We start from the raw sequence: 56,519 nt of genomic DNA, 5'->3' as shown, positions 1-56,519 counted from the left end.
GTCTGCGTCGAGCAGCGCCCGCCGCTGCGGCTGGTCGAGGGCACGGAGGCCGCCTGCCACCACGCCGAGTCCGTCCCCGTCCTGTGACGGCCGCACCGTCGGGTCTCCGGGTCGAGCACCTCGACGAGCCGCTCGGCACCGGGACGACGTCGCCGCGGCTGTCCTGGCGGCTGCCCGGCGGCGCCCGCGCGCAGAACGCGTACCGGCTCACCACCGACGACGGCTGGGACTCCGGCTGGGTCGACGACGACCGGCACGTGCTCATCCCGTGGCCCGGCCCGGCGCTGCGCTCCGCCCAGCGGGTCACCTGGCGGGTGCGGGTGCGCACCGACCTCGGCGAGAGCCCGGTGTCCGGGCCCGCGTGGTTCGAGACGGGCCTGCTCGAGGCGCACGACTGGCAGGTCGAGTGGATCGAGCCGGGGACCATCCCGGCCGGCCCGGCGGGGGACCGGGCGGCCGCCCTGCTGCGGTGGGAGTTCCCCGTCGACCGGCCCGTCGCCTCCGCCCGGCTGCACGCCACCGCGCAGGGGCTCTACGAGGCGTTCCTCGACGGCGCCCGGATCGGCGACGCCGAGCTCACCCCCGGGTACACCCAGTACGACCAGCGGCTGCAGGTGCAGACGCACGACGTCGGCCCGGTGGGCGAGGGCCGGCACGCGCTGGCCGTCGTCCTCGCCGACGGCTGGTTCCGCGGCCAGACCGGCGTCACCCGGTCCGCCGACCAGTGGGGCGACCGGACGGCGTTCCTCGCCCAGCTGCACCTGACCCACGACGACGGCACGGTCACCGTGCTCGGCACCGGCCCGGACTGGCGCAGCGCGACCGGGCACGTCCTCGCCGCCGACCTCGTCGCCGGCGAGCGCTGGGACCTGCGCGCCCTGCCCCGCGGCTGGGACGACCCCGGCTTCGACGACGCCCGCTGGGACCCGGTCACCGTGGTGCAGCACGGGTTCGCCGGCCTCGTGGACTCGCCGGCCCCGCCGGTGCGCCGGGTGGAGGAGCTCGTGCCCGTCTCGGTCACCCGGCTGCCGGGCGGCGCCCAGGTGGTCGACCTCGGGCAGAACGTCAACGGCTGGGTGCGGCTGACCGACCTCGGCCCGGCCGGGACGACGCTCACGCTGACCCACGGCGAGTGGCTCGCCCCCGACGGCGACGTCACGGTGGCCAACCTCGAGCCCGACCTGCCGTTCCTGCCGCACCCGCTGCCCGCCGGCCAGGTCGACGTCGTCGTCTCCGCGGGCGTGCCCGGCGAGGTCTTCGAGCCGCGCCGCACCACGCACGGCTTCCGCTACGTGCGGGTCGAGGGCCACCCGCGCGACCTCACCCCCGACGACGTCCGCGGCGTCGTCGTGCACACCGACCTGCGGCGCACCGGCTGGTTCTCCTCCAGCGACGAGCGGCTCGACCGGTTCCACGAGGCGGCCGTGTGGAGCTTCCGGGACAACGCCTGCGACATCCCGACCGACTGCCCGCACCGCGAGCGGCACGGCTGGACCGGCGACTGGCAGCTCTACGTCCCGACCGCGGCGTTCCTCTACGACGTCGCCGGGTTCTCCACGAAGTGGCTGCGCGACGTCGTCGCCGACCAGTGGCCCGACGGGACGGTCGCCAACGTCAGCCCGTGCCCGCGCGGCGAGGGCCGGGACAGCCCGGTGTCGTTCCTCAACGGCTCGGCCGGCTGGGGCGACGCGGTCGTGGTCGTGCCGTGGGAGCTGTACCGCGCCTACGGCGACACCCGCGTGCTCGAGGAGACCTGGCCGGCGGTGGTCCGCTGGCTGGACCGCACCGAGCGCGCGGCCCGCGAGCGGCGTCACCCCGAGCGCGCCGCCCGCCGGCCCGAGCCCGCGCCGCACGAGCGGTGGCTGTGGGACACCGGCTTCCACTGGGGCGAGTGGCTGGTCCCCGGCGAGGAGGTCGGCGACTTCGGCGCGTTCGTCGCCGCGGACGAGGGCGTCGTCGCCACCGCCTGGTACGCGCACAGCGCGGAGCTGGCAGGCCGGATCGCCGCGGTGCTCGGCCGGGACGGCGACGCCGCCCGCTACGCCGGGCTCGCCGCGCGGGTGCGCGCCGCCTGGCAGGCCGAGTACCTCGACGACGACGGGCGGCTGGTCTCCGACACCCAGGCCGACCACGTGCGTGCACTCGCCTTCGGCCTGGTGCCCGACGGGCTGCGCCCGGCCGTCGCCGAGCGGCTGGTCGAGCTGGTCCGCAAGGCCGGCACCCACCTGGGCACCGGGTTCCTCGCCACCCCGCACCTGCTGCCGGTGCTCGCCGACGCCGGGCACCTCGACGTCGCCTACGAGCTGCTGCTGCAGGACACCGAGCCCGGGTGGCTGGTCATGGTCGACCGCGGCTCGACGACGGTGTGGGAGCGGTGGGACGGCGTCGACGCCGACGGCGTCCCGCACGAGTCGCTCAACCACTACTCCAAGGGCGCGGCGATCTCGTTCCTGCACCGGTACACCGCGGGCATCGAGCCGGTCGAGCCCGCGTACCGCCGCTTCCGCGTCCGACCCCGCCCCGGCGGCGGGCTCACGCGCGCCGCGGCCGCGCACGAGTCGCCGTACGGCCGGATCGGGTCGGCCTGGCGGCTCGACGGCCACCGGTTCTCGCTGACCGTCCAGGTGCCCGCGGGCACCGAGGCCGAGGTGGTCCTGCCCGACGGGACCGCCACGACGGCCGGCCCCGGCACGCACACGTTCACCAGCACCGCAGAGGAGACGCGATGAGCACCACCGAGACGACCGAGTGGGCCGGCCCGGCCCGGTTCCTGCCACCGCCGCCGCCCCTCCGGCGCGAGGACGGCGCCCGGCACTTCTCCGGCGTCACCTACGCCGTCGCCTTCGGCTACCGGCCGCTGCAGCTCGACGTCTGGGTGCCCGACACCCCCGCGCCCGCGCCGCTGGTCGTCTGGGTGCACGGCGGCGCGTTCATGATGGGCGACCGCCGCTACCTGCCCGAGACGCTGCGCGAGAACCAGATCTTCGACGCGCTGCTCGACGCCGGCCTCGCCGTCGCCACCGTCGACTACCGGCACGCGCTGGAGGCGCCGTTCCCCGCGCTGCTGCACGACGCCAAGGCCGCCGTCCGGTACCTGCGGCGGTTCGCCGGCGAGCTGGGCGTCGACACCACCCGGATCGGCACGTGGGGCGAGTCGGCGGGCGGGCACGTCGCGGCGCTGCTCGGCCTGACCGGGCACCGGCCCGACCTCGAGGGCACGCACGGCGTCGTCGGGGAGTCCAGCGCGGTCGACGTCGTCGTCGACTGGTACGGCGTCTCCGACCTCGCCACCATGCCGCGGCAGGCACCGCCGCCGCAGATCGCGGCGCTGCTGCCCGAGGAGCTGCGGGGACCGCCGGAGGAGCACCTGGTCGCCGGCCTCACGGACGCCACACGCGCCGACGCCAGCCCGGTCACCCACGCGACCGCGGACGCGCCGCCGTTCCTGCTCCTGCACGGCACCGCCGACTGGCTCGTCCCCTACGCGCAGAGCGAGCGGCTGCACGCGGCGCTGCAGGCCGCCGGGGCCCGGTCGGAGCTGGTGCCGGTCGAGGGCGCCGGGCACGTCTGGCTCGGGCACGACGACGTCGACGGGATCGTCGACCGCTCCGTCCGCCACCTCGCCCACCACCTGGGCACCGCGCTGCTCGGGGACCGGGTCCGATGAGCGACGTGACCGTCGCCGCCGTCACCGCCGAGCACCACCGCGAGCCGCTCGGCATCGGCGAGACCGCCCCGCGGCTGTCCTGGGTGACCCTCACCGAGCTGCCGGGCTGGCGGCAGGCCGCCTACGAGCTGGAGATCGGCGACTGGTCCTCCGGACGGGTCCCCTCCGCCGACTCGGTGCTCGTCCCGTGGGGCGCGCCCCCGCTGACCAGCCGCGGGCGACGGGTCGTCCGGGTCCGCGTCTGGGGTGAGGGCGACGCCGAGCCGTCGGCGTGGAGCGAGGAGGTCGCCGTCGAGGCCGGCCTGCTCGACCCGGCGGACTGGACGGCGGAGCTGGTCGAGCCGGTGCTGCCCGAGCCCGGCGGCACCGGCGAGCCGGTGGCACTGCTGCGCCGCGAGTTCACCCTCGGGAAGCCGGTGACGCGGGCGCGGCTGTACGCCACCGCGCGGGGGCTGTACGAGGCCGAGATCGACGGCACGACCGTCGGCGACGACGTCCTGGCGCCGGGCTGGACCAGCTACCGGCACCGGCTGCGCTACCGGACGTACGACGTCACCGCGCTGCTCGCCGAGGGCCGGCACGCGCTCGGCGTCACGCTCGCCGACGGCTGGTACCGCGGCCACCTCGGCTTCACCGGCGGCCGGCACCTCTACGGCGACCGCACCGGCGCGTTCCTCCAGCTGGAGGTCGAGCACCCGGACGGGTCGCGCACGGTCGTGACCACCGACGGCTCCTGGCGCTCGACGCTCGGCGCCGAGACCCGCGCCGACATCTACAAGGGCGAGACGGCCGACCTCCGCCGCGAGCTCCCCGGCTGGTCCGCCCCGGGCTTCGACGACGCCGGCTGGACGCCGGTCGAGGTCGGGTCGCTGGACGTCGCGACGCTGGTCGCCCCGACCGGCCCGCCGGTGCGCCGCACCCAGGTGCTGCCGGTCCGGGAGGTCACCACCTCGCCGTCGGGGAGGACGCTCGTCGACTTCGGCCAGAACCTCGTCGGCCGCATCCGGTTCGCCCTGCCCGACGCCCCGGCCGGCACGGAGGTCACCGTCCGGCACGCCGAGGTGCTCGAGCACGGCGAGCTCGGCACCCGCCCGCTGCGCGGCGCGGACGCCACCGACGTGGTCGTCCTCGACGGCCGCGGCCCGCGGACGTGGGAGCCGCGGTTCACCTTCCACGGCTTCCGCTACGCCGAGGTGACCGGCTGGCCGGGCGAGCTGCGGCCGGAGGACCTCGAGGCCGTCGTCGTGCACACCGACATGCGGCCCACCGGCACGTTCACCTGCTCCGACCCGGACGTCACCCGGCTGCACGAGAACGTCGTGTGGGGCATGCGCGGCAACTTCGTCGACCTGCCCACCGACTGCCCGCAGCGCGACGAGCGGCTGGGCTGGACCGGCGACCTCGAGGCGTTCGCGCCGACCGCGGCGTTCCTCCACGACACCGCCGGGATGCTGCGCTCCTGGCTGGCCGACCTCGCCGTCGAGCAGCTCGAGGAGCACGGCGGCGTCGTCCCGCTGTACGTGCCGTTCGTCCCGCTGCTGCCGTTCCCCGTCGGCGCCGAGGCCGGGTGGGGCGACGCCGCCGTCGTCGTCCCGTGGGTCCTGTACGAGCGGCACGGCGACGCCGGGGTGCTCGCCGACCAGTGGCCGTCGATGACCGCCTGGATCGACGCCTTCGCGGGCGCGGCCGGGGAGGAGCTCGACTTCGCCGGGGTCCCGCTCATGCTCGGCGACTGGCTCGACCCCACCGCGCCGCCGGAGAACCCGGCCGCCGCCCGCACGCCGTGGCCGCTGGTCGCCACCGCCTACCTGGCCCGCTCGGCGCGCATCGTGGCGCAGGCGGCCGAGGTGCTCGGGGAGGACGGCACCCGGTTCACCGCGCTGGCCGAGCGGGCGGCCGGGCGCTTCCGTGCCGAGTACGTCAGCCCGAACGGCCGCGTCGCCTACCCGGCGCAGACGGCGTACGCGCTCGCCATCGCCTGCGACCTGCTCACCCCGGACCAGCGGGAGCACGCCGGCCGGCTGCTCGCCCGCCAGGTGCTCGACGACGGCTTCCACATCGGCAGCGGCTTCCTCGGCACGCCGTTCGTCACCGACGCGCTCACCGAGGTGGGCGAGGTGGCGACCGCGTACGAGCTGCTGCTGCAGCGGGAGTGCCCGTCGTGGCTGTACCCGGTGACCATGGGCGCGACGACGGTGTGGGAGCGCTGGGACTCGATGCTCCCCGACGGCAGCATCAACCCCGGCGAGATGACCTCGTTCAACCACTACGCCTACGGCGCGGTCGCCGACTGGCTGCACCGCACGGTCGCGGGCCTCGCCCCGGCCGCGCCCGGCTACCGGCGGATCCGCTTCGCGCCCCGCCCCGGCCCGGGCATCACCTCGGCGGCGGCCACCCACGAGACGCCGTACGGCACCGCGGCGGTGTCCTGGACGCTGACCGGCGGGACGGCGTTCGCGCTCGAGGTCACCGTGCCGCCGAACACGACCGCCGAGGTGGTGCTGCCCGACGGCAGCGCGCCGGTGACGGTCGGCTCGGGCCGGCACACCCTCGGCTGCGCGATCGAGGAGCCGCGGCCGGTCGAGCGGCCGAAGCCGTTCTTCGACCCGTCCGCCTCCTCGTGAGCGGCCCCCGTCCCGTCGTCCCCGGCTTCCACCCCGACCCCAGCGTCGTCCGGGTCGGGGACACGTACTGGATGGTGCACTCGTCCTTCGAGTACGCCCCGGGCGTCCCGCTGTACCGCTCGGCCGACCTCGTGTCGTGGGAGCAGGCGGGCCACGTGCTGGCCCGCCCGTCCCAGCTCGACGTGTCGGCCGCTCCGGGTTCCGGCGGGATCACCGCGCCGACCATCCGCTTCCACGACGGCCGGTTCTGGATGGTCACCACCAACCTCGCCGACGGCGGGTGGCAGACCCTGGTCACCGCCGAGGACCCGCTGGGGGAGTGGTCCGAGCCGGTGCGGATGCCGGAGGTGCGCGGCATCGACCCCGACCTGGCCTGGGACGACGACGGCACGCTGCTGGTCAGCCACGCCGGCTTCGGCGCCGGCGGCCCGGCCGGCCTGGTGCAGCAGGCGGTCGACCCGGCCACCGGTGCCGCGCTCACCGCGCGGCGGCGGCTGTGGCAGGGCACCGGCGGGAGGTTCCCGGAGGGGCCGCACCTGTACCGGGTCGGCGACCTCTGGTACCTGCTGATCGCCGAGGGCGGCACCGAGCGCGGGCACGCGGTGACCACCGCCCGCGGTCCCTCGCCGTCCGGGCCGTGGGAGCCCTGCCCGCACAACCCGCTGCTCACCCACCGCGGCGTCGAGTCACCGGTGCAGAACACCGGCCACGCCGACCTGGTGCAGCGGTCCGACGGGAGCTGGGCGGTCGTCTTCCACGGCGTGCGGCCCCGCGGCACCAGCCCGGAGTTCCACGTCCTCGGCCGCGAGACGTTCGCCGCCGAGGTGGAGTGGGCCGACGGCTGGCCGCGGCTGGGGGAGTGGCTGTCCCCGCCGGGCGGCGCGGTCGCCGTCGAGGAGGACCTCGGCGGCCCCGTCTGGGTCGCGCCCCGGCGGTTCCCCGGGGAGCTGCTGAGCCGGGTCGAGGGCGGCCGGCGGCTGACCGCGGCCGACCCGGACCCGGCGTCGGAGGACCTCGCCTTCGTGGGCCGGCGGCAGGAGCACCTGCACGCCCGGTTCCGCGCGGCGGTGCGGGTGGACGGCGTCGGCGGGCTGACGGTGCGGATCGACGCCCGGCACCACCTCGACGTCGAGGTCGCCGGCGACCGGGTGCGGGCGGTGGCGCAGGTGGGGCCGCTGCGCTCGGTCCTGGGCGAGGCGGCCGCGGGTCCGGAGGCGGTGCTGGAGATCCGCACCGAGCCCGCCACCGGCCACTTCTCCTCGACCACGCTCGGCCCGGACGTCGTCGTCGCGGGCGTCGTCGGGCCCGGCGGCTTCGCCGAGCTCGGCCGGCTGGACGGGCGCTACCTGTCCACCGAGGTCGCCGGCGGGATGACCGGCCGGCTGGGCGGCGTCTGGTGCGCCCGCGGCTCGCTCGTGGTGCGCTCGTTCGCGTACGCCGGCGCCGACGACCCGCAGGAGCTCCCGTGACCGACCTCGACGGCCTGCCCCTCGAGCGGAGGGCGGCCCTGCTCTCCGGTCAGGACTTCTGGTCCACCCCGCCGGTCGAGGAGGCGGGGCTGCCCTCGCTCGTCCTCACCGACGGCCCGCACGGCGTCCGCCGCCAGGAGGGCGACTTCGGCGGGCCCGGCATCACCCGCAACCTGCCGGCCACCTGCTTCCCGCCCGCGGTGGCGGTGGGCAACAGCTGGGACCCGGCGGTCGCCGAGCGGATCGGCGCGGCGATCGGCCGGGAGGCCCGGGCGCTCGGGGTGCACGTGGTGCTCGGGCCGGGCGTGAACATCAAGCGGTCCCCGCTGGGCGGGCGGAACTTCGAGTACTACTCGGAGGACCCGCTGCTGTCCGGCGTCCTCGGTGCGGCGCACGTGCGCGGGCAGCAGGCCGCCGGCGCGGGCGCCTCGGTCAAGCACTTCGCGGCCAACAACCAGGAGACCGAGCGCATGCGGATCAGCGCCGAGGTCGACGAGCGGACCCTGCGCGAGATCTACCTGCCGGCCTTCGAGCGGGTGGTCACCGAGGCGGCGCCGGCCACGGTCATGTGCGCCTACAACAAGGTCAACGGCGTCTACGCGTCGCAGAACCGGTGGCTGCTCACCGAGGTGCTGCGCGAGCAGTGGGGCTTCGACGGCGTCGTCGTCTCCGACTGGGGAGCCGTCGACGACCGCGCCGCCGCGCTCGCCGCCGGGCTGGACCTGCAGATGCCCGGCGACCGCGGCGCCGGCAACCGGCGGGTGGTCGAGGCGGTGCGGGCCGGGGAGCTCGACGAGGCGTACGTCGACGCGAGCGCCGCCCGGGTGGCCGCCCTCGCCCGGTACGCCGGCGGGCCCGCCGGGGAGGTCGACGCCGAGGCGCACTGCGCGCTGGCGCGCGAGCTGGCGGCGGAGTGCGCGGTGCTGCTGCGCAACGAGCGGGGCACCCTGCCGCTGTCCCCGGGCACCCGCGTGGCCGTCGTCGGGGAGTTCGCCCGCACCCCGCGCTTCCAGGGCGGCGGCAGCTCGAACGTCACCGCCACGCGGGTCGAGTCCGCGCTCGACGCGATGCGGGAGCTGGCCGGCCGGGAGCTCCCGTTCGCGCCCGGCTCCGCCTCCGACGGTCCTGGCGACGACGCCGCGGCGCTCCGGGAGGAGGCCGTGGCGCTGGCCCGCGACGCCGAGGTCGCCGTGGTCTTCCTCGGCCTGGCCGACGCCGACGAGTCCGAGGGCTTCGACCGGACGACGATCGACCTCCCCGCCGCCCAGGTCGAGCTGGTCCGCGCGGTGGCCGCCGCGGCGCCGCGCACGGTCGTCGTCCTGTCCCACGGCGGGGTGGTGTCGCTGGAGGGCTGGCACGACGACGTCGACGCGGTCCTCGACGGCGCGCTGCTCGGGCAGGCCGGCGGCGGCGCGCTGGCCGACCTGCTCTACGGCGTCGCGAACCCGTCGGGCCGGCTGGCCGAGACCGTCCCGCTGCGGCTGGAGGACTCCCCGAGCTCCCTCTCCTTCCCCGGCGAGCAGGGGCGGGTCGTCTACGGCGAGGGCGTGCTGGTCGGCTACCGCGGGCTGGTCACGCAGGGCCGGGCGGTGCGGTACCCGTTCGGGCACGGGCTCTCGTACACGGCGTTCGCGACGTCGGACCTGCGGGTCGAGCTCACCGGCGCCGACACCGCCACCGTCTCGGTGACGGTGACCAACACCGGCGACCGGGCCGGCGGGCACGTCGTCCAGGTGTACGTGTCGACGACGGCCGGGCCGGTGCGCCGCCCGCTGCGGGAGCTGCGGGCGTTCACCAAGGTGGCGCTCGGGCCGGGGGAGAGCCGCGAGGTGGTGCTGGAGCTCGGCCGGCGGGCGTTCGCCTACTGGGACGTCGTCGAGTCCGGCTGGGTGGTGGCGCCGGGGGAGTACGCGGTGCAGGTCTGCGACGACGCGGAGACCGTGCTCGCCGCGGAGACCGTGACCCTGGCCGGGGACGACCTGGTGCGGGTGCTGACGATGGACTCCTCGGTCGCCGAGTGGTTCACCCACCCGGCCGCCGGCCCGGCGCTGGTGGAGGCGCTCACCGCGACCATGCCCGCCGACGCCGCCTCCCCCGCCGATCAGGCGGTGGTGCTGCAGATGATCGGCTCGATGCCGATGCGCCGGTTCGCCACCGACTTCGGCGCCGCCCTGCCGCGGGACCTGCTCGACCGGCTGATGGCCGAGACCGCCGCCGCCCGCTCCGCCCGCTGAACGCCGGTGGCCCGGGACCGCGCGGGTCCCGGGCCACCGGGGTACAGCGCTCGCCGGGGTGCCGCCCCGGCACGGTCAGACGGGCAGCGCGTCGTCGTCCCGCTTCTGCAGCGTCGGCCCGGGCGCCGGGACGGCGGCCTGCGCGCCGGACCGCAGCAGGGTCGCGAGCTCCTCCTCGGACTCCACCGCCTCGCCGCGGGCCACCATGCCGGCGTGCTCGGCGAGCGGGATCTCCCTGAGCACGAAGGACAGCAGCAGGGCGACGGCGAGGATCGGCACCAGGTACCAGAACACCGGCGCGAGCGAGTCCGCGTAGGCGTCGACGATCGCCGTCCGCAGCGGGTCGCCGGCCGCGTCGACCGCCGACGGCACGAGGGTGTCCGGTGAGGTGATGCCCGCGGCGGCCGCCTGCTCGGCGTTGCCGGTCAGCGCGCCGGTGAGGTTCTCGGCCAGCCGGCTGGTGAACAGCGTCCCGAACACGGCGACGCCGAGGGTGGCGCCCACCTCGCGGAAGTAGTTGTTCGTCGAGGTGGCGGTGCCGATCTGGGTGGCCGGGACGGCGTTCTGGGCGGCCAGGACGACGTTCTGCATGATCAGCCCGAGGCCGCAGCCGAGCGCGAGGAACATCGCGCCGATCGTCCACAGCGACGTGTCCCCGGCCAGCGTGGTCATCCAGACCATCGTGGCGAGGATGACCGCGACGCCGGCGGTGGTGAACCGCTTGTAGCGGCCGGTGCGCAGGATGACCGCCGCCGAGCTCTGGATCGTGAGGATGATCCCCGCGGTCATCGGCAGCATGAGCAGCCCGGAGTTCGCGGCCGACAGCCCGGAGCTCATCTGCAGGAACGTCGGCATGAACGCGATCGCGGAGAACATGCCGAGGCCCACGGCCATGCCCATCGCGGTGGCGACGACGAAGGTCGGGTTGCGGAAGAGCGACAGCGGCACGATCGGCTCGACCGCGCGCCGCTCGACGAGCACGAACGCGACCGCGCAGACGACGAAGGCCGCGGCCAGCGCCAGCGTCCACGGGTCGGTCCAGCCGTCGCTGCCGCCGAGGTCGGTGAAGAGCACCAGCGACGTCGTGGTCGCCGACAGCGCGACGATCCCGGCGACGTCGAGCGGGGTGGTGCTGCGCCGGCGCGGCAGCGACAGCGCGAACCAGCCGATGAGGAAGGCGCCCACGCCGACCGGCACGTTGATCCAGAAGGACCACTCCCAGCCCAGGGCCGCGGTGTCGGTGAAGAAGCCGCCGACGAGCGGCCCGGCGACGGCCGACAGGCCGAACAGGGCGCCGATCGGGCCCATGTACCTCGCGCGCTCCCGGGCCGGGACGATGTCGGCGATGATCGCCTGCGACAGGATCATCAGCCCGCCGCCGCCGAGGCCCTGGACCCCGCGCCAGACGACGAACCAGGTGAAGTCGGGCGCGAGCGCGGCGCCGATGCTGGCGACGGTGAACAGGCCGATCGCGACGAGGAACAGCGTGCGCCGGCCCCACAGGTCGCCGAACTTGCCGTACACGGGCATGACCAGGGTGGTGGCCAGCAGGTAGGCGGTGGTCACCCACGCCATGTGCGAGACGCCGCCGAGCTCGCCGACGATGGTCGGCATCGACGTCGAGACGATCGTCTGGTCGAGGGCGGCGACGAGCATCCCGGCGAGCAGCGCCGAGAAGATCAGGTTGATGCGGCGGCGGGTCAGGACGATGGGCGGGGCGGTGCCGTCGGGCGGCGGGTTCACGTCGTTCTCCACGGGTCGTGCGACGGTGCCGCGGGCGCGCGGCACCGAGGGGGCGAGCGGACGGCGCCGGCCGCTCGGGGGGATCAGGGGCGCGGGGCGGGCAGCCCGGCGGCGAGCGCGTCCCAGGCCTCGTCGACGAGGCGGGGCAGCGGCACGGTGAAGTCGGCGGCCAGCCAGCGGTGCAGCGCGGTGCGCAGGGCGACCCCGGCGACGGCGGCCAGCAGGGTGGGGTAGGCGTCGACGCCGACCCGGGTGCCGGTGCGGGCGGCGACGGCGTCGGCCAGTGCCCGCTCGGAGGCGCCGAAGGCGGCGTGCAGGCGGGCCAGCAGGACGGGGTGCTCGTCGATGACGCGCAGCCGCAGCGGCCACACGCCCTCGGGCTCCTCGGCCATCGCGGCGGCCTGCCCGGCCTGCACGGCGCGCAGCGCGGTGACCGGGTCCTCGCCGGCCGGGCGCGCCGTGAACCGCTCGACGACGAGCGCGGAGTCGGCGGGGTCCAGGCCCAGGACGGCGTCGTCCTTGGTGGGGAAGTAGTTGAAGAACGTCCGCGGGCTGACCCCGGCGCGCTCGGCGACGTCGTCGACGGAGACGGCGTCGAGCCCGCGCTCGGCGACCAGGTGCAGCGCGGCGGCGTGCAGCGCCGAGCGGGTGGCGAGCTTCTTGCGCTCGCGCAGGCCGGAGGTCACCCGGACATGATCCCGCGAAACGTGCAGTTCGTGCAAGCTTGCGCGGACTGTACGGCGTGTCGCTCAGTCGCGGTCGCGCTGCCGCTCGATCGCCTCCAGCACCGTCCTGCGGCCCCTGCCGAGGTCGCGCTCGGCCCGCTCGGCGCGGTCGAGCTGGGAGTCGCCGTGCATCTCCGCCACCTTCTCGCGGGCCTCGGTCGCCTTCGCGTCGACCAGCTCGGCGGCCCTCCGGGCCTCCTTCGCGGCGTCGGTGTTCGCCACGTGCTGCTCGTCGGAGCCGCGCTTGCGTGCGTCGGTGGCGTGCTCCTCCTCCTCGGACAGCAGCTCCCAGGCGGCGTCGGGCAGGTACCGCTTCGTCCCGCCGTTACCGCGGGCGCGGTCGTCGCCGTCGGCGGTGTGCCAGTCCTGCCGGGTCCACTCCTGCAGGTGCCGCTGCGACGCGCTGCGCTCGCCCTCGTGCCGGTAGCCGCCGCCGGCCTCCTCGTACTCGGAGGCGAGCAGCTGGCTCTTGCGGGCGCTCCACTGGCCGGGTCGCCCGCCCCGGTCCCCGGCCTTGATCTCCTCCTTGAGCCGCTCGCGCAGCTCCGGGTCGGTGTAGTCCTTCTCGTAGTCCTCCGCCGACTTCCCGCTCATGGGACGGGGACTACCCATCCGGTCGCCCCTCATCCGGCCGCGTCCCATCCGGCCGCGTCTCACCCGACAGAGCGCGAGCGGTCCACCTCCACGTGCGGGCGCGACTGCCAGCGCGCCCAGTCCGCGCTCACCTCGCCGGCGGTGCGCAGCAGCGCGGGCAGGTGCTCGGCCAGCAGCCGCTCGGTCGAGGTCTCGGCGGCGTGCACGGTCACGTTCATCGCCGCGCGCACCGCGCCGGTGCCGTCGCGCACCGGGACGGCGACCGACCGCACCCCGGGCGCGAGCTCCTCGTCGGCCAGTGCCCAGCCGCGGGCGCGCACCTCGGTCAGCTCCTCGCCCAGCTGCTCGGCCGTGCGCCCGATGTAGGGCGGCAGCCCCGAGCGGCTGGGCTCGGCGAGGGTGGCCTCGAGCCGGTCGGGCGGCAGGGCGGCGAGCAGCACCTTGCCCTGCGAGGTCTGGAGGGCGGGGAACCGCGTGCCGATCTCGACCCGCAGGGTGATCAGCTTGGGCACCGACACCCGGGCCACGTAGACGATGTCGGACCCGTCGAGCTGCGCCATCGACGACGACTCGCCGGTCCGTGCGACCAGCGCCTCCATGTGCGGCCGGGCGAGGTCCCACAGGCCGAGCGCGCCGACGTAGGCCATCCCGAGCGACAGCACCCGCGGGGTCAGCGAGAACGTCCCACCGGCCGACCGCACGAAGCCCAGCTCCTCGAGCGTGAGCAGCAGCCGCCGCGCGGTCGGCCGGGCCAGCCCCGCGGCGGCCGCCACCTCCGACAGCGTCATGGCCGGCCGGTCGGCGCCGAAGCAGGTGAGCACGTCGAGCCCGCGCGCCAGCGCCTCGACGAAGTCCGGCCCCTCACCGCGTCCGGCCACGACCGCACCCCCTCCTCCGGGATCGGGATCCCACGTACCCGGGCCGGGTCGTCACCGTTCCCAGGAGAGGTGGCGCTCGAAGGCCTCCTCCCGGGCTGCGTGCGTGGTCTCGGAGCGGTAGTCGGTGTACTGGTACGGGTTGTCCAGGACCTCGGCCGACGGGAGCTCCGGGTCCATGCCCACCTGCCAGACGTCCTCGCCCATGTCGGCGCGCAGGTGCTCGACGGTGGCCTCGACCTCGCGCCGGACCGCGGCCAGGTCGACGCCGACCAGCCGGTGCTGCGACTTCACGACCCGTCCGTCGACGAGCACGGTGTGCACGTCGCCCCGCTGCGCCTGGAACGCGACGTGGCCGTACGGGTTGAGCAGGGGGAAGGACACCGGCGAGGCGTCGTTCTTGATCAGCACGACGTCGGCCTTCGCGCCGGGGGTGAGCCGGCCGAGGTCGTCGCGGCCCAGTGCCGCCGCCCCGCCGCGGGTGGCCCAGGAGACGACGTGCTGCGCGCGCAGCGCCAGCTGGGTCACCGTGTCGCCCTTGAGGTGGGCCTCGAAGTGCTCGCGCGAGCGGTCGGCGCCCAGCGTGGCGCGCATCGCCGAGAACAGGTCACCGCTCCACCACACGCTGGTGTCCATCGACAGCGAGACGGGGATGCCGTGGGCGCGCACCTGCCAGGTGGGCGGGTAGCCCTGGCCGGCGCTCTGCTCGGACTCCGTCGACACCGAGACCGACCCGCCGGTGGCGGCGATGCGGTGGTAGCTGTCGGGGGAGAGGGACGCGGCGTGCACGTACACCGTCTCCGGCGTCGCGAAGCCGTGCTCGTGCATGAGCCGGATGCCGTCGTCGTTGGTGGCGCCCCAGACGCCGGCGTGCGTGGTCACCGGCAGGCCGAGCTCGCGGGCCACCTCGAACGCGGCCTTCTCCGGGAACGCCGGGTCGCCGGTGACGTCGAAGGCGAGCTGGAAGCCGAGCAGGTCGCCGGCGCCGGTGCGGCGGCGCTCGAGGAACGCCTGCACGGCCTTGTCGGCGGTCCACTCCCACGGCGCGGCCTGGATGTTGCCGTAGGCGAGCACGTACCGGCCGGGCACCGACTGCAGCGCGTCGACGGCGGCCTCGGCGTGGTCGACCGTCCGCAGCCCGTGCGACCAGTCGACGACGGTGGTGACCCCGGCCTCGAGTGCCTCGAGCGCGGCCAGCCGGTTGCCCGCGGCGACGTCCTCGGGGCGGAAGCGGCGGCCGTGCTCGAGGTAGTACCAGACGAAGTACTGGGTGAGGGACCAGTCGGCGCCGTAGCCGCGCATCGCCGTCTGCCACATGTGCCGGTGGGTGTCGACCATCCCCGGCATCACGATCCCGTCGGTGGCGTCGACCTCCTGGGCGCCCTCGGGCGCCTCCAGCGCCGGGCCCACGGCCGCGATCCGGTCGCCGACGACGAGGACGTCGGCGTCGCGCAGCACCGTGCCGGCGTCGTCCATCGTCAGCACCGTGCCGCCGCGGAACACGACGGGGCGACCGGCCTGCGGCGCCGGGGTCTGGGGCTCGGTCATCGTGCTCTCCTCGGACGTCGCTGGCTCGACGGACACCTGTCCGCTGGCCGGACACGCCGTGCGGACCGGGCCACCCTGCTTGTGACCTGCCGCACATGTCAAGACGACGCCCAGGCGGTTGACACGGCTCGGTAGGGGTGCCGAGACTCGGCGCGACCGGCGGACGACTGTCCGCTGATGCCAGCCCGATGCCGAGGAGCGCGACGCGACGATGACGGCAGCACCCGGCGCGCCGAACCCCGAGGGCCCCCTCGCCGGCCTGCTCGTGGCCGACTTCTCCCGGATCCTCGCCGGCCCCTACGCCACGATGCTCATGGCCGACCTCGGCGCCGAGGTGGTCAAGGTCGAGGGCCCGCGCGGCGACGACACCCGCACCTGGGCACCGCCGGTCCGGGACGTCGGCGGGGAGGGGGTGTCCACCTACTACCTGGGCGTCAACCGCAACAAGCGGTCCGTGGCGCTGGACCTCGCCGACGACGCCGACCTGGCCGCGGCCCGCGAGCTCGCCCGCCGCGCCGACGTCCTGGTGGAGAACTTCAAGCCCGGCGGCCTGGCCCGCTTCGGCCTCGACTACGACACGGTGGCCGCCACCAACCCCGCCGTCGTCTACGCCTCCATCAGCGGCTTCGGCAGCGGCCCCGGCGGGCGGTCGCTGCCCGGCTACGACCTCATCGTGCAGGCCATCTCCGGGCTGATGAGCCTCACCGGCGACCCGGGCGGCGACCCCTACCGGGCCGGCGTCGCCGTCTTCGACGTCATGGCCGGCCTGCACGCCACCATCGGCGTGCTGTCCGCGCTCAACCAGCGGCACGCCACCGGCCGCGGCCAGCACGTCGAGGTGAACCTGCTCTCCAGCGCACTGTCCGGGCTGGTCAACCAGACCTCGGCGTACGTCGCCGGCGACGTCGTCCCGTTCCGGATGGGCAACAGCCACCCGAGCCTGTTCCCCTACGAGCCGCTGCCCTGCGCCGACGGCGACCTGATCGTCACCGCCGGCAACGACGGCCAGTTCCGCAAGCTGTGCGAGGTGCTCGGCGTGCCCGAGCTGGTGGAGGACCCGCGGTTCCTGCACAACGAGGACCGCACGGCCAACCGCGAGGAGCTGCGCCCGCTGCTGGTCGAGCGGCTGAGGACCCGCACGAAGATGGAGTGGTTCCGCGACATCATCGCCGCCGGTGTGCCGTGCGGGCCGATCAACACCGTCGACCAGGGCGTCGCCTTCGCCGAGGAGGTCGGACTGGACCCCGTGGTCACGGCGGGGGAGGGCGGCGCCGCCGTCCCCTCCATCCGCAACCCCATCCGGTTCTCCGGGACGGCGGCGCGGTACCGCTTGCCACCGCCCGCGCTCGACGAGCACGGTGCGGAGATCCGCCGCTGGCTGGCCGAGGGCGAGGAGACGCCGTGACCGAGGACGGGTACCCGACCGCGCTGGGCGCCTCGAGCCGCGAGTCGATCACCCTGCTCGGCACCGACCTCGCGCGCGACGTCATGGGCACGGTCGGCTTCGGCGAGCTCGCGTTCTGGCTGGCCACCCAGCGCCGGCCCACGCCGGGGGAGACCCGGGTGTTCGAGGCGGTGCTCGCCGCGCTCGCCGACCACGGCTTCACCCCCACGGCGATCGTCACCCGGCTGACCTGGCTGTCCGCGCCGGACTCGGTGCAGGGCGCGCTCGCCGCCGGGCTGCTCGGCGGCGGCTCCCGCTTCCTCGGCGTCACCGAGGACTGCGGCCGGTTCCTGCACGACGTCCTGGTGTCGGCGGGCGAGCTCCCGGCCGACGACGCCGGCTGGGACGCCCTCGCCCTGGAGACGGTCACCGCGCAGCGCGCGGCCGGCCGGTTCGTCCCGGGTCTGGGCCACCACGTGCACAAGGACGGTGACCCGCGCACGCCGCGGCTGTTCGAGATCGCCGGCGAGGAGGGCCTGGTCGGCCCGCACCTGTCGCTGTTCGCCGCGATCGGCCGGGTGCACCCGCAGGTGCTCGGGAGGACGCTGCCGCTCAACGGCGCCGGCGTCTGCGGCGCCGCGCTGGCCGACCTCGGCCTGCCGCTGGAGCTGCTGCGCGGCTTCGCGCTGCTGGCCCGCACCGCCGGGCTGATCGGCCAGCTCGCCGAGGAGCTGCGCCACCCCGTGGCCAACCGGGTCTTCCTGTCGGTCGACCTGGACAACCGCTCCGTCCCGCCGGACCCCTACGAGCCCGAGACCCTGGGAGGCAGTCATGGCTGAGGTGGCCGCGGTCATCGCGTCGACCCACCACCCCTTCTACTACCGCGCGAGCACCTCGACCGGCGCGGACCGGCCGCCGTTCGCCGACGAGTGGGTGGCCAAGATCGAGCGCTTCCGCGAGACGCTCACCCGGGCCGAGCCCGACGTGCTGGTGATGGTCGGCAGCGACCACTTCCACCAGCTCTGGCTGGACAACATGCCGCAGTTCCTCGTCGGCAAGGCGCCCTTCTTCGACGCCAACTGGTACAACGAGGAACGCGAGTTCGGCCTGCCGCGGATGACGCTGCGCGGCGAGGAGGACCTGGCCGCGCACCTGCTGCGGGACGGCCTCGACCGCGACTTCGACCTGGCCTTCTCCAACGAGCTGCGGATCGACCACAGCATCACGTGCCCGATCATCACGCTGCGCCCGCAGGCCGACCTGCCGATCGTGCCGGTCTACACGAACATCTTCGCCCCGCCGCTGCCGCAGCCCCGGCGCTTCGTGCAGCTCGGGAAGGCGATCCGGGAGATGGTCGAGTCCTGGGAGTCGGACAAGCGGGTGGCGATCATCGGCACCGGCCACCTGTCGCTGGAGCTCGGCGGCCCGCGCCAGTTCGGCGAGCACGGGCCGGACCCGGAGTTCGACCGCAAGGCCGTCGAGTGGATCGCCTCCGGCGACGTCGAGGGCTGCCTGGCCGAGGTGTCGCTGGACTCGCTGCACGCCCCGGGCAACGCCACCCACGGCTTCATGGACTTCATGCTGATGATGGGCGCCGCCGGCGAGGGGCAGAAGGCCGACCACGTCGACACCCTCGACCTGTTCCACACGATGGAGGCCTACTTCACCTGGTACCCGAACGGCGTCCCGGCGGAGGTGCGGCGGTGAGCAGGTACCTGCTCGACAAGTTCCTCTTCACCGTCGACCGCGACCCCGCCCTCGTCGAGCGCTACCGCGAGGACCCGGCCGGCACGGTCGAGTGGTGGGAGGCCGAGATGGCCAACAAGATCCTCAACTGCACCGACGACGAGCGGTCGACCTGGCTGGAGTTCACCGAGGACGAGCGGCGGGCGCTGCGCGAGCACGACCACGTGACGCTGTTCCAGATGGGCGCCCACCCGTTCCTCACGCTCACGCTGTTCATCGCGATGTTCGAGCGCGACCACGGGCCGCTGGAGTACCAGAAGGCCTACGCCAAGGCGATGGAGCACATCACGCTGCCCTATCCCGACATCACCACCTGACGTGCGGGTCACCTGACGTGCGCGCCGCCGTCGTCCGCGCGCCCGGGACGCCGCCCGAGCACGCCGAGCACCCCGACCCCGCCGCCGGGCCGGGCCGCACGCTGGTGCGGGTCACCGCCGCGCCGATCGTGCCGCTGGACCTGCTGTGCGCGTCGGGCACGTCGTACTTCGGTGCGCCGGCGGTGCCCTACGTGCCGGGCGTGCAGGGCGTCGGCGTCGTCGAGGAGTCCGGCCGGCTGCCGGCCGGCACCCGCGTCTGGTTCGCGACGTCGGCCGGCATGGCGCCCGGCGACGGCGGCCTCGCGCAGCGGTGCGCCGTCGACGACGAGGACCTCGTGCCGCTGACCGCCGACCTGCCCGACGCGGCGGTCGCGGCGATCGGCCTGTCCGGCGTCGCCGCGTGGATGTGCCTGACCTGGCGCGGACGGCTGCAGCCGGAGGAGACCGTCGTCGTCCTCGGCGCCGGCGGGGCGGTGGGCCAGGCGGCGGCCGGCGCGGCGCGGGTGCTCGGCGCCGGACGGGTGGTGGCGGTCTGCCGCTCGACCGCGGCGCGGGAGCGGGCCCGCGCCGCCGGCGCCGACGCCGTGGTGCCGCTGACCGGCGACGTCGACGCGCTCACCGCCGCGCTGGCGCAGGCCTGCCCGGGCGGCGCGCACGTCGTCGTCGACCCGGTGTTCGGCATCGCGGCGACCGCGGCGTCGCGCGTGCTGGCGCCGGGCGGGCGGCTGGTCAACCTGGGCGGGGCGTCCGGCGACGAGGCGGTGTTCTCCTCGGCGGTGCTGCGCGGCCGCTCGGCCGAGGTGCTCGGCTACACCAACAACGCGCTCACCCCGCGGCAGCGCCGCGACGCGCTCGGCGCGGTCCTCACCGCGGCCGCCGCCGGCCGGGTCGCCGTCGCGCACGAGACGGTGCCGCTGGCCGACGTCGCCGGCGCCTGGGCGCGCCAGGCGGCGGGCGACGCGGGCGTCCGGCTGGTCGTCGTCCCCTAGCCGCGACCCCGGGGCGCGGCGCGCACGTGCACGCGCTCGCCCTGCGGGCCGAAGAGGGCGAGCACCTCGGCGGGCCGGTCGTCGGCGTTGCCCAGCCAGTGCGGCGTGCGCGTGTCGAACTCGGCCGCCTCACCGGCGGAGAGGACGACGTCGGTGTCGCCGAGCAGCAGCCGCAGCCGGCCCGAGAGCACGTAGACCCACTCCCACCCCTCGTGCGAGCGCTGCTCGCCCGGCTCCCCGCCCCGGCGCGGCGGCAGCACCAGCTTGTAGGCCTGCAGGCCACCGGGGCGGCGGGTGAGCGGGATGAACGTGGCGCCGTGCCGGGTGATGGGCTTCAGCCGCACCCGGGGGTCGCCGGTCTCGGGGGCGTCGACCAGCTCGTCGAGCGGCACCTGGTGGGCGCGGGCCAGCGGCAGCAGCAGCTCCAGGGTGGGCCGGCGCTGCCCCGACTCCAGCCGGGACAGCGTGGACACCGAGATGCCGGTGTCCTCGGACAGCTGGGTCAGCGTCGCGCCGCGCTGCCGGCGCAGGTCGCGCAGCCGCGGGCCCACCGCGTCGAGGACGGCGTCGAGGTCCGCGCCGGGATCGGTCACGTTGCCAGTATGGCAAAGGGGTTTGCCTCATCCGCGACGGCGGGTGCACCGTGGGAGCCATGGACGAGACGTACGACGTGGTGGTCATCGGCGGGGGAGCGGCGGGCCTGTCCGGCGCCCTCGCCCTGGGGCGGGCGCGGCGCTCGGTCGCCGTCGTCGACGAGGGGACGCCGCGCAACGCGCCGGCGCACGAGATGCACAACTACCTGGGCCGCGACGGCACGCCCCCGGCCGACCTGCTCGCCGCCGGGCGGGCCGAGGTGGCGGGCTACGGCGGGGTGCTGGTCGACGGCACGGTCACCGCGGTCGGCGGGGCGGCCGGCGCCTTCACCGTGGAGCTCGCCTCCGGGCGGGTCCTCGGCGCGCGGCGGCTGCTGGTCACCACCGGCCTGACCGACGAGCTGCCCGACATCCCGGGAGTGCGCGAGCTGTGGGGCACCGACGTCCTGCACTGCCCCTACTGCCACGGCTGGGAGGTGCGCGACCGGGCGGTCGGGGTGGTCGCCACCGGCCCGATGTCGCTGCACCAGGCCCAGATGTGGCGGCAGTGGAGTGCCGACGTCGTGTTCTTCCTGCACACCGCGCCCGAGCCGGACGACGCCACCGCCGAGGCGCTGGCCGCGCGCGGCGTCCGCGTGGTGCGCGGCGAGGTCGCGGCGCTGGAGACCGACGGCGGCCGGCTCACCGGCGTCCGGCTGGCCGGCGGCGAGGTGGTGCCGCGCGCCGCCGTCGTCGTGGCCCCGCGGTTCACCGCCCGCTCGGCCGTGCTGGCCGGGCTCGGGCTGGAGGTCCAGCCGTTCCGCATGGGCGAGGCGGTCGTCGGCTCGCACGTGCCGGTCGACGCCCGCGGCGCCACCGCGGTGCCCGGCGTGTGGGCGGCCGGCAACGTCGCGGACCCGAGCGCCCAGGTGATCGGCGCCGCGGCGGCCGGGCTGGGGGCCGGCGCGCAGATCAACGCGGACCTGGTCGCCGAGGACACCCGGGCCGCCGTCGACGTGATCCGGGCGATGAGCGACCCGGAGTACGGCGCGCAGTGGTGGGAGGAGCGCTACCGCGCGCACGGCTCCGGCGTGTGGAGCGGCCGGGTCAACGACGTCCTGGCCACCGAGGCCGCCGACCTGCCGCCGGGCCGCGCGCTGGACGCCGGCGCCGGCGAGGGCGGCGACGCCGTCTGGCTGGCCCGCCGCGGCTGGACGGTGACCGCGCTCGACCTCTCCCGCACCGCGCTGGACCGGGCGGCCGCGGCGGCCGCGGCGGCCGGGGTGTCGCTCGAGACCCGCGAGGTCGACGTCTCCTCGTGGCAGCCCGGCGAGGAGCGGTGGGACCTGGTGACCGCCTCGTTCCTGCACTTCCCGCCCGGCACCCGCGACGCCGTGCTGCGGACGCTGGCGTCGGCGGTCGCGCCCGGCGGCACGCTGCTGGTGACCATGCACGACGGCAGCGACGTCGCCCACGGCATCCAGCGGCCGGGCCTGCCCGACTGGTACGCCACCGGCGGGCAGATGGCCGCGGTGCTCGACCCCGGCGACTGGGAGGTCCAGGTGGCCGAGGCGCGGCCGCGCGCGGCGCGCGGGCACGAGCACGGATCGGCGCACGCCGCCGACGCGGTGCTGCGGGCGCGACGCCGTCAGCCGGTGACGTCGTCCTCGCTCGTGTAGAGCAGCCGCAGCCGGGCCGGCGGGGTGAACGGCCGCCAGCCGTCGCGCGTCTGGGCCAGGCGGTCGGCCACCAGCCACAGCACCGCCGGGTCGTGGCCCATGCCGAGGTGGCTGGCGTGCACGCCGACGTTCTCCGCGCGCGGCCCGGGCGTCTGCCGGCAGGCCCGCCAGTCGACGACGCCGTCCCAGCGCGAGTACACCGCGGTGCTCGGGACCGGCAGGCCGCCGGTGAGGCCGCCCCGGCCGCGCGGCACCGCGTGCAGGTGGCGGTAGCGGGCGTAGGCGCGGGCGCCGGGGCTGTCGTCGGGCGGGCCGCCGGCCAGCCCGAACGGCGAGCCGAGGCTGATCACCTGGCGGACCAGGCGCGGCACGCGCAGCGCCAGCCGCCGGGCGTAGATGCCGCCCAGGCTCTGCCCGACGATGCTCACCGGGCCGGCGTGCTGGTCGGCCAGCCGCTGCACCAGCCGGGGCAGCTCGTCGGTGATCTCCTTGGTGGGGCCGCGGTTGCGGCCGAGCTCCCAGCCGACCACCGGGTAGCCCAGGCCGCGCAGCCAGCGGCGCAGCGTCGCGGTGGAGACGTCGGAGGCCATCAGGCCGGGCAGCACGAGCACCCCGTGCGGCTCGCCGCGGGGTGCGCCGCGCAGCAGGGGGTAGGTCAGCGCGAGCGCGCCGGCGCTGGCCGCCGCCCGAACGGGCTCGGTGGCGGCGAGCAGGCGGCGGCGGGCTTCCGGGCTGTTGGGGGCGTCGGTCACGGTCGTCCCTCCGACGGCGGTGGCGGGTCTGCGACACCGCTACCCGGCCGGGCGCCCGGGACTCGCCTTCCGCGCGAAAGGCGGGTCCCGGGCGCGGGGTCAGCGCTCCTGCAGGTAGGCCGCCGCGGTGGCGCGCAGCCGCTCGTGCACGCCGTCGGCGGCGACCGCGCCGGGCAGGTACCGCTTCGCCAGCTTGGCCACCATCGTGTAGTTGGTGTCGACGACGTTGCCCGCCGGCGCCAGCCCCGCCTGGCTGACCAGCTGCAGGGCGTCGAGCTCGTCCCAGCCGGCGAGCTCGGCCGCCCAGGTCACCAGGTCGTGCTGGCTGATCCGGTAGGCGTCCTCCAGCGGCCGGACCGACCCGGTCGACATGAGGAACTCGTCGGTCTCCAGCCGCGGCCAGGCGGGCCCGCCGCCCTTGACCAGGTCGACGACGACGACCGTGCGCATCGCCGACTCGACCGCGGTGCCGCAGACCTCGCCCTCGCCCTGCCGGCAGTGCCCGTCGCCGAGGGAGAGCATCCCGCCGGGCACGTTGACGCCGAAGTAGACGGTCGTGCCGGCCCGCACCTCGGGGGTGTCCATGTTCCCGCCGTGCGCGCCGGGCGTGATGCTGGCGAACACCTCGCCCGCGGCCGGCGCGACGCCGATCGTGCCGTGCATCGGGTCGAGCGGGAGCTCCACCTCCGGCCCGCCGCGGCGGGGGCGGAACAGGCAGGTGCCCCGCTCGCGGTCGACCTCGTAGAGCCAGACCAGCTCCTCGAGCGGCTCGTGCAGCATCGCCGTCGAGTGGGTGGTGGTCAGCGCGCCGAAGTGCGGGAACGTGCTGGACACCGCCCAGTCGCGCGCCGGCGCGACGTCGACCAGGTGCACCGCCAGGGTGTCCCCGGGCTCGGCCCCCTCGACCGCGATCGGCCCGCTCACCGGGTTGAGGAAGGGGAAGTGGCACACCTGGCTCGGCAGGTCCTCGACGCTGCGCACCTTGCCGCCGTAGCAGTCCTCGGTGGTCAGCTCGACCACCGTGCCCGGCGCCACGGTGAGCAGCGGCTCACCGCCGCCGAAGGAGTAGCGCAGCTGGTCGGGGGTCGGCTCCAGGGAGACGACCTCGAGGGACGCCGTCACAGTCTCTCCTCCGCTCGGATCTCGGGCCTCCGGCCCGTGGCGATCAGGACGATCATCAGCACCACGCCGATGGCCAGCCACACGAAGCCGAGCTCCTGGGCGGCGACCTGGGCGTTGTAGACGACGTAGGCCAGGATGCCGAACCCGAGGACCGGCACCGCCAGGTGCAGCCACCAGTTGCGGCTCTTGAGGCGACCGACGAAGTGCACGACCACGGCGACGTGCAGCAGCAGGAAGGCCGACAGCGCGCCGAAGTTGACCAGGGTGGACAGCAGCGTGATGCCGTCCTCGCGCTGCTCCATGTACAGGCCGAGCACGAGGGAGACGGCCGCGACGAGGAGGGTGGCGTTGACCGGCACGCGGCGGGTCGGGTGCACCTTGCGCAGGAAGCCAGGCAGCTGGCGGTCACGCGCCATCGCGAACAGCAGCCGCGAGGTGGCCGCCTGGGCCACCAGCGAGTTGGCGAAACCCCAGGCGATCGCCGTCGCCACGGCGGTCAGGGTGCCCAGCCAGGCGCCGCCGGCCACCTCCGCGGCGTCGTAGAACGCGGTGCCCGCGGCGTCGCCCTCGGCGATGAGGGTGTCGGGGTCGGGCACCAGCAGCGCGGCGACCCAGGTCTGGACGATGAACAGCGTCCCGGCCAGCGCGAGCGCGGCGATCATCGCCTTGCCGATCGAGCGGGCCGAGTCGCGGTTCTCCTCCGCGAGGGTGGAGATGCCGTCGAAGCCGAGGAAGCTCAGCACCGCGATCGACACCGCGCCGAAGACCAGCTCCAGCGAGAACGTGTCGCTGTTGTAGATCGGCGTGAAGTCGAAGCCGCGGCCCTCGCCGGAGGCCAGCGCGACGACGCCGATGACCAGGAAGATCGCGAGCACGATCAGCTCGGCCACCAGCATGATCTTGTTGACCCGCGCGGTGAACTCGATGCCGAAGTAGTTGACGGCGGTGTTGAGGACGACGAAGCCGATCAGCCAGACCCACACCGGGATCGACGTGACGATCGAGTTCATGGCGATCGCGGCGATGAGGTAGAGCAGCGCCGGGACCAGCACGTAGTCGAGCAGGATCATCCAGCCCGCGATGAAGCCGACCGGCTGGGCGATGCCGCGGCCGGCGTAGGTGTAGACCGAGCCGGCCATCGGGAACGCCCGGGACATCTGCGAGTACGACGCCGCGGTGAAGGCCATCGCCAGCCCGCCGATCGCGTAGGCGAGGGCGACCATGCCGCCGGAGCCCTGGAAGACGCTGCCGAAGATGCCGAACGGCGCGATCGGCACCATGAAGACCAGGCCGTAGACCAGCAGGTCGGTGAACGTCAGCGAGCGCTTGAGCTCCTGGCGGTAGCCGAACTCCTCGACGCCGGCGGCTCCGGCTGCCGGGACCGCGCCGGCACCGGTGCTCCCGGTGGCGTGCGCGGACGGGGTGGTGCGGGGGTCGGTCACGACTCCTCCTCTCGGCCGGCTCGGGGCCGGACGCGGGGAGGGTAGGCCCCGTTGCTTCCGATCGGAAGCAGTGGGGGGTCAGCCGCGCGCGCCGACCTCGCGGAACACCAGCCCGTCGGCGCGCGCCAGCCGGGGCCGGGGGATGCGCGGCGGCTCCGGCGTGCCGGTCTCCAGCAGCCGCGCGGCGGTGCGGACGCCGTCGTGCACGCCGCGGGCGTAGGCGCAGACCACCGGCGCGCTCGGCCCCACCCGGGCGGCGAGCCGCTCCTGCAGGGCGAGCTGCCCCTCGTCGCCGGCGCCGTCGGCCGCCGCGAACGAGGGCATGCAGGCGTAGAGCTCGCCGGAGCCGTCGCCGCCGACGGCGTACAGGCCGTTCTCCTCGAGCGCGCCGGACAGCCGGACGACGCGGCGGTCGAGCCCGGCCCGGGCGAAGGCGCGGTTGAAGGCGACCAGGTCGCGGCCGACCAGGCTGAGCAGGACGGCGTCGGCGCGGGTGCGGCGGACCAGGTCCAGCGCCGGGCCGGGGTCGGCCGGGCCGAACGGGACGAGCAGCTCGCCGGCGACCTCGGCGCCGAGGTCGTGCAGCACCGACCGCGCGGCGCGGTGCACCGCCTGCGGCCACACGTAGTCGGTGCCCAGCAGCACCCAGCGCCTCGCCCGGCGGTGGCGCACCAGCCAGGTGAGCGCGGCCGCGTGCTGGGCCGGCGGGGACGCGCCGATCCGCAGCGCCCCGCGGGACCCGCGCCCGCCCTCGTGCGGCGGGGTGAACACGTAGCCGGCGCGCCCGGCCAGCGCGGCGGCGACCGCGCGGGAGACGTCACTGGTGGAGAACCCGACGAGGACGTCGACCGCGCCGGCGGCGTGCAGGGCGGCGACGTCGGCGGCCACCTCCGCGGGGCGGCGCCCGGCGTCGACGGTGACCAGCTCCACCGCGCGCCCGCCGACCCCGCCGGCCTCGGTCACCTCGTCGGCGGCGAGCGCGGCCAGGTCCAGCGCGGAGGGCGCGGTCATCGCCAGCGGCCCGGTCAGCGGGACGGCCAGCCCGATCCGGACGACGTCGGGGGACCGGTCGACGACGGCCGCCTCCCACGCCTCCATCGGGGCGGTCGGTCCGGGCACCTCCTGAGTATGGTGCGGGCATGGCGGTCGAGCAGCAGGCCACGGGCACCGCGGTGCCCGCCGCGCCCGCCGCCTCGCTGGTCGAGCTGCTGGCCGTCGTCTCGCGGCGGGTCGCCCGCGGCGTCGGGGCGGTGCTCGCCGAGGACGGCGCGACGCCGGAGACCTACCGGCTGATGCGCGCGCTCGCCTCGGGACCGGGCCGCACGATGAGCGAGCTGTGCGCGGCGCTGTGCGTCCCGGCGCCCACCGCCACCCGGATGGTCGACGGCCTGGTCGACGCCGCGCTGGCCTACCGGCTGCCCGATCCGGAGGACGGCCGCCGCGTGCGGGTGCACCTGTCGGCCCGCGGCCGCACCCGGCTGGACCGGCTGGAGGCGCTGGTGTCCGCGCACGAGGCGGCGCTGACCACCGAGCTCGGCCCGGCCCGGGTCGCCGCGCTGGTCACCGCGCTCACCGACCTCGCGGACCCGCCCGCCTGATGCCCGCGGGGCACCCGTCCCCGCGATCGTGGACCTCCGGCGGCGCCACGCCGTCACCTACCGGCGTGTCGCCGCCGCGACTCCGTGATCGACTCGACGGGGGGCTGCACCAGGGGCCGTCGGACGCCCGCCTCAGTCGGACGGCGGCAGGATGCGGGGGACGAAGACCTCGTCGATCGGGCGTGGGCCGACGTACTGCCGGCAGGTGCACGGCACCCAGGTGTGACCGGCGAACCGGCCGCGCCGGTCGAAGGTGTCGCGGCGCAGCTCGGCGTAGCAGGTGTTGGTCTCGGTGTCGTGCTGGCTCAGGGTGTGCCCACAGCCGCACACCGGCGTCGGGTTCGGCGGCGGACCCGCGGGACGACGGCGCCCGAGCCGGCCGGCCACGAAGCCCGCGGCCAGCAGTGCCGCACCGATGACCAGGCTGACAGGTTCCACCGTCGTCGCTCCTCCGCTCCGCAGACTCCCCGACGGTAACGCCGCGGGCGCCCCCGAGGTGCCGGGCGCGGGCGCGTCGCCGGTTCCCGGAGGGCGGTTTACAGATCTGGGGCCACCAGCGGTGGGAGCGCCTCGGCGCCGGGCGCACCGGCTGCCCGGAGTGCCGGCGGCTGTCCGGGCCGGCCTGGGAGCGGGCCCTCCTCAGCCGAGCCGGCTGACCAGGACGGTCAGCGCCGCCGGCCGCTGATCGCCGACAGGCCGGTGATCTCCCGGCCCACGATCAGCGCCTGCACGTGGTCGGTGCCCTCGAAGGTGTAGATCGCCTCGATGTCGGCGTGGTGCCGGGCGATGTGGTGCTCGAGCAGGATCCCGTCCCCGCCGAACAGGTCCCGCGCGTCGGCCACGATCCGCCGGGCGGTGGCGCAGCAGTGCCGCTTGGCCAGCGACGCCATCGCCGCGGTCATCCGGCCGGCGTCGGCGAGGCTGGACAGCCGCCAGCACATCAGCTGCATGGTGGTGATCTCGGCGAGCATCGTCGCGAGCTTCTCCTGCACCAGCTGGTAGCCCGCGATCGGCTGGCCGAACTGCTCGCGGTGCAGGCAGTGCGCCAGCGCCAGCTCGTAGGCCGCCGTCGCCACGCCCAGCGCGCGCCACGCGACGGTGTACCGGGTGCGGTCGAGGACCGTGGAGACGTCCTTGAACGAGCGGCAGTTCGCCAGCTTGTTCTCCGCCGGCACGCGGACGCCGTCGAGGCTGATCTCGGCCTGCCACACCGCCCGCAGCGCCGTCTTGCCGGTCATGACCCGCGCGCTGAAGCCGGGCGTGCCCTTCTCGACGACGTACCCGCCGACCGCGCCCTCCTCGTCGCGCGCCCAGATGAGCACGTAGTCGGCGATCGAGCCGTTGCCGATCCACTTCTTCTGCCCGTCGAGGACGAACGCGTCGCCGTCGCGGCGGGCGCTGGTCTCCAGGGCGACGGCGTCCGAGCCGTGGCGCGGCTCGGTCAGCCCGAAGGCGCCGATCTTCTCCATCCGCGCCATCTCGGGGAGGAAGCGCTCCTTCTGCTCCTCGGAGCCGAGCATCGCGATCGACTGCATCGCGAGGAAGCTGTGCACGCCGTTGAAGGTGCCGATGCTGCCGTCGGCACGGGCGAGCTCGGCGGCCACCAGGCCCGCGGCGACGGCGCTCATCCCCGGCGAGCCGTAGCCCTGCACCGTGCCCCCGGCGATCCCGAGCTCGGCGAACCCGGGCACCAGCTCGAAGGGGAACTCGGCACGCTCCCAGTAGTCGTTGATCCGCGGCGTCACCTCCTTGTCGCACCAGGCGCGCACGCGGTCGCGGACCTCGACCTCCTCGGGGGTGAGCAGCTCCTCCAGGGCGTAGAAGTCGGTGCTCGCGGTCTCAGGCACGGCCCGACGCTACGCGCGGGCAGGGCATGCTGCCGGGCGTGCGGATCGTCGTCGCCCCGGACTCCTTCAAGGGCACGCTGACCGCGGCCGAGGCCGCCGACGCCGTCGCCCGCGGGCTGGCCCGGGTGCACCCGGACGCCGAGGTCCTCGCCCGCCCGGTGGCCGACGGCGGGGAGGGCACGGTGGCCGCCGCCGTGCGCGCCGGGTACCGCCCGGTGACGACGACGGTCGGCGGTCCCGACGGCCGGCCGGTGCGCGCCACGTTCGCCGTCGACGGGACGACGGCGGTGGTCGAGCTCGCCGCCGCGGCCGGGCTCGGGCTGCTCGCGGAGCCGGCACCGACGACCGCGACCACGCGCGGCGTGGGGGAGCTGCTGCTCGCCGCGCTCGACGCCGGCGCCCGGCGGGTGGTGCTGGGCCTGGGCGGCAGCGCCACCACCGACGCCGGCGCGGGGTTGCTGCAGGCGCTCGGCGTGCGGCTGCTCGACGCCGACGGCCGCGACGTCCCGCCCGGCGGCGCGGGGCTGGCGCACCTCGCGCGGATCGACGCCGGCGCCCGCGACCCGCGGCTGCACGGCCTGGAGGTCCGGGTGGCCACCGACGTCGACAACCCGCTCACCGGCCCGTCCGGCGCGGCCGCGGTCTACGGGCCGCAGAAGGCCGCGACGCCGGAGCAGGTCGCGCAGCTCGACGCGGCGCTGTCGCGGTTCGCCGCGGTGGTCCGCCGCGACCTCGGGATCGACCTGGAGGGGCGGCCGGCGATGGGCGCGGCCGGGGGGACGGCGGCCGGGGTGGCCGCCGTCCTGACCTGCTCGGTCGGGTCGGGCGCCGAGCTGGTCGCCGACCTGGTCGGGCTGGACGACGCGCTGGCCGGCGCGGACCTGGCGGTGACCGGCGAGGGGTCGCTGGACGCGCAGTCGCTGCGCGGCAAGGCGCCGGCCGTGGTCGCCGCCCGGGCCCGGCGGGCCGGCGTCCCGTGCGCGGGGCTGGCCGGCCGGGTCGCGCTGGGCCCCGCCGAGCTGGCCGCCGCCGGGTTCGCCGCCGCGCACGCGCTCACCGAGGCCGAGCCCGACGTCGCCCGCTGCCTCGCCGAGCCCGCGGCCGTCCTCGAGGAGCTCGCCGCCCGCGTCCTGGGTCAGGCGCCGAGCAGCCCCCGCACGTAGGCCGCCTGCCCCACGTGCTGCAGGTCGTCGGACAGCACGCTGACCAGCCGGACGCCGAGGGTCACCGGTGGGTCCCACCGCTCGTCGACGACGCGGTCGAGGTCGTCGTCGGTGAGCCCGCCGAGGAACTCCGCACTGCGGGCGGCGACGGCGTCGGCGTACTCGAGCAGCAGCTCCGCCGAGGGCACCCGCACCGACGCCACCTCGTCCGTGCCCATCCCGTAGCCGGTGGCGGTGTCGTCGACGGGCAGGCCGAACCGGCCGGCGAAGCCCTGCGCCGTCCACACCTGCTCGGTGCCCGCGACGTCGGCGAGGTGGTCGTCCTGCACCCGCAGCAGGTGCCAGGCCAGCCAGCCGACCGGGTTGGCGTCCGGGCCGACGCGCTCGGCCAGCTGCTCGGGGGACAGGCCCTCGACGGCGGCGTGCAGGGTCTCGCCGATCTGCGAGTAGGCGTAGGTGAGCAGGTCACGGGTCCGCATGAGCGGCCGCTACCCGTCCCGCTCGCGGGGGACGCCTGCCGGCGCCGGCCGACGGTAGGTTGCGGTGTCCGCCCGGCCGTCGAGGGAGCCAGCCCGTTGGTGTTCGTCCTGCAGCGGCTGCTGCGCGCCCTCCGGGTCCGGCTCTCGGGCTGGCGCCTGCCGCTGGCGGTCATCCTGCTGGTGTTCCTCACCAGCTGGGCGGCGATGGCGCTGGTCGAGCCGGCCGGGACCGGCATCGCGGCGCCGGAGAGCTACTGGTGGTACTTCGTCATCACCGCCGCGACCGTCGGCTACGGCGACCTGTACCCGTCGTCGGTCGGCGGCCGGGTCGTCGGCGCCTACGTCGTCGTCGGCGGGATCGTCACGCTGACCCTGCTGTTCACCGAGCTGGCCACCGCCCTGCAGACCGCGCGGGGCAGGCGACTGAGAGGAGTGGTCGGCCTGGACCTCCGGGACCACGTCGTCGTGCTGGGCTACACCCCGGGGCGGACCGAGCGGATCGTCACCGAGCTGACCGTCGAGCCGGGCACCCGCATCGCGCTGTGCGCCCACGACGACGTGACGGTGAACCCCATGCCCGAGGAGGCGGCGGTCTCCTTCGTCCGCGGCGACCTCACGCACGCCGACGTCATGGACCGCGCCGGCGTGGCCCGCGCCCGCACGGTCGTCGTCGACGGCCGCGACGACAACGAGACCCTGGCCATCGCGGTCGCCGTCGACCACGCCAACCCGCGGGTGCACATGGTCGCCGCGGTCCGCGACCTGGGCCGGCGCGACACCCTCCGCTACGTCAACCCCGGCGTGCAGGTCGTGCAGTGGCACATGCCCTTCCTGCTGTCGGAGGAGGCGGCCGACCCCGGGCTGACCGAGATCTACAACGAGCTCATGACGGCGGGCGGGCACGGCAACACCTACTCGCTGCGCGTGCCGGCCGGGGCGCGGCCGCGGACGTTCGGCGAGTGGCAGACCGCCCTCGGCCGCGACCACGGCGCCACCGTGCTGGCGCTGCGGACCGCCGAGGACCTGCGGGTCAGCCCCGCCTGGGACACCCCGGTCCCGCAGGGCGCGACGCTGTACTACGTGGCGGCGCAGCGGCTGGACGTCACGCGGCTGGACCGCTCACCACACGCCGACCGCGGCGGCCAGTAGCGCCAGCACCCCGCCGACGGCGGCCAGCACGGCGAGCAGCGCGATCAGCACCGGCACGACGACCCAGCGGCGCCGGAACCGCCGCCGTGCCGGCCGCGGCGGGGGCGGGGGTGGTGCCGGCGGGGGAGCGGCGGCCCGGGCGTGCCGCTCGGCGCGCCGCTCCCGGTGCCGGTCGGCGAGGTACCGCGCCTGGTCCCGGGCGTCGCGGGCGACGGTGCCGAGCACCGCGGCCAGCCCGCGCAGGTCGTCGAGGTCGAAGCGCTCGACCCGGTCCCCGGGGGCGAGGCGCGGGCCGTCGTGGCGGGTGCCGGGGTCCTCGGCGGCGGGGGTCCACGCCGGCGCCGCGGCCGGCCCGGCCCGCTCGGCCAGGGCCTGCAGGGCGGCGCGCGTCCGCGCGACGTCCCAGCGCCGCGCGGGGTCCTTGGTGAGCAGCCCCTCGAGCACCGGCGCCAGCGGGCCGGCCCGCTCGGCCGGCGCGGGGTCCTCGGAGACGACGGCCAGCAGCGTGGCCATCGACTCGGGCCGGTCGAAGGCCCGCCGGCCCTCGACGGCGGTGTAGAGCGTGGCGCCCAGCGACCACAGGTCCACGGCCGGGCCGGGCTCCTCGCCCCGCGCCCGCTCCGGCGCCATGTAGGACGGCGAGCCGATGATCGCCCCGGACGTGGTGATCGACGGCCCGCCCGTGGCGACCGCGATGCCGAAGTCGGTGAGGTGCGCCGCGCAGTCGCGGCCGACGAGCACGTTGGCCGGCTTGACGTCGCGGTGCACGATCCCGGCGGCGTGCGCGGCCTCCAGCGCGGCCAGCACGTCGAGGCCGATGCGGGCCACCGTGGGCCAGGGCATCGGACCCTGCCGCTCGACGATCTCCTGCAGGCTCCGGGAGTCGACGAGCTCCATGACCAGCCAGGGCCGGCCGTCCTCCTCGACGACGTCGTAGAGCGTGGTCACGCACGGGTGCACCAGCCGCGCCGCCGCCCGGGCCTCCCGCAGCGTGCGGTCGCGCAGCGCCGCGCGCTCGTCGTCGCCGAGGTGGGCCGGGAAGGTCACCTCCTTGAGCGCCACGGGCCGGCCCAGCACCTGGTCGGTCGCGCTCCAGACCACGCCCATCCCGCCGCGGCCGAGCATCCCGGTGACCGCGTAGCGGCCGGCGACCAGCCGCCCTGCACCCGTGTCGGCGGACATGGGCGGACGGTACGCCGGGAGAGGAGCCGGCGTCCCGTCCTCAGTCGGTCCCGTCCTGCGCCGGCTCCGGGTCGCTCTGCGCCTCCAGGGAGGCCTCGGTCTCCGCGTCCTCCATCTCGAGGGCGATGTCGCGCGGCTGCGGCTGGTCGGGCTCAGGCGTCGTCATGACCGCAGCCTGCCCGCCGACGGCGCGGTCCGCTCCCCGGGACGGCGCCGCGGCCTGACCGGCGCCACCTAGACTCCGGCGCCGATGAGCATCACCCGCCTGCTGGTGGCCAACCGCGGCGAGGTCGCCGTCCGGGTGTTCCGCAGCGCCGCCGCCCTGGGCCTGTCCACCGTCGCCGTCGCGCCGGAGGACGACGCCGGGAGCCTGCACGCCCGCCGCGCCGACGAGGTCGTCCGGCTGCCCGGGACCGGCCCGGCGGCGTACCTGGACGTCGGCACCGTCGTCGGGGCCGCCGTCCGCGCCGGCGCCGACGGGCTGCACCCGGGCTGGGGCTTCCTCGCCGAGAGCCCCGACCTGGCCCGCGCCTGCGCGGACGCCGGGATCGCGTTCGTCGGCCCGGACGCCGCCGCGCTCGCCCTGCTCGGCGACAAGACCGCCGCCCGCGCCCGCGCCGGCGAGCTGGGCCTGCCGGTGCTCGCCGCCACCGACGGCGACACCGACCTCGCCGCCGCGACCGCCTTCCTCGCCGGCCTGGGCGACGGCGGCGCAGGGATGGTGAAGGCGGTGGCCGGGGGCGGCGGCCGCGGGATGCGCCCGGTGCGCGACCCCGCGGACCTGCCCGCCGCGCTGGAGCGGGCCCGCTCGGAGGCGCGGGCGGCGTTCGGCGACGGCGCGGTGTACGTCGAGCGGCTGCTGACCGGCGCCCGGCACGTCGAGGTGCAGGTGGCCGGCGACGGCGCGGCCGTGGTGGCCCTCGGCGACCGCGACTGCTCGCTGCAGCGGCGGCGGCAGAAGCTGGTCGAGGTCGCGCCCGCGCCCGGCCTCGACGACGGCCTGCGCGCCCGGCTGGCCGGGTACGCCACCGCGCTGTGCGGGTCGCTGGCCTACCGCGGGCTGGCCACCGTGGAGTTCCTGGTCCGCCACGACGAGGTCCGCGGCGACGAGGTGGCCTTCCTCGAGGTCAACCCGCGGCTGCAGGTCGAGCACACCGTGACCGAGGAGGTCACCGGGCTGGACCTGGTCGAGGTCGGCATCCGGCTGGCCGAGGGCACGACGCTGGCGGACCTCGGGCTGTCCGCGCCGCCACCGTCCCGCGGGGCCGCCGTGCAGGCGCGGGTCAACGCCGAGACGCTGCTGCCCGACGGCACCGTGCACCCCGGCGCCGGCCGGCTGGAGCGGTTCGTGCCGCCGACCGGGCGCGGCGTGCGGGTGGACACCGGCGTGGTCGCCGGCGACGAGGTCGGCCCGCGCTACGACTCGCTGCTGGCCAAGGTGGTCGTCGCCGACCGCGACCTGCCGCGGGCGCTGGCCGGCTGCCGCCGCGCGCTGGCCGAGCTCGACGTCGCCGGGGTGCCGGTGAACGCGGACCTGCTCGCGGCGCTGCTGGACCTCCCCGAGGTGGCCGGCGGCCGCGCCACCACCGACCTCGTCGACGCGCGCCTGGCCGGGCTGGTGCCCGACCGCCCGGCCGAGGTCGTGGCGGCCGTCGACGGCGTGCTCCCGGTGACCGCGCCGCTGTCGGGCGCGGTGGTCGAGGTGGCCGCCGCCGACGGCGACGCCGTCGCCGCCGGGGCGACGCTGCTGGTGCTCGAGGCGATGAAGATGGAGCACGTCGTGCCCGCGCCGGCCGCCGGCGTGGTCACCGGGCTGGCCGTGCGGGTCGGCGACGTCGTGACCGCGGGGACGGTGCTCGGCGGGGTCGTCCCCGGCGAGGCCGGCGACGCCGGGGGCGGGCCGGGCGGGGAGGACCCGGACGCCGTCCGCCCCGAGCTGGCCGAGCTGCACGAACGGCGCGCCGCCACCCTCGACGACGCCCGGCCCGAGGCGGTCGCCCGCCGCCACGAGGCGGGGCGGATGACCGCGCGGGAGACGGTGGCGGCGCTGGTCGACGAGGGCACCTTCGTCGAGTACGGCCAGCTCGGCATCGCCGCCCAGCGGGCGCGGCGGACGCTGGCGGAGCTGGTCGCGCGGACGCCGGCCGACGGCATGGTCACCGGCATCGGCGAGGTCGGCGGCGTGCCGTGCGCGGTCCTCGTCTACGACTACACCGTGCTGGCCGGCACCCAGGGCCGCACCAACCACCGCAAGACCGACCGGCTGCTCGAGGTCGCCACCGAGCGCGGCCTGCCCGTGGTGCTGGTCGCCGAGGGCGGCGGCGGACGGCCCGGCGACACCGACGGCGGCGGCTTCTCCCGGCTCGACGTCCCGACCTTCACCACGATGGCGCGGCTGGCCGGGCGGGTGCCCACGGTCGCCGTCGTCTCGGGGTACTGCTTCGCCGGCAACGCCGCGCTGGTCGGCTGCTGCGACGTCGTCATCGCCACCGAGGACAGCAGCATCGGGATGGGCGGCCCGGCGATGATCGAGGCCGGCGGGCTGGGCGTCGTCGCGCCGGAGGACGTCGGACCGACGGCGGTGCAGGCGGCGAACGGCGTGGTCGACGTCGTGGTGCCCGACGACGCCGCGGCCGTGGCCGCCGCGCGGCAGGCGGTCGGGCTGTTGACCGGGCGGGTCGTGCCGGGGGAGGCCGCCGACCAGCGGCCGCTGCGGACGGCCCTGCCGGCCAACCGGGTGCGCAGCTACGACGTGCGCCCGGTGGTCGCCACGCTCGCCGACGACGGCAGCGTGCTGGAGCTGCGGCCGTCGTTCGGGCGCGGGGTCGTCACCGCGCTGGCCCGCCTGGACGGGCGGCCGGTGGGGTTCGTGGCCAACGACCCGCGGCACCTCGGCGGGGCGATCGACGGCGAGTCGGCGGACAAGGCCGCGGCGTTCCTGCGGCTGTGCTCCTCGGCCGGGCTGCCGGTGGTGTCGCTGGTGGACACCCCCGGGTTCATGGTCGGCCCGGAGTCCGAGCGCACCGGCACCGTGCGCCGCTTCGGCGGGCTGTACGTGGCCGGGGCGCAGCTCCGCGTCCCGCTGCTGGCGGTGGTGCTGCGCAAGGCGTACGGGCTGGGCGCGATGGCGATGCTCGGCGGCGACCTGCAGGTCCCGCTGCTCACGCTGGCCTGGCCGACCGGCGAGTTCGGGCCGATGAGCCTGGAGGGGGCGGTGCGGCTCGGGTACCGGCGCGAGCTGGCGGCGCTGCCCCCCGGGGACCGCGACGCCCGGTTCGCCGAGCTGGTCGCGGCGTCCTACGCGCAGGGCAAGGCGCTCAACGTGGCCTCGGCGTTCGAGGTGGACGACGTCGTCGACCCCGCGGACACCCGCGACGTGCTGGTCCGCGCCCTGGCCGGACTGGCGTGAGCAGGCAGTCGGCGGCGCCCGCGGCTAGCGTCCGGCCATGCCGCGGTTCCGCCTGACGACCGGCGACGGCGCCGTCCTGCACGAGTGGGACGCCGCCGACGCGACCGCCGCCGAGACCGAGGCCGTCGACGTCGTCGCCCGCCACCGCGCGGAGGACCCGCCCGGGGCCGCGGAGTACGTGCTCGTCGACGGCGCCGGCGGCGACGTGGCGCGCTGGGGCTCGGACGCGCCCTGAGCTCAGCTCTCCCCGAGGCGGCGCTGCAGCACCTCGTGCTCGCGCCGCAGCACGACCTGGGTGACCAGGTCGCGGACCGCGCCCTCGGCCTGGCGGCCGATGAACGGGGCGTCGACCCTGGCGTCGCCGGTCACGGTGGCGCGGGTGCCGCCGCCGGCCGCGGGGGTCAGCCGGCGCTCGCAGGTGACCCGCGCCTCGCGGCCCATGATCTCGGCGCGCAGGTCGAGGGCGCCGCGGTAGCCGCCGTCGCCGTCGGGCCGCCAGGTGGTGGTCTCGGTGACCGGGACCGTCCTGCCCACGAAGCGGGCGAAGACCGGCGGGATGCCCGTCGTCGGCGCCGACAGCCGCACCCGGGTGGTGGTGCCCGCTCCGTTCGCCTCGCTCGAGACCTCGTGCACCTCGGCGTCCAGGGCCTGGGCGACCTCGCGCAGGAAGACCTCGTCGGTGAGCTCGGCGAACACGCGGTCGGGGGCGGCGGTGTAGCTGGTGGTGGCGTCGATGGGCACGCCCCATCCTCGGCTGTGCCCCAGCGCGCCGCCCGGCGGGGTCAGACTGCGGCCGTGGTCGACGTGGTGGTCCGGCCGGCGGGTCCCGCGGACGCCGCCGCCGTCGCGGGGGTGCACGCGCGGGCCGGGCGGGCGGCGTGGTCGGCGTTCCTCGGCGACGTCCTGGCCGAGCCGGACGTGCCCCTCTGGCGGGAGCGGGTGGCCGCGGACGGGTTCCTCGTGGCCGAGCGGGACGGCGTCGTCGTCGGGTTCGGGCGGGCCGACGTCGCGACCGGTGAGGCCGCGCTGCTCTACGTGGACCCCGCCGAGCAGGGCAGGGGCACCGGTCGGGCGCTGCTGGCGGCCGTGCTGGACCTGCTGCGGACGGCCGGGTGGGACCGCGCCCGGCTGCGCACCGAGGAGCGCAACGCCGGCCCGCGCGCCTTCTACGAGCGGGCCGGGTGGCGGCCGACGGGCGAGGTGCTCGAGCGCGAGTGGGCAGGCCGGCGGCTGCGCGAGGTCTGGTACGTCCGGGACCTGGACTGAGCGGTCCGCGCCCGGCTCAGGGAGCCGGGACGGGCTCGCCGGCGGGGGCCTCCGCCGCGGTGCACCCCTCCGGCGCCGGGGGCTCGGGAGACTCCGCGGTGGACGGGCCGGCAGGCGGCTCGGGGCAGGCCGGGACCGGCGGGCACCCGGGCGTGGTGGAGTCCGGGACCGTGGCCGGGTCGGCGGCCGGGGCCGCCGCCGGATCCGTCGTCGGGTCCGTGGTCGGGGCGGCCGTCGGGTCGGTGGCCGGGTCCGGTGTGGTCCCGGTGTCCCCGCACGACGGCTCGTCGGCGGGCGGCTCGTCGACCGGCGGCTGTTCGGCGGGCGGGTCCTCGGCGGGCGGTTCCTCGACCGGCTGCTCGACCGGGGGCTGCTCGACCGGGGGCTGCTCGGCCGGGGGCTGCTCGACCGGCGGCTGGTCCGCGGGTGGCTCCTCGCCCGGCTCCGGTGCCGGCGGCGCGGGGTCCGCCGGTGCGGGAGGCTGCTCGGCGGGCGGCTGCTCGACCGGAGCCGGCCGGTCCGCCGGCGCCTCGACCGCGGGAGCCACGGGAGCCGGGGCGGGCGCTCGGGGCGCCGGGGCGGCAGGGGCCGGGACAGCGGGCTCGGGGTCGAGGGGGGCCGGGACAGCGGGCTCGGGGTCGAGGGGTGCCGGATCGAACGGGACCTCCGTCGGCAGGGACCGGTCGTCGCTGGACGACCCGCGCGGGAACGAGTTCCGGGGGAGGGCGCCGGGAGAGGAGTCGTCGGCGTCATCTGGGGTGGCCCGGGTGGCGGCCGCGGGGGCCCAGCCGTCCTCGAACCCGGGCGCGGTGACGCCGATGCTCGGCATCACCAGCGGGCCGCCCTCGGGCAGGCCGCCGTCGCCCGAACCGCCCCGCCGGGCCTCGGCGTCGGCCGACGTCGTGTCCGCGCCGACCGCACCCGCGACCGGTGGCCCGGAGACCGCGGCCAGCGCGGCCGCCATCCCGAGCGCGCACGCGCTGGCGCCGAGCCCCGGGATCAACCGGGCGGATCGGACCCCGCGTCGCCTCTTGTCCATGGACGCTTCCCCCTGAGCTGTCACTGCGCCCTCAATCCTGACCCGGGCCGTTCCGTACGTCCACGGATGACGGGGCTGTTCACCCGGGTGTCGCGGGAACCCCCCGGGAGGGGGCCGGGACCGGGCGTTCGGAACGGCGGCAGGTCGAGGTCGGTCCCGGAGCGCGGTACAGGGCCGGTCCGGTCAGGCGGTGGAGTGCTCCAGGACGCGAGGTGCCGGCCGGGTCCGGGGCGGCCGGCTGCCGAACAGGACGCCGGCCACGACGAGGGCGCCGCAGGCCAGCTCGACCAGCGGCGACCGTTCGCCGAGGAACAGCCACGCCGAGCCCATCCCGACGACGGGCACCAGCATCGAGAACGGGGCCACGGTGCCCGAGGGGTGCCGGCTCATCAGCGCGGTCCAGATGCCGGAGCCGAGCAGCGTGGCGACCACGACGGTGAAGAGCAGGCCGGCCAGCGCGAGCAGCCCCGTCGTCGTCCCGAGCGTCGTCAGCGACGCGCCGATGCGGGCCGGGCCCTCGGTCGCCAGCGACAGCGCGAGCATCGGCAGCGGCGGCACGACGGTCATCCAGAGCATCAGCCGGAACGGGCGGGCTGGGCGCGCCTGCCGGTTGCACAGGTTGCCCAGCGCCCAGCCGAGCCCGCCGCACAGCGTCAGCAGCACCGGCAGCAGCGTGGCGCCGCCGTCCAACCCGGCCCGGTGGACGGCGATGCCGGCCAGGCCGACGACGGCGAGCGCGACCCCGGCCGCCTGCCGCCCGGTCAGCCGCTCGCGGAGCAGCAGCCCGGCCAGCACCACCGTGAACGGCGCCGAGGACTGCAGCACCAGCGAGGCGAGGCCGGTCGGCATGCCGGTGTCCATCGCGACGTAGAGGAAGACGAACTGCAGGACGCCGAAGCCGGTGCCGTACCCGAGCACCCACCGCCACGGGACGCCGGGCCGCGGCACGAGCAGCACCGTCGGGACGGCGATCAGCGCGAACCGGAGCGCGACGAGGAAGAACGGCGGGAACTGCTCGAGCGACAGGTGGATCGCCGGGAAGTTCAGTCCCCAGACGACGGCCACGAGGAGGGCGAGCAGGCGGTCGCGGGTCGGCACGCCGTCGAGCGTGCGCCCTGCAACCTTCCAGCACCAGCGAGATCTCGTGACACGACGATGTAGCGTCGCTGCATGGACGTCCGCGCGCTGCAGACCCTCCGCGCGGTGCGGACGCAGGGCGGCGTCACCGCCGCGGCCGCCGTCCTGCACCTGACGCCGTCGGCGGTGTCCCAGCAGCTGGCCGCGCTCTCGCGGGAGGCCGGGGTGCCGCTCACCGAGCGGATCGGACGCGGGCTGCGGCTGACCGCGGCGGGGGAGGCGCTGGCCGAGGCGGCGGTCGACGTCGCGGTCGCCGTCGAGCGGGCGCGGGCCGCCTGCGCCGCCTTCCTCGAGCGTCCCGAGGGCACCGTGCGGGTGTCGGCGTTCCAGAGCGGTGCCCAGCTGCTGCTGCCGCCGCTGCTGACCCGGGTGCGCGAGCTCGGCGGGATCACCGTCGAGTGCTCGGACGAGGACGTCGCGCTCGACGAGTTCCCCGCGCTCACCGACCGGGTCGACGTCGTCGTCGCCCACCGGCCCGACGGCACGCAGTGGCCCGCCCCGGGGCTGCGCGTCGTCCCGCTGCTGCGCGAGCCGCTCGACGTCGCCGTGCCCCGCGACCACCCGCTGGCCGGCCGGTCGCGGGTGCGGCCCGGGGACCTGGTCGACGAGGACTGGATCGCCGTCCGCGAGGGCTTCCCGGTCGCCACCGTGCTGGCCGCCGTCGCCGCGGGGTCGGGCACCGCGCCGCGGATCACCCACCGGATCAACGACTTCTCCGTCGTCGAGGCGCTGGTGGCCGCCGGTCACGGGATCTCGCTGCTGCCGCGGTTCACCCGCGGCGGCCACCCCGGCGTGCGGCTGCTGCCGCTGGCGGGGGTGCGGGCCGGACGGCAGGTCGACGCGCTGCTGCGGCCGGACACCGCCGAGCGGCTGGTCGTGCGCCGCGTGCTCGACGCCCTCGTGGACGTCGCCGCCGAGGCCGCGGGCGGATGAGACCGGTCAGCGGCGGTTGCGGCGGGCGATCTCGGCGCTGAGCACCGTCGCGAACGCCGTCCACGCCGCGTAGGGGAGCAGGGCCCGACCGGCGGCGCGGTCCACCCGGCCGGCGCGCCGGGTGAGGTCGGCCGTCGACGCCGCCAGCAGCGCCGCCTCCGCCGCCGCCAGCGGGGGCCGGTGGGCGCGGAAGAAGGCCCACGTCCAGCCCGCGTTCAGCACGAGGTTGCCCGCGAGGGCCCGGGCGTCCGCCGGGTCGCCCCGCTCCAGGAGGCGTCCACCGGCGAACGCCAGCAGCGCGTACAGCGCCGTCCACGCGATCCCGAACACCGGGCCGGGTGGCTGCCGGCGCGGCGTGTCGAGCCCGCGGTACCAGGACGAGCCGACGTCGGTCCCGGCCGAGCCGACCAGGGCGGTCAGCCCGACGGCGGTCGAGGCGGTCAGCAGGGGACGTCGCACGGGATCAGCCTGCGCCGCGGGCGGCGGACCCACCCGCGGAGCTCAGGGCTTCCAGCGGTGCAGGCCGGTGACCCGGCGGACGGCGGCGGCCGCCACCCGGTACGGCACCTTGTCCAACACCGCGGCCAGCTTCGCGTCCGGCCCGACGGTCACCCGGAACCGCGGGCGGTCCGCGTCCAGGGCGCGGGCGACGGCGCGGGCCACCTCGCGCGGGTCGCGCGAGCGGGGGAGGTGCTCCTCCTCGACGAACCGCTCCACGGTCTGCAGCAGGCCGGTGTAGGGGCTGCCGGGCGGGGTGACACGGGGCGTCGTCGCCCAGATCGCGGTGTCGTAGTTGCCCGGCTCGACCAGCACCACCCGGACGCCGAACGGCTCGACCTCGTAGGCCAGGGACTCCGCCCAGCCCTCGAGCGCCCACTTCGACGCGCAGTACAGCGACAGCCCGGGGTTGCCGTAACGGGCGGAGTCGCTGGAGACGAGGACCAGCCGCCCGGACCGCTGCCGCCGCATGACCGGCAGCACGAGCTGGGTGAGCCGCAGGGCGCCGAGCAGGTTGGTGTCGAGGACCCGGCGCCACTCGTCCTCGTCGGTGTCCTCGAACGCGCCCCCGCTCGCGGTGCCGGCGTTGTTCACCAGCGCGTCGAGCCGGCCACCGGTGAGGCCGAGGGTCTCCTCCACCGCCCGCCGGGAGGACTCCGCGTCGGTCACGTCCAGCTGGACGACGTCGAGCGGCTCCAGCCCCGCCTCGCGGGTGCGGGCGTCGAGCGCCGCCCGCCGGCCCGGGTCGCGCATCGAGGCGACGACGTGCCGGCCGCGGCGGGCCAGCTCGACGGCGGTCTCCAGGCCGAGCCCGGAGGAGCACCCGGTGACCAGGACGGTGCGCTGCTCGGTGTCCACGCCACCCGCATCGGCAGTCCGGCCGGCCGACCGGACGACACCCGCCGGGTCAGACGCGGTCGGCCGCCGCGCCGGGCTGCTCCTGTCCCGCGGTCGCGGCCCAGCTCGCGAGCAGCCTGAGGGCGTCCTCCGACGGCGTGCCGGGCTCGGCGGTGTAGATCGTCATGCGCAGGTCCGCGGAGTCCTCGGCCGGCAGGTCGAACGTGTGGTAGCCCAGGTCGAGCGTGCCGACGACGGGGTGGCGGAACCGCTTGGCGCCGTTGTGGTGGATGCGGACGTCGTGCGCCGCCCAGCGGACCCGGAACTCCTCGCTGACCGTGGACAGCTCCCCGACCAGCTCGCGCAGCTGCGCGTCGTGCGGGCGGCGGCCGGCCTCCCCGCGCAGCAGCGCGACGGTGGTGTTGGCGGCGAGCTCCCAGTCGGCGTAGTAGTCGCGCGCACCCGGGTCGAGGAACTGGAAGCGGGCGAAGTTCGCCGGCCGCCGCGGACCGTCGAACAGCGGTGAGTGCAGCGCCCGGCCGAGGGCGTTGGTCGCCAGGACGTCCAGGCGGCCGTTGGCGACGAGGGCGGCCGAGCCCGTCATCGAGTCGAGCATCCACTGCACCCGCGGCTGTATCCGCGCCCTGCCGCGACGCTGCGGCGTGCGGGCCGGGCGGGTGGCGGCGCGGGCCAGGTTGAACAGGTGGGTGCGCTCGGCCTCGTCGAGCCGCAGCGCCCGGGCGACGGCCTCGAGCACGTCCTCGGAGACGCCGGCGATGTGGCCCTTCTCCAGCCGGGTGTACCAGTCGGTGCTCACCCCGGCGAGGACGGCGACCTCCTCGCGGCGCAGCCCGGGCACCCTCCGGCGTCCGCCGCCGGGCAGCAGCCCGGCCCGCTCCGGACTGATCCGGGCGCGCCGGCTGACCAGGAAGTCGCGGATGTCGGCGCGGTTGTCCACCCGTCCGACGGTACGGCGGCCCGCCGGGCCAGGGGGGTCGTGCCAGTACCCCCACAAGGCCGACCCCCCGCGCGTGCGCCGGAGGGGGTTCCGTGGGGTGCACACCCCGAACGACCCACGAGGAGCAGCACCGTGCGAGGAGCCGTCCTGTACGCCCCCGGCGACGTCCGCGTCGAGGACCGCCCGGACCCGCGGATCGAGCAGCCCACCGACGCCGTCATCCGGCTCGCCGCCGCCTGCGTGTGCGGCTCGGACCTGTGGCCCTACCGCGGCATCGAGGCGGTGGCCGGCCCGTCGCCGATGGGGCACGAGTACGTCGGCGTCGTCGAGGAGGTCGGCAGCGAGGTCCGCACCGTCCGGCCCGGGCAGTTCGTCGTCGGCTCCTTCTTCGCCTCCGACAACACCTGCGAGATCTGCCGCGCCGGCTACCAGACGCACTGCGTCAACCGGCAGCCCGGCGCCCCGACCGGCGCGCAGGCGCAGTACGCGCGGATCCCGCTGGCCGACGGCACCCTCGTCGCCACCCCCGACCTGCCGTCGGACGACCTGGTCCCCGGCCTGCTCGCCGCCTCCGACGTGCTGGGCACCGGCTGGTTCGCCGCCGTCGCCGCCGAGGCCGGCCCCGGCAGGACGGTCGCCGTCGTCGGCGACGGCGCGGTCGGCCTGCTCGGCGTCCTGGCCGCCCGGCAGCTCGGCGCCGAGCGGGTCGTCGTCTTCAGCCGGCACGAGGACCGGCAGCGGCTGGCGCGCGAGTTCGGCGCCACCGACGTCGTCACCTCCCGCGGCGACGAGGGCGTGGCGGAGCTGAAGGAGCTCACCGGCGGCCTGGGCGCGCACTCGGTGATCGAGGCCGTGGGCACCCAGGAGTCGATGGTGCAGGCGATCCGCGCCACCCGCGCCGGCGGCCACGTCGGCTACGTCGGCGTCAGCCACGACGTCTCGCTGCCCGGCGAGGAGCTGTTCTCCTCCGGCGTCCACCTGCACGGCGGCCCCGCCCCGGTGCGCCGGTTCCTGCCCGAGCTGATCGACCTGATCTGCAGCCGGGCCATCGACCCCGGGAGGGTCTTCGACCTCGAGCTCCCGCTTGAGCAGGCCGCCGAGGGCTACCGCGCCATGGACGAGCGCCGCGCCATCAAGGCGCTGCTGCGCCCCTGAGGCCGACGACCAGCACGCCGCCGTCCACTGGCTGACCCCGTCACCGACGAGGAGCACGCCGCCGCCCCGCCGTCGACCGACGGCCCCCAGAACGGAGAGCACCCCCTCATGCGCGTCACCGCCTACGCCGCCCCGGCCGCCGGCCGGCCCCTGGCCCCCACGACCATCGAGCGCCGCGACGTCGGCCCGGACGACGTCCTCGTCGCCATCGAGTACGCCGGCATCTGCCACTCCGACATCCACACCGTCAACGGCGACTGGGGCCCGCAGCCGTTCCCCGTCGTCCCGGGCCACGAGATCGTCGGCGTCGTCGCCGAGGTCGGCGCCGAGGTCACCACCCACCGGGTCGGCGACCGCGTCGGCGTCGGCTGCATGGTCGACAGCTGCGGCGAGTGCGCGAACTGCCGCAACGGCGACGAGCAGTACTGCCTGGACGGCATGGTGCCCACCTACGCCGGCACGGACCGCGACGGCACCACCACCCAGGGCGGCTACTCCACCCACGTGGTCGTCGACGCCGGCTTCGTCCTGCGGGTGCCCGACGGCATCGACCCCGCAGCGGCCGCGCCGCTGCTGTGCGCCGGCATCACCACGTACTCGCCGCTGCGCCGCTGGGGCGCCGGGCCGGGCCGGCGGGTCGCCGTCGTCGGCCTCGGCGGGCTGGGCCACATGGCCGTCAAGCTCGCCGCCGCGATGGGCGCCGAGGTCACGGTGCTGTCCCAGTCGCTGAAGAAGCAGGAGGACGGCCTCCGGCTCGGCGCCACCCACTACGCCGCCACCAGCGACCCGGACACGTTCGCGCGGCTGGCCGGCCGGTTCGACCTGATCGTGAACACGGTGAGCGCGCCGATCGACGTCGACGCCCACCTGTCGCTGCTGGCCGTGGACGGCGCGCTGGTCAACGTCGGGGCGCCCGCCGAGCCGCTGAGCCTGCACGCCATGTCGCTGATCGGCGGCCGGCGCACCTACGCCGGCTCGATGATCGGCGGCATCGCCGAGACCCAGGAGATGCTCGACTTCTGCGGCGAGCACGGGATCGGCGCCGAGGTCGAGGTCATCCCCGCCGAGCGGGTCAACGAGGCCTACGAGCGGGTGCTCGCCTCCGACGTCCGCTACCGGTTCGTCATCGACACCGCCACCCTCCGCTGACCCGTGGCGCGGGCCCCGTCCCGCGGGGCCCGCGCCGCCGTCAGCGGCTCGTGAGGACGACGAGCCGCTGCGTCGCCCGGGTCATCGCGACGTACCGGTCGACCGCCTCCTCGATCCCCTCGCCGAACCGGTCGGGGTCGACGAGGACGACCAGGTCGAACTCGAGCCCCTTCGCCAGCACCGGCGTCAGCGACCGCACGCGCGACGTCGCCGGGAACGCCGGGTCGCCGACGACGCAGGCGACGCCCTCGGCGTGCGCGGCCAGCCAGCCGTCCACGACCGCCCGCAGGTCCGCGGCGGACCCGTGCGCGACGGGGACGCCGGTGCTGCGGACCGACGTCGGCACGTTGGCGTCCGGGACCGCGGCCCGGATGACCGGTGCGGCCTCGGCCATGACCTCCTCCGGCGTGCGGTAGTTGACGGTCAGCGAGGCCAGCCGCACGTCGGGGAGGCCGACCCGCCCGAGCCGCTCCTCCCACGACTCCGGGAACCCGTGCCGGGCCTGCGCGCGGTCCCCGACGACGGTGAGGCTGCGGGACGGGCAGCGGCGCAGCAGCACCTGCCACTCCGCGTCGGTCAGCTCCTGCGCCTCGTCGACGACGACGTGCGCGAACGGGCCGGCGAGCACGTCCGGGTCGGCCTGGGGCAGCGCGGCCTCGTCGACCAGGGCGTCGCGGAGGTCCTGGTGGCGCAGGGAGGTCATCAGCAGCAGCTCGGAGTCGTCGGCCGCGATCAGCTCGTCGACGACGCCGGCCATCCGCTCGCGCTCGGCCGCCACGACCGCGTCACGCCGGCGCCGCCGCCGCTCCACCTCCGGGTCACCGATCCGCTGCCGCGCCGCGTCGAGCAGCGGCAGGTCCGACACCGTCCACGCCCGCGGGTCCGCGCGCTGCAGCGCCCGGACGTCGTCGGCACCGAGCCAGGGCGCGCACCGGCGCAGGTAGGCCGGCACCGACCACAGGTCCCCGACGACGTCGGCGGCCTCCAGCAGCGGCCAGGCGCGGTCGAACGCCGCACGCAGGTCGCCGTCCCGCCGCACCGCCCGCCGCACCTCGTCCGGCTCGGCGTCCTCGTCGTCGTGCGCGTCCACCACGATGGAGACCAGCGCCTCCCACGCCTGACCGCGCGCCTCGTTGTGCGGGGTGCCGGGGTCGGGCGCCTCGAACGCCTCGGCCCAGTCGTCGGGGCCCAGCCACACGTCGGCCCACGGGGTCGTGACCGTCGTCCCGCGGGACGGCGGTTCCTCGTGGAAGCGCACCGCCGCCTCGACCGCCTCGGCCATCCGCGCGGACGCCTTCAGCCCGGCCACGTGGGGGTCGGCCTCGACCCCGGCCGTCGCCCCCTCGGGCACCAGGTCCCGCAGCGTGCAGGTCCGCACGCCCTCCTCGCCGAGGCCGGGCAGGACGTCGGAGACGTAGGCCAGGTAGGGCTGGTGCGGGCCGACGAACAGCACGCCGCCCCGGTGGTGCCCGAGGCGCGGGTCGGAGTAGAGGAGGTAGGCGGTGCGGTGCAGGGCGACGACGGTCTTGCCCGTCCCCGGGCCGCCGTCGACGACGAGCGCGCCGCGGGAGCCCGCGCGGATGATCGCGTCCTGGTCGGCCTGGATGGTGGCGAGCACGTCCCGCATGCGGTCCGACCGGTCGCTGCCGAGGCTGGCGATGAACGCGGACTGGTCGTCGAGCGCGGCGTGCCCCCGGAGCCCGTCGGGGGTGAACACCTCGTCCCAGTAGTCGGTGATCCGGCCGCGGGTCCAGCGGTACCGGCGGCGGCTGGCCAGCCCCATCGGGTCGGCGTGGGTGGCGCCGAAGAACGGCGCGGCGGCCGGGGAACGCCAGTCGACCAGCAGCCGGCGGCCCGCGCCGTCGGTGAGGCCGAGCCGCCCGACGTAGACCGGCTCGCCGCCGTCCGCGGGCACCGTGCGCCCGAGGCACAGGTCCAGGCCGAAGCGGCGCAGGGTCCGCAGCCGGGAGGTGAGCCGGTGCACCTCCAGGTCCCGGTCCAGCGCCGCCTGGCCGTGGCCGCCGGGAGACCGGCGCTCGGCGTCGAGGCGGTCGCCCAGCTCGGCGACGGTCCGCTCGAGGCTCGCCGCGACGGCGGCGAGGTGCGCGGCGTCATCGGCGACCAGCGCCGGGTCCGCCTTGGCGGCGAGGTCGTCGGGGAGGGCGAACACGGTGGTGCTCAGGGGGGTCACGGCGGGCGAGTGTGGGCCCCGACCCGGGCCTTGCCGCAAGCCCCGGGGGGCGCTATACGTTGAGGTGGGAGGACGGACGGCCCCGTCTCAGGTGCCCTCGCCCGGCGTCATCCCCATCCGGGCCAGCACGACCGTCTCCCCGACCTGCACGAGGTTGTAGAGCACCAGCGACACCGCGGTCACCACCACGACCGCCGACCAGACCAGCGAGAACTGCACCTGCGCGTACGCGGTCTGGATCGCCGAGCCGATGCCGTCGCCGGTGGCCAGCCACTCGACCAGCAGCGCCCCGGTGAGCGCGCCGGGCACGGAGACGCGGACGGCGGCGAAGAACGCCGGCAGCGACGCGGGCAGCGCCACCTTCCGCAGCGCGGTCAGCGGGCCGCCCCCGTACACGTGCACGACGTCGAGCACCTGCGGGGACGCCGACCGCAACCCGAAGGCGATCGTCACCAGCGCGGGGAACAGCACGACGATCCCGGCGACCACCGCGACCGTGGCGACGTCCCGGCCGAACACCAGGATGATCAGCGGCGCCATCGCGACCAGCGGCACCGAGCGCAGCAGCATCGCGATCGGCATGAGCGCGTGCTCCACGCCCCGCGACAGCCGGAACGCCGTCGCGCCCAGCAGCGCCGCCGCCAGGCCGGCGACGAAGCCGATCACGGCGTGCCCCAGGCTGGTGCCCAGCCGGTCGAGCAGCAGCGACCGGTGCTCGCCGGCGTCGTCGTCGGTGACCAGGTACGCCCACACGTCCAGCGGACCCTTGGCGACGTAGGAGGAGATGCCGAACAGCTCGATCACGCCGACCCACAGCACCCCGACGACGACCAGCGTCCCGAGGAACGTGAGCAGCGAGCGCCCCAGCGCGCGCAGCACCGCCCGGGTGGCCTGCCGCCGGACCTCCCCGCGCCGGGCCGCGGCGTCCACCGGCGCGGCCGCCGTCCGGGGCCCGCCGGGCGTCTGCGCCATCAGGCCTGCCGTCCTCTCGACCAGGGGGTCACGAACCGGGCGACCAGCCCGAGCAGGGCGAAGCCGACGATCGCCACCGCGCCGGAGGCCAGCGCGATGCCCCACACCCGCGCCGGGTTGAGGCCCTGCTGCGCGGCGGTCATCGCCGGCCCGATGCCGACGTCGACCTTGCCGAAGTACTCGCCCAGGACGGCGCCGAGGAAGCAGGCCGGCACCGCGATCTGCAGCGCGGTGAGGACGCCCGGCAGCGCGGCGACCAGCCGGACCTTGCGCAGCTGGGTGAGCGCCCCGCCGCCGTGGACGGCGACCACGTCGAGCGCGGCCCGGTCGGCGGCGCGCAGGCCGAGCAGCGTGCCGACGACGGTGGTGAAGAAGCAGCTCAGCGCCGCGAGGAACACCGCCGTCCCGGACGCCTCGCCGACGTCCGGGGCGCCGGTGATGATGAGCACCAGCGGGCCGACGGCGACGATCGGCACGCAGTAGGTGATGGTCGCCAGCTGCGTGACGACGCCCTCGGTCCGCGGCACCACCAGGACGACGGCGGCCAGCAGCAGCGCGAGCCCGTTGCCCCACAGGAAGCCCCGCGCGCCCTCCTCCAGCGTCACGCCGAGGTTGCGGCCGTAGAACGCCCAGCCGTCGGCGGCCCACTGGGCCACCACCTCGGGCGGGGTGGGGACCGCGTCGACCGAGCCGGCGCCGACGTCGGACAGCACCGTGACGGCGGCCAGCCACCACAGCGCGACGACCAGTGCCGACCCGAGCGCGCCGACCGCCCAGGACGGCAGCCGGACGCCGCTCACCCGCCGTCCCCGTCCGTCCCCGCGCCGGTGCCGAACAGCAGCTCCGACGCCCGGTCGACGTAGGCGTGGAACTCCGGCGTCCGCTGCATCTCCGGCGTCCGCGGGCGGGGGAGGTCGACGTCGATGACCTCCCGCACGCGGCCCGGCCGCGGGCTCATGACCGCCACCTGGTCGGAGAGGAACACCGCCTCGGTGATGCCGTGGGTGACCATGAGGGTGGTCGCCGGCTTCTCGGTCCAGATCCGCAGCAGCTCGAGGTTGAGCCGCTGGCGGGTCATGTCGTCCAGGGCGCCGAACGGCTCGTCGAGCAGCAACACCGACGGCCTGAGGACCAGCGCCCGCGCGATCGACACGCGCTGGCGCATGCCGCCTGACAGCTGCGCCGGCCTGGCCTTCTCGAAGCCCTCGAGCCCGACGAGCGCGACCAGATCGCGCACGTACGCGTCGTCGACCCGCACCCCGGCCACCTCGAAGGGCAGCCGGATGTTGGACAGCACGCTGCGCCAGGGCAGCAGTGCGGCGTCCTGGAAGGCGATGCCGAGCTCGTGCCCGCGGCGCAGCTCCTGCGGGCTCTTCCCGTCGACCCGGATCGAGCCGCCGGTCGGCTGCTCCAGCCCGGCCAGCACCCGCAGGATCGTGGACTTGCCGCAGCCCGACGGGCCGAGCAGGGAGAGGAAGCTGCCGCGGTCGGTGTGCAGGTCCACCGCGGACAGCGCCTCGACCCGGCGGGTGCCCATCGAGAAGGTCTTGGACAGGCCGGTGATCTGCACGCCGGTGCCCAGGGCGGCGCCCCGGGCACCGGACGTGGTGGTCGTCTCGGTCACCGGGTCATCAGGGCCGGTAGTCCCTGAGCTCCGGGTTCTCCTCGTAGACCTCCTCGAGGAGGGACAGGTCGAACAGCTCGTCGGCCTGGATCTCGACGCCGGCGCCGGCCAGGGACTCGACGGTCTCCTGCTGCAGCTCGTCGGTGATCGTGAACAGGCCCTCGGCCTCGGTGTCCTCGGTGGTGATCAGCTCGTCGTTGGCGGTGTGCGCCGACTGCACCTCGTTCTCCCGGACCAGGCCGAGGTCGGCGCCGTAGCTCTCCAGGCAGACGTCGACGGCGGCCTCGGGGTCGGCCAGGACGTCGGTCCAGCCCTGGATCTCGGCGACGAGGAACGCCTTGAGCCTCTCGCGGTCCTCCGCGATCGACTGCTCCGTGGCGGTGAACGTCTCGGCGACGAAGGGCAGCCCGTTGTCGGCGAAGGGCAGGTTGGTGACGGCCAGGCCCTGGCTCGCCACGGTGATCGACTCGTTGGTCAGGTAGGCGACGAAGCCGTCGACCTCGCCGTTGACCAGCACGGAGGGGTCGTACTGCACCGGGACGACGGTGACCTGGCCCGGGTCGATGCCGTTGGCGGCCAGCAGCGCCTGGAAGAGGCTGGTGTTGGAGTCCTGGACGCCGATCCGCTTGCCGACCATGTCCTGCGGCGTCGCGATGTCCCCGCCGTCGGCCAGCGACAGGATCGTGAACGGGTTCTTCTGGTACGTCGTCCCGATGATCCGGACCGGGGCGTCCTCGTTGGCGACGGCGGTGCCGACCGAGACGGCGTCGCTGAGCGCGACGTCGACCGAGCCCTGCACCAGCTCGGCGACGCCGGTCGAGGGGCCGGCGACGAGGTTGACCGAGGAGAAGCCGGCGTCGGCGTAGTAGCCGTTGGTGTCGGCCACGTACTCGCCGAGGAACTCGGCGTTCTTGATCCAGGACAGCTGGACGGACAGCTCGCCGAAGCCGCCCTCGCCGGATCCCCCCGGTCCGCCGGGGTCGTCGGACCCGCCGCAGGCGCCCAGGGCCAGGGCCAGGCCCACGGCGGAGGTCGCCGCGGCGGCCCGCCGGAGAGGGGAGCGGGTGGGGGACGGGAAGGTCATCGGGGTCCTCGCTCGGGTCGGCTGCGCGGTCAGCGGCGCCCGACACTCGCCGACGTTCGTTTCCGCCCGAGGCGCGTCGTGTCACCGCCGGGTTACCGCTGGTCCCGCGCCCGTGAGGAACCCCACGCCGCTCCCGTCAGCCGGCGGATCCCGTCGTCATCCGGTCCAGCACCTCCAGCCACGCCCGACGGACGTGCACGGGCTGGTCGTCGACCAGGGAGCCCAGGTGGGCGGGGTCGAGCCGGCCGGGGTCGACGACGGTGCCGAAGGCGAGGCGGAAGACGAGGTCGCTGACCTGGTCGCCCGCCAGGCCCGCGTCGGTCAACGGCTGCAGGACCCACCGCGGGTCCGCCGGCATCGTGCTCACGGACGATCTTCGTGCGCGGGCCGCCTCCCGGATGCACCCGGCGATGAGTCCCCGTCGTCCGGCCGGTCACCACCGTGCACGCTGCGGATGGGGAGGAGAGCCCGATGTCCGACCTGGTGGTGGACTTCATCGTCTCGCTCGACGGCTACGGGGCCGCGGAGGGCTGGCCCGGCTACTGGGGCATGGAGGGGCCCGAGTACCTCGGCTGGCTGGGGCAGGACGGCGCCCTGGAGCAGACCGTCCTCATGGGGGCGACGACGTACCGGCTGATGTCCGGCTTCGCCGCCGAGATCCCCGACGACCCCGGTCTCGCCGGCCTGACAGCGATGTCGAAGGTGGTCTTCTCCTCGACCCTGCGCGCGCCGCTGTCGTGGGCGAACACCGAGCTGGTCGACGGCGACGCCGTGGCCGCCGTGCGGGCGATGAAGGAGCGCGGCACGCGACCGCTGCGCACGGTGGGCAGCGTCAGCCTGTGCCGGTCGCTGCTCGCCGCCGGCCTGGTGGACCGCTACCGCGTCGTCGTCTTCCCGGTCATCACCGGCGCCACCGGGACCGACCGCGTCTACGACGGCTATCCCGACGTCGCTCTCGACCTGGTCGACAGCCGCCTGTTCGACGGCCGGCTCCAGCTGCTGGAGTACGTCCCCACGGTGCTCGCCGGTCCGCCCGGGGCGACCTGAGGGAGCCGCGGACCCCTCCGGCGGGGACCTTCGTGTCTTCTCCGGGGAACGGCGCGGTCCTAGCGTCGGGGCGAGCTGACCCCGGTGTCCGGTCAGACGCGGCCGGTGTCCCCGCATCCCCGCTCACCCCGGAGGTGGACGCCATGCGCACCCCGAAGAAGCGCACCAGCCTCGCCCTCGCCGGTTCCGCCGCCCTCGTCGCGGGGGTGGTCGTGTGGCCGGCGGGCGCGGCAGCCGCCCCGGAGGGCGAGGTCTTCGAGGGGACCTTCGAGACCGACCGGGTGGAGGAGGTCTTCCTCGACCACGACGCCAACGGCGTGCCCTCGCTGGGTGACGAGCTCGTCTACACCAACACCAGCACGGGCGGCCTCGGGGACGCCACCGACCGGGGCCACTGCGTGTTCCACCAGGTGGACCTCGCCGCCGACAGCACGGTGCTGCACTGCACCGCGACCAACGTCGGGCCGCGCGGCTCGCTCACCGTGCAGGGCGTGAGCCGCACCGGCATCACGGCCCCGGTGCTGCGGGAGCCGAGCAGCTGGGCCGTGACCGGCGGCACCGGCGAGTTCGCCTCCGCGTCGGGGGAGATCCACATCGAGGAGTTCGAGGGCGCGGGGCTGGACTTCCGCTCCCGCGGGACGTTCCGGATCGTCCTCGGCGGCTGAGGGGCGTCCCGTGCCGGTCGCCGTCCCGGGCGACCGGCACTGCGCTCTCGTGCGGCCGCGCGCGACACGCCGCGTCGACCATCCCGGCCCGGCGGCCGGCGCCGGGCCGACCGTGTCCTCGCGGGGACCGCCGGTGTGTCCGCCCGTGTCGCCACGGGCCCCGGGGGACCGGTGCCGCGTCTCCCCGGGGCCCGTCCGACCGGTCGGCTCAGCCGCCGAGCCGGGACCTGAGCAGCTGCTTGCCCCGTTCAGCGCCCTTGCGGCTGTCCGCCTGCGCCTTGCGGAAGAGCTCGGCGAGTTCGCCGTCGCCGTCGCGGTCGGCGTCCTGGATGTAGGTCTCCAGCCGCAGCGCGTTGCTCAGGCACTGCTCGGTGAACCAGATGAGGTTGTAGTCCTTGTCCTGGGTGCCGGTGACCTGCCCGGCCTCCTGGCCGCTGGTGGTGGTCATGGCTCGCTCCCTCCACTCGGGTGAGGGGTTCGGTCTACTCGCCGGCGACCGCGTGCGTCCACCACTACCTGCCTGGTGGCCCTCCGTGCCCGTACCGGGCCGAGCGGTGCCGGACGCGTCGGCCGACGTGGACGCTCGGGCGTCCGGCCGACGGACTGACCCGTCGAGCACCGACGAGGGAACTGGGCGGTGGCCGGACGCCACGAGTACGAGGTCGAGGAGCTCCGCGAGGGCGTGATCGGCGGCAAGACGTCCGGCGACGAGCTCGAGAGGCTGCTCGACGAGCACGCCCGCGAGGGCTGGCAGCTCAAGGCGACCACGTCCGTCGACGTGAAGGGCCGCATCGGGCCGGGCAGCGTGGAGGGCAGCCTGGTGACCTTCGAGCGCCCCGTCGCCTGAGCACGCCCGGGACCAGTGACCGCTGCGCCGACCCACGCTCTCGCGTGTGGGGCGGGTGGGGCTCGAACCCACGACCCAGGGATTATGAGTCCCATGCTCTGACCGGCTGAGCTACCGCCCCGGAACGACGCTCCCAGCCTGCCAGACGCCGGACCGGCCCTCAGCGGACCCACAGGCGCCGCGCCGCCGGGTCCCAGCACCGGTCGCCGTCGCGCCGGGCCCTGCCCCCGGAGGTCCGGCGGCGGGCCGCGGTCGGTGCGGCCGCCGCCGCGCTGCTGGGAATCAGTGGCGTCGGCGGCTACGCCCTCGGCTCGGCCGCCGCGGGGGAGGGCACCGCGGCGACGACGTCGGTGGTCCGGCCCGGCACCACCGACGGCACCCGGGGCGGCGTCCCCGGCACCCCGCCCGGCCTCGACGAGGGCACCACCGGCGACAGCCCTGACCCCGTGCGCGGGCGGGCCCGGCCGGGGACTCAGCCCCGGCCGGGTCCGTCGCCGAAGCCGTCGAAGCCGCCGGGCCCGCCGCGGAACCCGTCCGGGCCGGCGTCGAACCCCTCGGCCAGCCCGTGCAGCACCAGCGAGCCGAACGCCACGAGCACCAGCAGGGTGACCAGGCCGACCAGTGCGATGCGCACCGCCGCGGGACGGCCGGCGCGCGCCCCGGCGACGGTGGTCCGCAGCTGCTCCCAGGCCATGAGCCCCAGCGGCCGCCAGCCCGGCGCGGTGACCTGCGGCGGGGCCGCCACCGGCGGGAGGTCGGCGGTCAGCGGCGCGAGGTCGCGCAGGTGGACGGCGGCCCAGGCGGCCGCCATCCGGTCCCCGCCCTCGTCGGGCGTGAGCGCCCCGCGGGCGACGCCGTCCTGCAGCCGGTGCACCGTCGCGAGCCGGTCGGCGTCGGTCGCGCGCACCGGCGGTGCCGGCGGCACGGCGCCCGGTCGCACCGTGCCGTCGGCGGCGGCCGCGTACCGCGTCCGGCCGCCGAACGGCGTCGTCGGTCCTGGGATCGGGGTCCCGTCCATGTCGTTCCTCCCCACGAGAGCCGGTCCGGCCGGCCAGCGTGCCCGCGGTTCCTGTGACGGACCTGTGAGCCCGGCCACCGCGGGACATGCCTCGAAGGCGGGAGTGGCACTGCGTGTCAAACCGGCCACGAACCGTGAGACCTGCAGGTCGTCGCGGTGCCGGAACGGTTGAGCGCGCAAGCGGACACGCCGGGGCCGTTATGTCCCCGTGACCTCACCCGTCCCATCCGTAGTACCTTCGCCCGCGGTCCTGCCGGGCCGCTGCGCCTCGGGACGACGAGGACCCCGGCCGGACTCCGCCTGACCGTCCCGGCACGCGCCGGGAGCGGGGACCGCACGGAGGTCCCCGGCTCGGTCGCGCCCGCGGACGCCGGACGCGGGCAGGCCGCCCGTCCCGCCGGACGGGCGCCGATCCGGCAGGCGGCCGCGAGAAAGGGAGATCCGCCCTCTTGGCGACCGCGCACCACCGGACCGCCCGCTCCACCTCCCGCCGGCTCCGCCGCGCCGTGCTCGCCGCCGGCGCCGCCGCGCTCCTGATGGCGGCGCCCGTCCCGGCGATGGCGGACCCCGACGACGACGTCGCCGCGGCCGAGGCCGCCGAGGCCGCCCTCGTCGCCGAGGTGAGCCGGATCCAGGGGGCGGTCACCGCCGCCGAGGAGCAGCTCCAGCGGATGACCGTCGAGGCGGAGGCCGCCGCGGACGCCGCACTGGTCGCCCAGGCCGAGCTCGCCGCCGCGCAGGAGGCCGCCGCCGTGGCCGCGGCCGAGCTGCAGGCCGCGCGCGACGCCGTCGCGCAGGCGCAGGACGAGGTCGTCGAGCTCGGCCGCGAGGCCTACATGGGCAGCGGGGGAGACCTGGGCGGCACCGCCTCGGTGCTGCTGGACAGCCAGGGCCCCCGCGAGGTCCTCGAGCGCGCCGCCACCCTCGACCTGCTCGGCGCCCAGCGCGCCGAGACCCTCGAGCAGTACGAGCTGCTGGAGACCCAGGAGGAGGAGGCCGACGCCGCCGCCCGCGCCGCGGTGCAGGAGCGCGACGCGGCCGCCGCGGCCGCCGCGCAGGCCCAGGCCGCCGCCGACGCACGGCTGGCCCAGGCGCAGGGCGACTACGACGCCCTGGCCGGTGAGAAGGCCCGTCTGGACGAGCAGCTGCGCGCGGCCGAGGTCGAGCTGCTGCGGCTGCGCGGCGTCGCCGAGGCCGAGGCCGCCTGGGAGGCCCAGCAGGCCGCCGAGCAGCGGGCCGCGGTCGACGTCCAGTCCAGTGCCGGTGGCGGAACCGCCCCGACCACCGGCCGCGTGACCTCCTGCTACGGCCCGCGCTGGGGGACCATGCACCAGGGCGTGGACATCGCCGCCCCGATCGGCACCCCGGTCCTCGCCCCGGAGGGCGGCGTGGTCCTGCAGGCGGGCCCGGCCAGCGGCTTCGGCCAGGCCGTCTACGTCCAGCACGACGACGGCTCGATCACCCTCTACGGCCACGTCAACCGGTTCTTCGTCTCGGCCGGCCAGGTCGTGGGCGCCGGCCAGCAGATCGCCGAGGTCGGCAACAAGGGCCAGTCCACCGGGCCGCACCTGCACTTCGAGGTGCACGAGGGCGGGCTCTACGCCAGCCGGGTCAACCCGATGCCGTGGCTGCAGGCGCACGGCATCTCGCTGGGCGGCGCCTGCTAGCTGTAGTGCCCACGGACCTTGTTGACACGCCGTTGAGGGCTTGATCGGCAGGAAGACCTCCGGCGGAGTGGGGATGTCTGACGTCGCCCGCTCAACCGGAGGTCTTCGTGGTCCACGCTATGC

General features: G+C 76.2%; 54 protein-coding genes and 1 tRNA gene (1 of these 55 running past the window's edge). 25 read left to right on the top strand and 30 right to left on the bottom strand.

The window, feature by feature from the left end; genetic code table 11:
• The 6 genes in view from ACI8AB_RS19085 to ACI8AB_RS19060 are tightly spaced (each overlapping or abutting the next) and all read left to right on the top strand, a layout consistent with a single transcriptional unit that may run on beyond the window.
• On the top strand, positions 1-87 hold the end of the coding sequence (locus tag ACI8AB_RS19085; RefSeq protein WP_456951406.1) for an ABC transporter ATP-binding protein. 930 nt of this gene lie to the left of the window's left edge; 87 of the gene's 1,017 nt are visible here — the last part of the coding sequence; the start codon falls outside the window, past its left edge; its stop codon occupies positions 85-87.
• Entirely contained in the window at positions 84-2,729 is a 2,646-nt protein-coding gene (locus ACI8AB_RS19080) for a family 78 glycoside hydrolase catalytic domain (RefSeq protein WP_456951405.1), read from the top strand. The genes ACI8AB_RS19085 and ACI8AB_RS19080 overlap by 4 nt, the downstream gene beginning before the upstream one ends.
• Entirely contained in the window at positions 2,726-3,667 is a 942-nt protein-coding gene (locus ACI8AB_RS19075; RefSeq protein ID WP_456951404.1) for an alpha/beta hydrolase fold domain-containing protein, read from the top strand. The genes ACI8AB_RS19080 and ACI8AB_RS19075 overlap by 4 nt, the downstream gene beginning before the upstream one ends.
• Positions 3,664-6,291, top strand: a complete 2,628-nt coding sequence (locus ACI8AB_RS19070; RefSeq protein WP_456951403.1) for a family 78 glycoside hydrolase catalytic domain — start codon at positions 3,664-3,666, stop codon at positions 6,289-6,291. Before ACI8AB_RS19075 ends, ACI8AB_RS19070 begins: the two co-directional genes overlap by 4 nt.
• Positions 6,288-7,760 carry a family 43 glycosylhydrolase gene (locus ACI8AB_RS19065; RefSeq protein WP_456951402.1) on the top strand — a complete coding sequence of 491 codons (1,473 nt, stop codon included), beginning with the start codon at positions 6,288-6,290 and terminating at the stop codon, positions 7,758-7,760. The genes ACI8AB_RS19070 and ACI8AB_RS19065 overlap by 4 nt, the downstream gene beginning before the upstream one ends.
• Positions 7,757-9,994, top strand: a complete 2,238-nt coding sequence (locus ACI8AB_RS19060; RefSeq protein ID WP_456951401.1) for a glycoside hydrolase family 3 C-terminal domain-containing protein — start codon at positions 7,757-7,759, stop codon at positions 9,992-9,994. The genes ACI8AB_RS19065 and ACI8AB_RS19060 overlap by 4 nt, the downstream gene beginning before the upstream one ends.
• Positions 9,995-10,069: 75 nt before the next feature.
• Here the strand turns inward: ACI8AB_RS19060 and ACI8AB_RS19055 are convergent, their stop codons facing one another.
• The 5 genes from ACI8AB_RS19055 to ACI8AB_RS19035 form a co-directional block, all read right to left on the bottom strand.
• Complete coding sequence (locus ACI8AB_RS19055; RefSeq protein ID WP_456951400.1) at positions 10,070-11,749, bottom strand: MDR family MFS transporter; 1,680 nt, start codon at positions 11,747-11,749, stop codon at positions 10,070-10,072.
• Between the two features lie 71 nt (positions 11,750-11,820).
• Entirely contained in the window at positions 11,821-12,423 is a 603-nt protein-coding gene (locus tag ACI8AB_RS19050; RefSeq protein ID WP_456951399.1) for a TetR family transcriptional regulator, read from the bottom strand.
• A gap of 63 nt (positions 12,424-12,486) precedes the next feature.
• Positions 12,487-13,056 (bottom strand): hypothetical protein, encoded by a 570-nt coding sequence (locus tag ACI8AB_RS19045; RefSeq protein ID WP_456951398.1) that lies wholly within the window; start codon positions 13,054-13,056, stop codon positions 12,487-12,489.
• Positions 13,057-13,115: 59 nt separating this feature from the next.
• On the bottom strand, positions 13,116-13,934 hold the full coding sequence (locus tag ACI8AB_RS19040; protein ID WP_456902027.1) for an IclR family transcriptional regulator domain-containing protein: 819 nt from the start codon (positions 13,932-13,934) through the stop codon (positions 13,116-13,118).
• A gap of 51 nt (positions 13,935-13,985) precedes the next feature.
• Positions 13,986-15,479, bottom strand: coding sequence for an amidohydrolase family protein (locus ACI8AB_RS19035; protein WP_456951397.1), 1,494 nt, complete (start codon positions 15,477-15,479; stop codon positions 13,986-13,988).
• A 211-nt stretch (positions 15,480-15,690) separates the two neighbouring features.
• Here ACI8AB_RS19035 and ACI8AB_RS19030 point away from each other — a divergent pair, with 211 nt between their 5' ends.
• From ACI8AB_RS19030 to ACI8AB_RS19010, 5 genes are read left to right on the top strand one after another with little or no spacing between them, the layout of a single operon-like run.
• Positions 15,691-16,884, top strand: a complete 1,194-nt coding sequence (locus ACI8AB_RS19030; protein ID WP_456951396.1) for a CaiB/BaiF CoA transferase family protein — start codon at positions 15,691-15,693, stop codon at positions 16,882-16,884.
• Positions 16,881-17,702 carry a citryl-CoA lyase gene (locus ACI8AB_RS19025; protein ID WP_387984983.1) on the top strand — a complete coding sequence of 274 codons (822 nt, stop codon included), beginning with the start codon at positions 16,881-16,883 and terminating at the stop codon, positions 17,700-17,702. Before ACI8AB_RS19030 ends, ACI8AB_RS19025 begins: the two co-directional genes overlap by 4 nt.
• Positions 17,695-18,570: a DODA-type extradiol aromatic ring-opening family dioxygenase gene (locus tag ACI8AB_RS19020; protein ID WP_456902029.1), complete on the top strand. Its 876-nt coding sequence runs from the start codon at positions 17,695-17,697 to the stop codon at positions 18,568-18,570. Before ACI8AB_RS19025 ends, ACI8AB_RS19020 begins: the two co-directional genes overlap by 8 nt.
• Positions 18,567-18,926: a hypothetical protein gene (locus tag ACI8AB_RS19015; RefSeq protein ID WP_456951395.1), complete on the top strand. Its 360-nt coding sequence runs from the start codon at positions 18,567-18,569 to the stop codon at positions 18,924-18,926. Before ACI8AB_RS19020 ends, ACI8AB_RS19015 begins: the two co-directional genes overlap by 4 nt.
• Positions 18,927-18,943: 17 nt before the next feature.
• The gene (locus ACI8AB_RS19010; RefSeq protein ID WP_456951394.1) at positions 18,944-19,915 is read left to right on the top strand and encodes a zinc-binding dehydrogenase; all 972 of its coding nucleotides are present in this window, start codon (positions 18,944-18,946) and stop codon (positions 19,913-19,915) included.
• Here the strand turns inward: ACI8AB_RS19010 and ACI8AB_RS19005 are convergent.
• On the bottom strand, positions 19,912-20,508 hold the full coding sequence (locus tag ACI8AB_RS19005) for a helix-turn-helix domain-containing protein (protein WP_456951393.1): 597 nt from the start codon (positions 20,506-20,508) through the stop codon (positions 19,912-19,914). The two genes, ACI8AB_RS19010 and ACI8AB_RS19005, sit on opposite strands and share 4 nt — an antisense overlap.
• 59 nt (positions 20,509-20,567) lie before the next feature.
• Here ACI8AB_RS19005 and ACI8AB_RS19000 point away from each other — a divergent pair, with 59 nt between their 5' ends.
• Positions 20,568-22,166 (top strand): FAD-dependent oxidoreductase, encoded by a 1,599-nt coding sequence (locus ACI8AB_RS19000; RefSeq protein ID WP_456951392.1) that lies wholly within the window; start codon positions 20,568-20,570, stop codon positions 22,164-22,166.
• Here ACI8AB_RS19000 and ACI8AB_RS18995 read toward each other — a convergent pair.
• From ACI8AB_RS18995 to ACI8AB_RS18980, 4 genes are all read right to left on the bottom strand, one after another.
• Positions 22,136-22,918 (bottom strand): esterase/lipase family protein, encoded by a 783-nt coding sequence (locus ACI8AB_RS18995; protein ID WP_387984960.1) that lies wholly within the window; start codon positions 22,916-22,918, stop codon positions 22,136-22,138. The genes ACI8AB_RS19000 and ACI8AB_RS18995 overlap by 31 nt on opposite strands.
• 99 nt (positions 22,919-23,017) lie before the next feature.
• On the bottom strand, positions 23,018-24,040 hold the full coding sequence (locus tag ACI8AB_RS18990) for an acetamidase/formamidase family protein (protein WP_387984957.1): 1,023 nt from the start codon (positions 24,038-24,040) through the stop codon (positions 23,018-23,020).
• Complete coding sequence (locus ACI8AB_RS18985) at positions 24,037-25,482, bottom strand: APC family permease (RefSeq protein WP_387984954.1); 1,446 nt, start codon at positions 25,480-25,482, stop codon at positions 24,037-24,039. Before ACI8AB_RS18985 ends, ACI8AB_RS18990 begins: the two co-directional genes overlap by 4 nt.
• Positions 25,483-25,560: 78 nt before the next feature.
• Positions 25,561-26,601: an ABC transporter substrate-binding protein gene (locus tag ACI8AB_RS18980; RefSeq protein ID WP_456951391.1), complete on the bottom strand. Its 1,041-nt coding sequence runs from the start codon at positions 26,599-26,601 to the stop codon at positions 25,561-25,563.
• A gap of 20 nt (positions 26,602-26,621) precedes the next feature.
• On the opposite strand from ACI8AB_RS18980, the gene ACI8AB_RS18975 reads away from it, so the two are divergent.
• Positions 26,622-27,080 (top strand): MarR family winged helix-turn-helix transcriptional regulator, encoded by a 459-nt coding sequence (locus tag ACI8AB_RS18975; protein WP_456951390.1) that lies wholly within the window; start codon positions 26,622-26,624, stop codon positions 27,078-27,080.
• Positions 27,081-27,212: 132 nt separating this feature from the next.
• On the opposite strand, the gene ACI8AB_RS18970 is transcribed toward ACI8AB_RS18975, so the two are convergent.
• Positions 27,213-27,518: a hypothetical protein gene (locus ACI8AB_RS18970; RefSeq protein ID WP_387984944.1), complete on the bottom strand. Its 306-nt coding sequence runs from the start codon at positions 27,516-27,518 to the stop codon at positions 27,213-27,215.
• A gap of 227 nt (positions 27,519-27,745) precedes the next feature.
• A complete protein-coding gene (locus ACI8AB_RS18965) occupies positions 27,746-28,927 on the bottom strand; it encodes an acyl-CoA dehydrogenase family protein (protein ID WP_387984938.1) in 1,182 nt (393 codons plus the stop codon).
• A 38-nt stretch (positions 28,928-28,965) separates the two neighbouring features.
• Here ACI8AB_RS18965 and ACI8AB_RS18960 point away from each other — a divergent pair, with 38 nt between their 5' ends.
• Positions 28,966-30,090 carry a glycerate kinase gene (locus tag ACI8AB_RS18960; protein ID WP_456951389.1) on the top strand — a complete coding sequence of 375 codons (1,125 nt, stop codon included), beginning with the start codon at positions 28,966-28,968 and terminating at the stop codon, positions 30,088-30,090.
• On the opposite strand, the gene ACI8AB_RS18955 is transcribed toward ACI8AB_RS18960, so the two are convergent.
• Positions 30,063-30,569: a mycothiol transferase gene (locus ACI8AB_RS18955; protein WP_456951388.1), complete on the bottom strand. Its 507-nt coding sequence runs from the start codon at positions 30,567-30,569 to the stop codon at positions 30,063-30,065. The genes ACI8AB_RS18960 and ACI8AB_RS18955 overlap by 28 nt on opposite strands.
• A gap of 99 nt (positions 30,570-30,668) precedes the next feature.
• Here ACI8AB_RS18955 and ACI8AB_RS18950 point away from each other — a divergent pair, with 99 nt between their 5' ends.
• Positions 30,669-31,718 (top strand): NAD-binding protein, encoded by a 1,050-nt coding sequence (locus ACI8AB_RS18950; RefSeq protein ID WP_387984929.1) that lies wholly within the window; start codon positions 30,669-30,671, stop codon positions 31,716-31,718.
• Here ACI8AB_RS18950 and ACI8AB_RS18945 read toward each other — a convergent pair.
• Both ACI8AB_RS18945 and ACI8AB_RS18940 read right to left on the bottom strand, forming a co-directional pair.
• Positions 31,689-32,900: a serine/threonine-protein kinase gene (locus ACI8AB_RS18945; RefSeq protein ID WP_456951387.1), complete on the bottom strand. Its 1,212-nt coding sequence runs from the start codon at positions 32,898-32,900 to the stop codon at positions 31,689-31,691. The two genes, ACI8AB_RS18950 and ACI8AB_RS18945, sit on opposite strands and share 30 nt — an antisense overlap.
• Before the next feature lie 40 nt (positions 32,901-32,940).
• Positions 32,941-33,066, bottom strand: coding sequence for a hypothetical protein (locus tag ACI8AB_RS18940; RefSeq protein WP_387984923.1), 126 nt, complete (start codon positions 33,064-33,066; stop codon positions 32,941-32,943).
• Between the two features lie 84 nt (positions 33,067-33,150).
• Between ACI8AB_RS18940 and ACI8AB_RS18935 the strand changes: the two genes are divergently transcribed.
• Both ACI8AB_RS18935 and ACI8AB_RS18930 read left to right on the top strand, forming a co-directional pair.
• On the top strand, positions 33,151-36,309 hold the full coding sequence (locus ACI8AB_RS18935) for a carboxyl transferase domain-containing protein (protein ID WP_456951386.1): 3,159 nt from the start codon (positions 33,151-33,153) through the stop codon (positions 36,307-36,309).
• A gap of 37 nt (positions 36,310-36,346) precedes the next feature.
• Positions 36,347-36,544: a hypothetical protein gene (locus tag ACI8AB_RS18930; RefSeq protein ID WP_456951385.1), complete on the top strand. Its 198-nt coding sequence runs from the start codon at positions 36,347-36,349 to the stop codon at positions 36,542-36,544.
• Between the two features lie 2 nt (positions 36,545-36,546).
• Here ACI8AB_RS18930 and ACI8AB_RS18925 read toward each other — a convergent pair whose 3' ends face one another.
• Positions 36,547-37,050 (bottom strand): DUF2505 domain-containing protein, encoded by a 504-nt coding sequence (locus ACI8AB_RS18925; RefSeq protein WP_456951384.1) that lies wholly within the window; start codon positions 37,048-37,050, stop codon positions 36,547-36,549.
• 54 nt (positions 37,051-37,104) lie between these two features.
• Between ACI8AB_RS18925 and ACI8AB_RS18920 the strand changes: the two genes are divergently transcribed.
• On the top strand, positions 37,105-37,575 hold the full coding sequence (locus tag ACI8AB_RS18920) for an N-acetyltransferase family protein (protein WP_456951383.1): 471 nt from the start codon (positions 37,105-37,107) through the stop codon (positions 37,573-37,575).
• Positions 37,576-37,591: 16 nt separating this feature from the next.
• Here ACI8AB_RS18920 and ACI8AB_RS18915 read toward each other — a convergent pair whose 3' ends face one another.
• Both ACI8AB_RS18915 and ACI8AB_RS18910 read right to left on the bottom strand, forming a co-directional pair.
• Entirely contained in the window at positions 37,592-38,578 is a 987-nt protein-coding gene (locus ACI8AB_RS18915; protein ID WP_456951382.1) for a hypothetical protein, read from the bottom strand.
• A 219-nt stretch (positions 38,579-38,797) separates the two neighbouring features.
• Complete coding sequence (locus ACI8AB_RS18910) at positions 38,798-39,712, bottom strand: EamA family transporter (protein ID WP_456951381.1); 915 nt, start codon at positions 39,710-39,712, stop codon at positions 38,798-38,800.
• A 72-nt stretch (positions 39,713-39,784) separates the two neighbouring features.
• Here ACI8AB_RS18910 and ACI8AB_RS18905 point away from each other — a divergent pair, with 72 nt between their 5' ends.
• Complete coding sequence (locus ACI8AB_RS18905) at positions 39,785-40,684, top strand: LysR family transcriptional regulator (RefSeq protein WP_387984903.1); 900 nt, start codon at positions 39,785-39,787, stop codon at positions 40,682-40,684.
• Between the two features lie 6 nt (positions 40,685-40,690).
• Here the strand turns inward: ACI8AB_RS18905 and ACI8AB_RS18900 are convergent, their stop codons facing one another.
• Genes ACI8AB_RS18900 through ACI8AB_RS18890 form a run of 3 tightly spaced genes read right to left on the bottom strand, consistent with a single transcriptional unit; the run spans position 40,691 to position 42,977 of the window.
• Positions 40,691-41,143 carry a TspO/MBR family protein gene (locus ACI8AB_RS18900; protein WP_456902648.1) on the bottom strand — a complete coding sequence of 151 codons (453 nt, stop codon included), beginning with the start codon at positions 41,141-41,143 and terminating at the stop codon, positions 40,691-40,693.
• Positions 41,144-41,185: 42 nt separating this feature from the next.
• Positions 41,186-42,040, bottom strand: coding sequence for an SDR family oxidoreductase (locus ACI8AB_RS18895; protein ID WP_387984897.1), 855 nt, complete (start codon positions 42,038-42,040; stop codon positions 41,186-41,188).
• A gap of 49 nt (positions 42,041-42,089) precedes the next feature.
• Positions 42,090-42,977: a helix-turn-helix transcriptional regulator gene (locus ACI8AB_RS18890; protein ID WP_387984894.1), complete on the bottom strand. Its 888-nt coding sequence runs from the start codon at positions 42,975-42,977 to the stop codon at positions 42,090-42,092.
• A 132-nt stretch (positions 42,978-43,109) separates the two neighbouring features.
• Here ACI8AB_RS18890 and ACI8AB_RS18885 point away from each other — a divergent pair, with 132 nt between their 5' ends.
• Both ACI8AB_RS18885 and ACI8AB_RS18880 read left to right on the top strand, forming a co-directional pair.
• Entirely contained in the window at positions 43,110-44,132 is a 1,023-nt protein-coding gene (locus tag ACI8AB_RS18885) for a zinc-dependent alcohol dehydrogenase family protein (RefSeq protein WP_456951380.1), read from the top strand.
• Between the two features lie 108 nt (positions 44,133-44,240).
• A complete protein-coding gene (locus tag ACI8AB_RS18880) occupies positions 44,241-45,281 on the top strand; it encodes an NAD(P)-dependent alcohol dehydrogenase (protein WP_456951379.1) in 1,041 nt (346 codons plus the stop codon).
• Positions 45,282-45,321: 40 nt separating this feature from the next.
• Here the strand turns inward: ACI8AB_RS18880 and helR are convergent, their stop codons facing one another.
• The 6 genes from helR to ACI8AB_RS18850 all read right to left on the bottom strand — a co-directional run bounded on the left by helR (position 45,322) and on the right by ACI8AB_RS18850 (position 51,519).
• Positions 45,322-47,472, bottom strand: a complete 2,151-nt coding sequence (gene helR, locus ACI8AB_RS18875) for an RNA polymerase recycling motor ATPase HelR (RefSeq protein WP_456951378.1) — start codon at positions 47,470-47,472, stop codon at positions 45,322-45,324.
• Between the two features lie 87 nt (positions 47,473-47,559).
• On the bottom strand, positions 47,560-48,444 hold the full coding sequence (locus ACI8AB_RS18870) for an ABC transporter permease (protein WP_456951377.1): 885 nt from the start codon (positions 48,442-48,444) through the stop codon (positions 47,560-47,562).
• The gene (locus tag ACI8AB_RS18865; RefSeq protein WP_456951376.1) at positions 48,444-49,244 is read right to left on the bottom strand and encodes an ABC transporter permease; all 801 of its coding nucleotides are present in this window, start codon (positions 49,242-49,244) and stop codon (positions 48,444-48,446) included. Before ACI8AB_RS18865 ends, ACI8AB_RS18870 begins: the two co-directional genes overlap by 1 nt.
• A complete protein-coding gene (locus ACI8AB_RS18860) occupies positions 49,241-50,068 on the bottom strand; it encodes an ABC transporter ATP-binding protein (RefSeq protein ID WP_456902655.1) in 828 nt (275 codons plus the stop codon). Before ACI8AB_RS18860 ends, ACI8AB_RS18865 begins: the two co-directional genes overlap by 4 nt.
• 7 nt (positions 50,069-50,075) lie before the next feature.
• Positions 50,076-51,152 (bottom strand): ABC transporter substrate-binding protein, encoded by a 1,077-nt coding sequence (locus tag ACI8AB_RS18855; RefSeq protein WP_456951375.1) that lies wholly within the window; start codon positions 51,150-51,152, stop codon positions 50,076-50,078.
• Positions 51,153-51,288: 136 nt separating this feature from the next.
• Positions 51,289-51,519: a hypothetical protein gene (locus ACI8AB_RS18850; protein WP_387984873.1), complete on the bottom strand. Its 231-nt coding sequence runs from the start codon at positions 51,517-51,519 to the stop codon at positions 51,289-51,291.
• A 104-nt stretch (positions 51,520-51,623) separates the two neighbouring features.
• On the opposite strand from ACI8AB_RS18850, the gene ACI8AB_RS18845 reads away from it, so the two are divergent.
• Positions 51,624-52,199 (top strand): dihydrofolate reductase family protein, encoded by a 576-nt coding sequence (locus ACI8AB_RS18845; RefSeq protein ID WP_456951374.1) that lies wholly within the window; start codon positions 51,624-51,626, stop codon positions 52,197-52,199.
• A 143-nt stretch (positions 52,200-52,342) separates the two neighbouring features.
• Positions 52,343-52,864 (top strand): hypothetical protein, encoded by a 522-nt coding sequence (locus ACI8AB_RS18840; RefSeq protein ID WP_456951373.1) that lies wholly within the window; start codon positions 52,343-52,345, stop codon positions 52,862-52,864.
• 208 nt (positions 52,865-53,072) lie between these two features.
• On the opposite strand, the gene ACI8AB_RS18835 is transcribed toward ACI8AB_RS18840, so the two are convergent.
• Entirely contained in the window at positions 53,073-53,312 is a 240-nt protein-coding gene (locus ACI8AB_RS18835; protein ID WP_387984865.1) for a hypothetical protein, read from the bottom strand.
• Positions 53,313-53,501: 189 nt separating this feature from the next.
• Here ACI8AB_RS18835 and ACI8AB_RS18830 point away from each other — a divergent pair, with 189 nt between their 5' ends.
• Positions 53,502-53,711 carry a DUF4177 domain-containing protein gene (locus ACI8AB_RS18830; protein WP_456951372.1) on the top strand — a complete coding sequence of 70 codons (210 nt, stop codon included), beginning with the start codon at positions 53,502-53,504 and terminating at the stop codon, positions 53,709-53,711.
• 47 nt (positions 53,712-53,758) lie between these two features.
• On the opposite strand, the gene ACI8AB_RS18825 is transcribed toward ACI8AB_RS18830, so the two are convergent.
• Together ACI8AB_RS18825 and ACI8AB_RS18820 are read right to left on the bottom strand one after the other, a co-directional pair.
• Positions 53,759-53,832: transfer RNA gene (locus tag ACI8AB_RS18825), tRNA-Ile, on the bottom strand.
• Positions 53,833-54,183: 351 nt separating this feature from the next.
• Positions 54,184-54,729 (bottom strand): DUF1707 SHOCT-like domain-containing protein, encoded by a 546-nt coding sequence (locus tag ACI8AB_RS18820; protein ID WP_456902673.1) that lies wholly within the window; start codon positions 54,727-54,729, stop codon positions 54,184-54,186.
• A 449-nt stretch (positions 54,730-55,178) separates the two neighbouring features.
• Here ACI8AB_RS18820 and ACI8AB_RS18815 point away from each other — a divergent pair, with 449 nt between their 5' ends.
• Positions 55,179-56,396, top strand: coding sequence for a M23 family metallopeptidase (locus tag ACI8AB_RS18815; RefSeq protein WP_456951371.1), 1,218 nt, complete (start codon positions 55,179-55,181; stop codon positions 56,394-56,396).
• Positions 56,397-56,519: the final 123 nt, after the last annotated feature.

The organism is Geodermatophilus sp. SYSU D00698 (assembly GCF_054050335.1).
Note: the sequence above shows the minus strand (reverse complement) of the source record. Positions and strands in the feature narration are given on the sequence as shown.

Coding starts and splice junctions, on each gene's coding strand:
- ACI8AB_RS18855 (WP_456951375.1), bottom strand. CDS start 51,152: ATGACCTTCCCGTCCCCCACCCGCTCCCCTCTCCGGCGGGCCGCCGCG.
- ACI8AB_RS18820 (WP_456902673.1), bottom strand. CDS start 54,729: ATGGACGGGACCCCGATCCCAGGACCGACGACGCCGTTCGGCGGCCGG.
- ACI8AB_RS19020 (WP_456902029.1), top strand. CDS start 17,695: ATGGCTGAGGTGGCCGCGGTCATCGCGTCGACCCACCACCCCTTCTAC.
- ACI8AB_RS19030 (WP_456951396.1), top strand. CDS start 15,691: ATGACGGCAGCACCCGGCGCGCCGAACCCCGAGGGCCCCCTCGCCGGC.
- ACI8AB_RS18930 (WP_456951385.1), top strand. CDS start 36,347: ATGCCGCGGTTCCGCCTGACGACCGGCGACGGCGCCGTCCTGCACGAG.
- ACI8AB_RS19070 (WP_456951403.1), top strand. CDS start 3,664: ATGAGCGACGTGACCGTCGCCGCCGTCACCGCCGAGCACCACCGCGAG.
- ACI8AB_RS18870 (WP_456951377.1), bottom strand. CDS start 48,444: ATGGCGCAGACGCCCGGCGGGCCCCGGACGGCGGCCGCGCCGGTGGAC.
- ACI8AB_RS19000 (WP_456951392.1), top strand. CDS start 20,568: ATGGACGAGACGTACGACGTGGTGGTCATCGGCGGGGGAGCGGCGGGC.
- ACI8AB_RS19075 (WP_456951404.1), top strand. CDS start 2,726: ATGAGCACCACCGAGACGACCGAGTGGGCCGGCCCGGCCCGGTTCCTG.
- ACI8AB_RS18945 (WP_456951387.1), bottom strand. CDS start 32,900: ATGTCCGCCGACACGGGTGCAGGGCGGCTGGTCGCCGGCCGCTACGCG.
- ACI8AB_RS18840 (WP_456951373.1), top strand. CDS start 52,343: ATGCGCACCCCGAAGAAGCGCACCAGCCTCGCCCTCGCCGGTTCCGCC.
- ACI8AB_RS18880 (WP_456951379.1), top strand. CDS start 44,241: ATGCGCGTCACCGCCTACGCCGCCCCGGCCGCCGGCCGGCCCCTGGCC.
- ACI8AB_RS18905 (WP_387984903.1), top strand. CDS start 39,785: ATGGACGTCCGCGCGCTGCAGACCCTCCGCGCGGTGCGGACGCAGGGC.
- ACI8AB_RS18935 (WP_456951386.1), top strand. CDS start 33,151: ATGAGCATCACCCGCCTGCTGGTGGCCAACCGCGGCGAGGTCGCCGTC.
- ACI8AB_RS19035 (WP_456951397.1), bottom strand. CDS start 15,479: ATGACCGAGCCCCAGACCCCGGCGCCGCAGGCCGGTCGCCCCGTCGTG.
- ACI8AB_RS18955 (WP_456951388.1), bottom strand. CDS start 30,569: ATGCGGACCCGTGACCTGCTCACCTACGCCTACTCGCAGATCGGCGAG.
- ACI8AB_RS18940 (WP_387984923.1), bottom strand. CDS start 33,066: ATGACGACGCCTGAGCCCGACCAGCCGCAGCCGCGCGACATCGCCCTC.
- ACI8AB_RS18835 (WP_387984865.1), bottom strand. CDS start 53,312: ATGACCACCACCAGCGGCCAGGAGGCCGGGCAGGTCACCGGCACCCAG.
- ACI8AB_RS19045 (WP_456951398.1), bottom strand. CDS start 13,056: ATGAGCGGGAAGTCGGCGGAGGACTACGAGAAGGACTACACCGACCCG.
- ACI8AB_RS18975 (WP_456951390.1), top strand. CDS start 26,622: ATGGCGGTCGAGCAGCAGGCCACGGGCACCGCGGTGCCCGCCGCGCCC.
- ACI8AB_RS18845 (WP_456951374.1), top strand. CDS start 51,624: ATGTCCGACCTGGTGGTGGACTTCATCGTCTCGCTCGACGGCTACGGG.